This window comes from Alishewanella tabrizica (genome assembly GCF_014652375.1).
Classification (GTDB): Bacteria; Pseudomonadota; Gammaproteobacteria; order Enterobacterales; family Alteromonadaceae; genus Alishewanella; species Alishewanella tabrizica.
Genome location: NZ_BMYR01000001.1, coordinates 110,292 through 167,962 on the forward strand (window position 1 = coordinate 110,292; position 57,671 = coordinate 167,962).

54 protein-coding genes and 5 tRNA genes are annotated in these 57,671 nt (G+C 46.3%); 18 read left to right on the forward strand and 41 right to left on the reverse strand.

The features are described 5' to 3' along the window. Positions 1 to 152 precede the first annotated feature (152 nt). The 27 genes from IE070_RS00485 to aspS all read right to left on the reverse strand — a co-directional run bounded on the left by IE070_RS00485 (position 153) and on the right by aspS (position 24,487). Positions 153 to 320, reverse strand: coding sequence for a hypothetical protein (locus tag IE070_RS00485; RefSeq protein WP_189479369.1), 168 nt, complete (start codon positions 318 to 320; stop codon positions 153 to 155). Positions 321 to 330: 10 nt separating this feature from the next. Next, positions 331 to 813, reverse strand: a complete 483-nt coding sequence (locus IE070_RS00490) for a preprotein translocase subunit SecB (RefSeq protein ID WP_189479371.1) — start codon at positions 811 to 813, stop codon at positions 331 to 333. Next, positions 806 to 1,291, reverse strand: a complete 486-nt coding sequence (locus tag IE070_RS00495; protein WP_189479372.1) for a toxin-antitoxin system HicB family antitoxin — start codon at positions 1,289 to 1,291, stop codon at positions 806 to 808. The genes IE070_RS00490 and IE070_RS00495 overlap by 8 nt, the downstream gene beginning before the upstream one ends. Before the next feature lie 25 nt (positions 1,292 to 1,316). Beyond that, positions 1,317 to 1,589 carry a type II toxin-antitoxin system HicA family toxin gene (locus tag IE070_RS00500; RefSeq protein ID WP_189479374.1) on the reverse strand — a complete coding sequence of 91 codons (273 nt, stop codon included), beginning with the start codon at positions 1,587 to 1,589 and terminating at the stop codon, positions 1,317 to 1,319. Positions 1,590 to 1,722: 133 nt separating this feature from the next. Further along, the gene (locus IE070_RS00505; RefSeq protein ID WP_189479376.1) at positions 1,723 to 4,866 is read right to left on the reverse strand and encodes a type I restriction endonuclease subunit R; all 3,144 of its coding nucleotides are present in this window, start codon (positions 4,864 to 4,866) and stop codon (positions 1,723 to 1,725) included. Positions 4,867 to 4,880: 14 nt separating this feature from the next. Further along, a complete protein-coding gene (locus IE070_RS00510) occupies positions 4,881 to 6,194 on the reverse strand; it encodes an McrC family protein (protein ID WP_189479378.1) in 1,314 nt (437 codons plus the stop codon). Further along, complete coding sequence (locus tag IE070_RS00515) at positions 6,194 to 8,161, reverse strand: McrB family protein (protein WP_189479380.1); 1,968 nt, start codon at positions 8,159 to 8,161, stop codon at positions 6,194 to 6,196. The genes IE070_RS00510 and IE070_RS00515 overlap by 1 nt, the downstream gene beginning before the upstream one ends. 24 nt (positions 8,162 to 8,185) lie before the next feature. Beyond that, on the reverse strand, positions 8,186 to 9,505 hold the full coding sequence (locus tag IE070_RS00520) for a restriction endonuclease subunit S (protein ID WP_189479382.1): 1,320 nt from the start codon (positions 9,503 to 9,505) through the stop codon (positions 8,186 to 8,188). Continuing rightward, a complete protein-coding gene (locus IE070_RS00525) occupies positions 9,495 to 11,066 on the reverse strand; it encodes a class I SAM-dependent DNA methyltransferase (RefSeq protein ID WP_189479384.1) in 1,572 nt (523 codons plus the stop codon). The genes IE070_RS00520 and IE070_RS00525 overlap by 11 nt, the downstream gene beginning before the upstream one ends. Positions 11,067 to 11,907: 841 nt before the next feature. After that, positions 11,908 to 11,997 (reverse strand) — tRNA-Ser (locus IE070_RS00530). 117 nt (positions 11,998 to 12,114) lie between these two features. Then, positions 12,115 to 13,173, reverse strand: a complete 1,059-nt coding sequence (nadA, locus tag IE070_RS00535; protein ID WP_189479386.1) for a quinolinate synthase NadA — start codon at positions 13,171 to 13,173, stop codon at positions 12,115 to 12,117. 74 nt (positions 13,174 to 13,247) lie between these two features. After that, positions 13,248 to 13,323 (reverse strand) — tRNA-Lys (locus tag IE070_RS00540). A gap of 20 nt (positions 13,324 to 13,343) precedes the next feature. After that, positions 13,344 to 13,419 (reverse strand) — tRNA-Lys (locus tag IE070_RS00545). Positions 13,420 to 13,437: 18 nt separating this feature from the next. After that, positions 13,438 to 13,513 (reverse strand) — tRNA-Lys (locus IE070_RS00550). A 27-nt stretch (positions 13,514 to 13,540) separates the two neighbouring features. Then, positions 13,541 to 13,616: transfer RNA gene (locus tag IE070_RS00555), tRNA-Lys, on the reverse strand. A 183-nt stretch (positions 13,617 to 13,799) separates the two neighbouring features. Then, positions 13,800 to 14,594 (reverse strand): tol-pal system protein YbgF, encoded by a 795-nt coding sequence (gene ybgF / locus IE070_RS00560; protein ID WP_189479388.1) that lies wholly within the window; start codon positions 14,592 to 14,594, stop codon positions 13,800 to 13,802. A 22-nt stretch (positions 14,595 to 14,616) separates the two neighbouring features. Next, complete coding sequence (gene pal, locus IE070_RS00565; protein ID WP_189479390.1) at positions 14,617 to 15,135, reverse strand: peptidoglycan-associated lipoprotein Pal; 519 nt, start codon at positions 15,133 to 15,135, stop codon at positions 14,617 to 14,619. A gap of 46 nt (positions 15,136 to 15,181) precedes the next feature. Then, complete coding sequence (gene tolB, locus IE070_RS00570; RefSeq protein WP_189479392.1) at positions 15,182 to 16,525, reverse strand: Tol-Pal system beta propeller repeat protein TolB; 1,344 nt, start codon at positions 16,523 to 16,525, stop codon at positions 15,182 to 15,184. Next, positions 16,525 to 17,487 (reverse strand): cell envelope integrity protein TolA, encoded by a 963-nt coding sequence (tolA, locus tag IE070_RS00575; protein ID WP_189479394.1) that lies wholly within the window; start codon positions 17,485 to 17,487, stop codon positions 16,525 to 16,527. Before tolA ends, tolB begins: the two co-directional genes overlap by 1 nt. Further along, on the reverse strand, positions 17,477 to 17,905 hold the full coding sequence (gene tolR / locus IE070_RS00580; RefSeq protein WP_189479396.1) for a protein TolR: 429 nt from the start codon (positions 17,903 to 17,905) through the stop codon (positions 17,477 to 17,479). Before tolR ends, tolA begins: the two co-directional genes overlap by 11 nt. After that, a complete protein-coding gene (tolQ, locus tag IE070_RS00585; RefSeq protein ID WP_189479398.1) occupies positions 17,905 to 18,588 on the reverse strand; it encodes a protein TolQ in 684 nt (227 codons plus the stop codon). The genes tolR and tolQ overlap by 1 nt, the downstream gene beginning before the upstream one ends. Then, the gene (gene ybgC / locus IE070_RS00590; protein WP_189479400.1) at positions 18,578 to 18,988 is read right to left on the reverse strand and encodes a tol-pal system-associated acyl-CoA thioesterase; all 411 of its coding nucleotides are present in this window, start codon (positions 18,986 to 18,988) and stop codon (positions 18,578 to 18,580) included. Before ybgC ends, tolQ begins: the two co-directional genes overlap by 11 nt. A gap of 611 nt (positions 18,989 to 19,599) precedes the next feature. Then, complete coding sequence (gene ruvB / locus IE070_RS00595) at positions 19,600 to 20,619, reverse strand: Holliday junction branch migration DNA helicase RuvB (protein ID WP_189479402.1); 1,020 nt, start codon at positions 20,617 to 20,619, stop codon at positions 19,600 to 19,602. Between the two features lie 29 nt (positions 20,620 to 20,648). After that, the gene (gene ruvA, locus IE070_RS00600; protein WP_189479404.1) at positions 20,649 to 21,269 is read right to left on the reverse strand and encodes a Holliday junction branch migration protein RuvA; all 621 of its coding nucleotides are present in this window, start codon (positions 21,267 to 21,269) and stop codon (positions 20,649 to 20,651) included. 54 nt (positions 21,270 to 21,323) lie between these two features. Continuing rightward, positions 21,324 to 21,845 (reverse strand): crossover junction endodeoxyribonuclease RuvC, encoded by a 522-nt coding sequence (gene ruvC, locus IE070_RS00605; RefSeq protein WP_189480061.1) that lies wholly within the window; start codon positions 21,843 to 21,845, stop codon positions 21,324 to 21,326. Between the two features lie 61 nt (positions 21,846 to 21,906). After that, the gene (locus IE070_RS00610; protein ID WP_189479406.1) at positions 21,907 to 22,653 is read right to left on the reverse strand and encodes a YebC/PmpR family DNA-binding transcriptional regulator; all 747 of its coding nucleotides are present in this window, start codon (positions 22,651 to 22,653) and stop codon (positions 21,907 to 21,909) included. Between the two features lie 58 nt (positions 22,654 to 22,711). Continuing rightward, the gene (gene aspS, locus IE070_RS00615; RefSeq protein ID WP_189479409.1) at positions 22,712 to 24,487 is read right to left on the reverse strand and encodes an aspartate--tRNA ligase; all 1,776 of its coding nucleotides are present in this window, start codon (positions 24,485 to 24,487) and stop codon (positions 22,712 to 22,714) included. 187 nt (positions 24,488 to 24,674) lie between these two features. Here aspS and cmoA point away from each other — a divergent pair, with 187 nt between their 5' ends. The 7 genes from cmoA to IE070_RS00650 all read left to right on the forward strand — a co-directional run bounded on the left by cmoA (position 24,675) and on the right by IE070_RS00650 (position 30,394). Further along, on the forward strand, positions 24,675 to 25,409 hold the full coding sequence (gene cmoA, locus IE070_RS00620; RefSeq protein WP_373296887.1) for a carboxy-S-adenosyl-L-methionine synthase CmoA: 735 nt from the start codon (positions 24,675 to 24,677) through the stop codon (positions 25,407 to 25,409). 2 nt (positions 25,410 to 25,411) lie between these two features. Then, complete coding sequence (gene cmoB, locus IE070_RS00625) at positions 25,412 to 26,377, forward strand: tRNA 5-methoxyuridine(34)/uridine 5-oxyacetic acid(34) synthase CmoB (RefSeq protein WP_189479411.1); 966 nt, start codon at positions 25,412 to 25,414, stop codon at positions 26,375 to 26,377. Between the two features lie 43 nt (positions 26,378 to 26,420). Then, on the forward strand, positions 26,421 to 27,311 hold the full coding sequence (locus tag IE070_RS00630) for a LysR family transcriptional regulator (RefSeq protein ID WP_189479413.1): 891 nt from the start codon (positions 26,421 to 26,423) through the stop codon (positions 27,309 to 27,311). Between the two features lie 9 nt (positions 27,312 to 27,320). Further along, positions 27,321 to 27,728: a DUF6278 family protein gene (locus tag IE070_RS00635; protein ID WP_189479415.1), complete on the forward strand. Its 408-nt coding sequence runs from the start codon at positions 27,321 to 27,323 to the stop codon at positions 27,726 to 27,728. 76 nt (positions 27,729 to 27,804) lie between these two features. Then, on the forward strand, positions 27,805 to 28,848 hold the full coding sequence (gene purM, locus IE070_RS00640) for a phosphoribosylformylglycinamidine cyclo-ligase (protein ID WP_189479417.1): 1,044 nt from the start codon (positions 27,805 to 27,807) through the stop codon (positions 28,846 to 28,848). A 54-nt stretch (positions 28,849 to 28,902) separates the two neighbouring features. Beyond that, entirely contained in the window at positions 28,903 to 29,565 is a 663-nt protein-coding gene (gene purN / locus IE070_RS00645; protein WP_189479419.1) for a phosphoribosylglycinamide formyltransferase, read from the forward strand. After that, positions 29,543 to 30,394, forward strand: a complete 852-nt coding sequence (locus IE070_RS00650) for a DUF3108 domain-containing protein (protein WP_189479421.1) — start codon at positions 29,543 to 29,545, stop codon at positions 30,392 to 30,394. Before purN ends, IE070_RS00650 begins: the two co-directional genes overlap by 23 nt. Here the strand turns inward: IE070_RS00650 and IE070_RS00655 are convergent. Further along, positions 30,362 to 31,132, reverse strand: a complete 771-nt coding sequence (locus IE070_RS00655; RefSeq protein WP_189479423.1) for a class II glutamine amidotransferase — start codon at positions 31,130 to 31,132, stop codon at positions 30,362 to 30,364. The two genes, IE070_RS00650 and IE070_RS00655, sit on opposite strands and share 33 nt — an antisense overlap. 195 nt (positions 31,133 to 31,327) lie before the next feature. On the opposite strand from IE070_RS00655, the gene fadE reads away from it, so the two are divergent. Continuing rightward, positions 31,328 to 33,817, forward strand: a complete 2,490-nt coding sequence (fadE, locus tag IE070_RS00660; protein ID WP_189479425.1) for an acyl-CoA dehydrogenase FadE — start codon at positions 31,328 to 31,330, stop codon at positions 33,815 to 33,817. Between the two features lie 142 nt (positions 33,818 to 33,959). Here the strand turns inward: fadE and IE070_RS00665 are convergent, their stop codons facing one another. Further along, positions 33,960 to 36,566, reverse strand: coding sequence for an ExeM/NucH family extracellular endonuclease (locus tag IE070_RS00665; protein WP_189479427.1), 2,607 nt, complete (start codon positions 36,564 to 36,566; stop codon positions 33,960 to 33,962). Between the two features lie 200 nt (positions 36,567 to 36,766). Between IE070_RS00665 and ppnP the strand changes: the two genes are divergently transcribed. The 4 genes from ppnP to IE070_RS00685 all read left to right on the forward strand — a co-directional run bounded on the left by ppnP (position 36,767) and on the right by IE070_RS00685 (position 39,558). Further along, complete coding sequence (gene ppnP, locus IE070_RS00670) at positions 36,767 to 37,048, forward strand: pyrimidine/purine nucleoside phosphorylase (protein ID WP_189479429.1); 282 nt, start codon at positions 36,767 to 36,769, stop codon at positions 37,046 to 37,048. A gap of 20 nt (positions 37,049 to 37,068) precedes the next feature. Beyond that, a complete protein-coding gene (locus tag IE070_RS00675) occupies positions 37,069 to 38,874 on the forward strand; it encodes an ABCB family ABC transporter ATP-binding protein/permease (RefSeq protein WP_189479431.1) in 1,806 nt (601 codons plus the stop codon). A 115-nt stretch (positions 38,875 to 38,989) separates the two neighbouring features. Further along, the gene (locus IE070_RS00680; protein ID WP_189479433.1) at positions 38,990 to 39,304 is read left to right on the forward strand and encodes a TraR/DksA family transcriptional regulator; all 315 of its coding nucleotides are present in this window, start codon (positions 38,990 to 38,992) and stop codon (positions 39,302 to 39,304) included. A gap of 11 nt (positions 39,305 to 39,315) precedes the next feature. Beyond that, the gene (locus IE070_RS00685; protein WP_189479435.1) at positions 39,316 to 39,558 is read left to right on the forward strand and encodes an HP1242/YdcH family protein; all 243 of its coding nucleotides are present in this window, start codon (positions 39,316 to 39,318) and stop codon (positions 39,556 to 39,558) included. A 100-nt stretch (positions 39,559 to 39,658) separates the two neighbouring features. Here IE070_RS00685 and IE070_RS00690 read toward each other — a convergent pair whose 3' ends face one another. The 3 genes from IE070_RS00690 to IE070_RS00700 are packed head-to-tail and all read right to left on the reverse strand — an operon-like array spanning position 39,659 to position 44,309. Next, positions 39,659 to 42,700, reverse strand: a complete 3,042-nt coding sequence (locus IE070_RS00690; RefSeq protein ID WP_189479436.1) for an efflux RND transporter permease subunit — start codon at positions 42,698 to 42,700, stop codon at positions 39,659 to 39,661. A gap of 11 nt (positions 42,701 to 42,711) precedes the next feature. Next, positions 42,712 to 43,770: an efflux RND transporter periplasmic adaptor subunit gene (locus tag IE070_RS00695; protein WP_189479439.1), complete on the reverse strand. Its 1,059-nt coding sequence runs from the start codon at positions 43,768 to 43,770 to the stop codon at positions 42,712 to 42,714. Continuing rightward, a complete protein-coding gene (locus tag IE070_RS00700; RefSeq protein ID WP_189479441.1) occupies positions 43,767 to 44,309 on the reverse strand; it encodes a TetR/AcrR family transcriptional regulator in 543 nt (180 codons plus the stop codon). Before IE070_RS00700 ends, IE070_RS00695 begins: the two co-directional genes overlap by 4 nt. A gap of 383 nt (positions 44,310 to 44,692) precedes the next feature. Here IE070_RS00700 and IE070_RS00705 point away from each other — a divergent pair, with 383 nt between their 5' ends. From IE070_RS00705 to IE070_RS00720, 4 genes are read left to right on the forward strand one after another with little or no spacing between them, the layout of a single operon-like run. Further along, positions 44,693 to 45,109, forward strand: coding sequence for a YccF domain-containing protein (locus tag IE070_RS00705; RefSeq protein ID WP_189479443.1), 417 nt, complete (start codon positions 44,693 to 44,695; stop codon positions 45,107 to 45,109). A gap of 54 nt (positions 45,110 to 45,163) precedes the next feature. Next, entirely contained in the window at positions 45,164 to 45,580 is a 417-nt protein-coding gene (locus tag IE070_RS00710) for a DUF3429 domain-containing protein (protein ID WP_189479445.1), read from the forward strand. Then, positions 45,573 to 45,932: a thiol-disulfide oxidoreductase DCC family protein gene (locus IE070_RS00715; RefSeq protein WP_229796876.1), complete on the forward strand. Its 360-nt coding sequence runs from the start codon at positions 45,573 to 45,575 to the stop codon at positions 45,930 to 45,932. The genes IE070_RS00710 and IE070_RS00715 overlap by 8 nt, the downstream gene beginning before the upstream one ends. Next, positions 45,932 to 46,300, forward strand: a complete 369-nt coding sequence (locus tag IE070_RS00720; RefSeq protein ID WP_189479448.1) for a hypothetical protein — start codon at positions 45,932 to 45,934, stop codon at positions 46,298 to 46,300. The genes IE070_RS00715 and IE070_RS00720 overlap by 1 nt, the downstream gene beginning before the upstream one ends. Here the strand turns inward: IE070_RS00720 and IE070_RS00725 are convergent. The 3 genes from IE070_RS00725 to IE070_RS00735 all read right to left on the reverse strand — a co-directional run bounded on the left by IE070_RS00725 (position 46,268) and on the right by IE070_RS00735 (position 48,561). Continuing rightward, positions 46,268 to 47,149, reverse strand: a complete 882-nt coding sequence (locus tag IE070_RS00725; RefSeq protein ID WP_229796877.1) for a DMT family transporter — start codon at positions 47,147 to 47,149, stop codon at positions 46,268 to 46,270. The genes IE070_RS00720 and IE070_RS00725 overlap by 33 nt on opposite strands. 191 nt (positions 47,150 to 47,340) lie before the next feature. Further along, positions 47,341 to 47,760, reverse strand: a complete 420-nt coding sequence (locus tag IE070_RS00730; protein WP_189479450.1) for a hypothetical protein — start codon at positions 47,758 to 47,760, stop codon at positions 47,341 to 47,343. A 78-nt stretch (positions 47,761 to 47,838) separates the two neighbouring features. Beyond that, positions 47,839 to 48,561 (reverse strand): SIMPL domain-containing protein, encoded by a 723-nt coding sequence (locus IE070_RS00735; protein WP_189479452.1) that lies wholly within the window; start codon positions 48,559 to 48,561, stop codon positions 47,839 to 47,841. A gap of 83 nt (positions 48,562 to 48,644) precedes the next feature. Here IE070_RS00735 and IE070_RS00740 point away from each other — a divergent pair, with 83 nt between their 5' ends. After that, on the forward strand, positions 48,645 to 50,594 hold the full coding sequence (locus IE070_RS00740) for a M1 family metallopeptidase (protein ID WP_189479454.1): 1,950 nt from the start codon (positions 48,645 to 48,647) through the stop codon (positions 50,592 to 50,594). Here the strand turns inward: IE070_RS00740 and chrA are convergent. Beyond that, on the reverse strand, positions 50,591 to 51,871 hold the full coding sequence (chrA, locus tag IE070_RS00745) for a chromate efflux transporter (protein ID WP_229796878.1): 1,281 nt from the start codon (positions 51,869 to 51,871) through the stop codon (positions 50,591 to 50,593). The two genes, IE070_RS00740 and chrA, sit on opposite strands and share 4 nt — an antisense overlap. Positions 51,872 to 52,275: 404 nt before the next feature. Here chrA and IE070_RS00750 point away from each other — a divergent pair, with 404 nt between their 5' ends. Further along, entirely contained in the window at positions 52,276 to 52,461 is a 186-nt protein-coding gene (locus IE070_RS00750; protein ID WP_189479455.1) for a hypothetical protein, read from the forward strand. A gap of 449 nt (positions 52,462 to 52,910) precedes the next feature. Here the strand turns inward: IE070_RS00750 and arsJ are convergent, their stop codons facing one another. From arsJ to IE070_RS00775, 5 genes are all read right to left on the reverse strand, one after another. Then, positions 52,911 to 54,122 (reverse strand): organoarsenical effux MFS transporter ArsJ, encoded by a 1,212-nt coding sequence (arsJ, locus tag IE070_RS00755; RefSeq protein ID WP_189480068.1) that lies wholly within the window; start codon positions 54,120 to 54,122, stop codon positions 52,911 to 52,913. A gap of 167 nt (positions 54,123 to 54,289) precedes the next feature. After that, a complete protein-coding gene (locus IE070_RS00760) occupies positions 54,290 to 55,294 on the reverse strand; it encodes an ArsJ-associated glyceraldehyde-3-phosphate dehydrogenase (RefSeq protein ID WP_189479457.1) in 1,005 nt (334 codons plus the stop codon). Between the two features lie 3 nt (positions 55,295 to 55,297). After that, entirely contained in the window at positions 55,298 to 55,801 is a 504-nt protein-coding gene (locus IE070_RS00765; protein ID WP_189479459.1) for a phosphatase domain-containing putative toxin, read from the reverse strand. A gap of 30 nt (positions 55,802 to 55,831) precedes the next feature. After that, positions 55,832 to 56,848, reverse strand: a complete 1,017-nt coding sequence (gene arsB / locus IE070_RS00770) for an ACR3 family arsenite efflux transporter (RefSeq protein WP_189479461.1) — start codon at positions 56,846 to 56,848, stop codon at positions 55,832 to 55,834. A gap of 23 nt (positions 56,849 to 56,871) precedes the next feature. Continuing rightward, positions 56,872 to 57,642, reverse strand: coding sequence for a metalloregulator ArsR/SmtB family transcription factor (locus IE070_RS00775; RefSeq protein WP_189479463.1), 771 nt, complete (start codon positions 57,640 to 57,642; stop codon positions 56,872 to 56,874). Positions 57,643 to 57,671 lie beyond the last annotated feature (29 nt).

A 57,671-nucleotide genomic window follows, 5' to 3' on the forward strand; every position in this document is an offset into this window, starting at 1 on the left:
TGCCGTGTTAAAACAAAAGACCCACGCTTTTGGCGTGGGCCTTTTGTTTTAATCTGGCGGGAGAGAGTCACTCGAAAAGTCAAATTAACACACTGAAAAAGTTAGATATACAAAACAAACTAAAAATATGTAACCCCCAGAAGAACCCCTATTTACTGGGCTTTCTGTTTACTTTGTGTTGATTGCTCCATCACTTTACGCTGAGCATTGTTAGCTTGCTGCAGTACAGCTAGAAACACTTCTCGCTTTTGAGCTTCAGTCGCGTTTCGGAAAAAATCAGAAATAGATCCAAACTCAGCTTTTGATTCTTTACCAACCAAAATATCCGCCTTATTCCCGTGAAGTGAATTGCCTTACGGGTAAAGCAACTTTAGGAAGATTTAAACGTGTACAAGTTGACATCAAATATTCTCGCCAATAAGGCCAAACATGAAAACTTGCATTTTCGACAGCAAAAGCTGTTAGTGCTTCTTCATCCGAAGCATCGAAATCTTTATCTAACAAATACTCACTCACGAAGCTCGCTTCAATTTGGGCAAATATATTGTCAGATTTCAAATCATCACTTTCAGAAACTAAACGACAACCGACTTTAATATATACAGCGAAGAAGTTCTTTACACTTGCTTCGGCTTCTTCACTAATTCCAAATACTTCTGATTTTTCGACGCCGGTCATGAACTGATAAACAAGAGAAGTGTCGTCAGGCCGTTTGGGGTCCCAGCCGTCCTTAGTGAAAAACTCCGAATGCTTCAAATACACATCGTGTACAGCAAGACCTTTGATTGCTCTTTGCAATGCTTCTTTAGCCATAACAGACTTCCGACTCAGCTGCTTTAAGTACTGTACTTAAGTCCACTTGACGGTTATAAGCAATACGGTTGCCTGTTTCTATCGGTACAACTTTTGCCGAAAACGCATGATATGGAGTAGCTTGTTTATGATTAAATGCCCCGAGCGCATGAGATAAACAATTCACAATTAAATGGTTTAAACTAACATCTTCATCTTCGGCCCACTGTGAATATGCCCTATGCATACTCTTCGGCATTCTAAGCGTGACTCTGCCACTAAAATCATCTGCTACTTCCATAGGTGCAGGAATTTGCTTATTTTTCTCTTTGAAAATCGCAATTGTCGTCTCAATTGAGTCGACAGCAAGTGCATAAGCCTCTTCATATGAATCAGCATATTCGGTCAGATCCGGAAACTCACGCACTCTTGCTTCGAAGCACTCTTCACCTTCGAAGACTCCTTTACGGACAGTGATGCTATAATTTTGTGCGTCCATCGACGTTCTCCTCGTGTACCCAACTCTATTGGCTAAGTTCGTCAGAATACTGCTCTAATATTTTTCTTATGTTTTTGATATAAGCAGGTTTTATTTGTGGGTTTTTGCCATGATCACAATTAAAAGAACCTGAATAAAAGTCTTGCAGTCGGTCATGAAAAAAAACTTTATGGCCTCCGCGTTTTCCGTCTTTTACTTCAAAGCCTAAGCTTTCAAGTGCTTGCACCACGTCTTTACAACGCAAAGTCGAGCTGCCCTGAAACAAGCTTAGAACAGACTTAAAACTTTCTCTACTCATTGTGACACCATATATAGTGTCATAGTTCCGAGGTGCGCAGTATTATACTTTTCGCTCAAACTTGCAACGATTTTCAAATGTCTGCTCTCCTTAATCACTAGAATTGAATTTCTTGGCGCTTTATAAAAACTGTTCACACCCACTCTTCCCCTAATGCCTCTGCCTGCTGCAGCACCAGCTGCACGGCATCGTCGGCCATATCTGGCGGATATTTGTATTTGCGTAAAATACGTTTTACCATCAGGCGCAGGCTGGCGCGGACGCTTTCGCGTTTGCTCCAATCGATGCTGATGTTCTTACGCAGGTTGTCGGTGAGCTCATGCGCGATTTTCTTAAGCGTTTCATCACCCAGTTGCAGCACTGCAGCTTCGTTATTGGCTAATGCGTCGTAGAATTTAATTTCGTCTTCAGTCAGGCCCAGATCATCACCGCGTTTGGCGGCTTCACGGAATTTCTTGGCCATTTCGACCAGCTCTTCCATCACCTGCGCGGTTTCGATACTGCGGTTCTGGTAGCGGGTTACTACGTTGCTTAGAAGCTCTGAAAACTTCTTTTGCTGAATTACATTACTGGCAAAGCGGGTTTTAATTTCGCCTTCTAATAATCGCTCCAGTAATTCAACTGCCAGGTTACGCTCGGGTAGGTTGCGCACTTCCGCTAAAAACTCATCGTCTAAAAGGCCAATATTGGGTTTATCTAAACCCACCGCATCAAAAATATCGATCACCTGATCTGACACTATCGCTTGGCCTATGATCTGGCGAATGACTTGTTCTTTTTCTTCGTCACTGCGTTTTTTGGCGCTGATGTCGCGTTTGGTTAGAAGCACCTTAACGGCTTGCAAAAAAGCCACTTCGTCACGCACGGCTTTGGCTTCATCCAGAGTACAACACAAACTAAAGGCTTTGCTCATGGCCAGGGCGGTATCGGCAAAGCGCTTCTTACCGTCTTGAATACCGAGCACATGGTTAGCGGCACCGGCAATCAGCTTATGGCTACTGGTGGCAAAATCACTGTAATCAAAGCCATGTAGCATGCCGCGCAGCACATCCAGCTTTTCTTCCAGTACCGACCAGGCTTCTGCAGCATCGACAGTTGGCTTACCACGGCCATTGCTAGCGGTGTATTCTTTTAGGGCTGCTTTAAGCTCGTTAGCAATGCCAATATAATCGACCACCAGGCCGCCTTGCTTATCTTTAAACACGCGGTTTACTCGGGCAATGGCCTGCATCAGGTTATGGCCTTTCATCGGTTTATCAACATAGAGCGTATGCACACAGGGCGCATCAAAGCCGGTGAGCCACATATCGCGCACTATTACTAACTGCAGCGGATCTTTCGGATCTTTAAAGCGCTTCTCTAACCGCTTTTTAACCTGCTTGGGGTAGATATGCGGCCTAAGCAAAGCTTTATCGCTGGCAGAGCCGGTCATCACGATTTTAATTGCGCCCTTTTCGGGGTCCTCATCATGCCATTCAGGTTTTAGTGCCACAATCGCATCATATAAGTGCACACAGATCTCACGACTCATGGCGACCACCATGGCTTTGCCCTGCTGTGCTTTGTTGCGCTCATCAAAGTGCGCCACTAAATCTTGCGCTACTTGCTGAATACGTGGCTCTGCACCGACTAACCGCTCCAAGGCCGCCCATTTGCTTTTTAGCTTGCTCTGCTGCGCTTCTTCTTCGTCTTCGGCCAGCTCGTCAACATCATCATCAATTTGCGGCAGCTCATCTTGCTTTAGGCTAAGTTTAGCCAGGCGCGATTCGTAATAAATGGCCACGGTAGCGCCATCTTCTTTCGCCTGCTGCATATCGTAGATATGAATATAGTCACCGAACACGGCACGGGTATCGCGATCTTCACTGGATACCGGCGTGCCAGTAAAGGCCACAAAAGTGGCATTAGGCAACGCATCGCGCAGATGCTGCGCGTAACCTACTTGGAATACATTTTGTTTTACTTGATAAGCAGCACCGGCCTCAGCGGCTAACCTTGGCGTGCTCTTCTCTTTGATTTTGGCATCAAAGCCATATTGGGTGCGGTGTGCTTCATCAGCAATTACCACAATATTATGACGAGTAGATAGTACTGGGAATTTATCTTCATCCGCCCCCGGCGCAAACTTTTGAATAGTGGCAAATACAATACCACCCGAAGGCCTGTTACTGAGTTTTTCACGTAAGTCTTGCCGGGTTTCGACTTGTACCGGTTGCTCGCGCAGCAGATCTTGCGCCAGCGAGAATACGCCAAATAGCTGGCCGTCTAAGTCATTACGATCGGTAATCACCACTATGGTAGGGTTTTCCATCGCCGCTTCGCGCATTACTCGCGCGGCAAAGCAGGTCATGGTAATGCTTTTGCCACTGCCCTGAGTATGCCATACCACCCCGCCCTTACCTTTTTGCTTGGCTTCAACCCCAGGGCGCGAGGCAATCACTACCTGCTGTATAGCGGAGCGCACCGCATGAAACTGGTGATAGCCCGCAATCTTTTTCACTAGGGTGCCATCATCTTCAAACAGCACAAAGAAGCGCAAGTAATCCAGTAAGTACTCGGGGGCAAAAACACCCCGCAGCATGGTTTCCAGCTCGTTAAACTGGCCAAGCGGATCAAGGTTTACACCATCGATAGTGCGCCATTGCATAAAGCGTTCGGCATTGGCCGACAATGAACCCATGCGCGCTTCCGAGCCATCGCTAATGACCAGTATTTCGTTGTACTGAAATACATCGGGAATTTGCTCTTTGTAGGTTTGGATCTGATCAAAGGCTTTCCAAATGTCGGCGTTAACATCGGCCGGGTTTTTCAGCTCAATTAGCACCAGCGGCAAGCCGTTAATAAACAAAATCACATCTGGCCGGCGGCTATGTTTGGGGCCTTTTAAGGTGTATTGATTAACGGCTAAAAACTCGTTACTGCCGGGGCTATTTTCCCAATCAATCAGTTTTACAAAGTCACCGCGGGTTTCACCGTCTTTTTGATACTGCACCGGCACACCGCCAAGCAGTAGATTATGAAAACGGCGGTTGGCCGATAGCAACGCCGGAATGCCCAGCTCTTTTAACTGGGCAATGGCATCATCACGGGCGACTAAGGGAATATGGGGGTTAAGCCGAGCAATCGCGGTTTTTAAACGCTCAAGTAGCAGCGGCTGCATATAGTCGGCACGTTCGGCAGCTGAGCCATCAGGGGCAATGTCATAACCATTAACTGGCGTGTAGCCAATATCGGCTAACCAGCCGAGTACTTCCTGTTCTAATTGGTCTTCTGTCATTTATCGTCCCTAAATCAGCCAACTTGCTGTAACTTATGTTTGATACCTTGTTGTAGTTTTAAAATCAAGTCTTTAGCGGCATCTTGTGCTTCTAAATCAAACGGCATAACTAGCAGCGTTAGTTTATCGCTAAAGCGAAACTCGCCAAGCTCGGTACCGGCAGGGTACTTTTGCCAGGCCGGATAAATCAACACCAGTGTACCCTCACCGCCCAGATAATTCTGGCCATAAGCAAATAGCTGATAAAAATCTTGCTGGCTAAGCCCATACTTATTTTCTCTGTCTTTGGCATCAAGCAGCTTCCACTTGGTATCGAGGATCCAGCGTTCACTTCCCAACTTAAGTTGCAAGTCTGGCTTTAATTGAAAGAAATCTTTGCCTCGATGGATGCACAGATACTTGCTGGCAAGCTGGGTATTTACTTCGCCTTTGATACCCGCCATGCGCTGCACTGCAGCCTCTAGCTCTGCTGCAACATAGCTTTCAAATAAGCGCTCCATCGGAAATAACATACTAATGCCCTGCCACTGCCCTTGCACGGCCAATGGCACATGCTGGCTTAGCACAAATTCGCACCAAGGCTTTATGCCCTGGTAATGTGCCATTAAGCGATCGGTGCGCCATGCATTAAAATCGCTTTGCACATCGGTCGATGCTGGCAACTCATGTAACAGGCTTTGTAGTTCATGCGCCAGCCGCCAGTTGTCGTTATCTTGGGTGGTTTTGCATACCTTAAGCAAAGCGGCTTTTAATAAGCGGTTTTCAGGCCGATCCGCGGTAAAAATATCATGCCGAATATGGAAGATATGCTCACGCCCAGCTGGCTGACGCAGTTGTTTCACGACATCCAATTGGCCACGCAAAAAACGCTGCGGCTCTTCAATGCGCTGATAATCAAAGCGCATACCGCGCTTAACCAAGCTATCTAATTCAGTTAAAAACTGTGCCATTAGCCACTCAGGCAACGGCGCATCAAAACGCTCTATATCGGTGTGCCCAGTTTCTCGCTGCTTAAGCTGCATGGCATTAAGGATAAGCTTGCGCAGTAACTTGCGGGCACTTTGTTTGCACTCGCCCTCAACCCGGTGCTTGGGCAGTATTTCAATCACCTGGCCGCAAGGTGATTCCAGCACGCCAACATAGTTATCTAGCCTCAGCCACTTTTGATCATCGAGCTGCAGCAATTGTAAACCGTTGGCTTTAAATTGCTGGCCCAGCTTTACCAACCAGCTAAAGGCTGATGGCGAAATATGCGCGGCATCCAGCGTGTTATGCGCCAAAGCTGCAGTGGTTAAACGCGCATATTCACGCACCACAACCGGCTGCATTAGGCCTCTTGCTCCGTTACTGGCCCGGCTGTTTGGTAAATGCGCTGATAGGCTTCAGCCTGCTGTAATGCAGCGGTATTTATGCGCCAGCAGTCACGCGGCTTAAATTGCGATACGCCAGGGAATAACTGCTGTGCGTCAATAGTTTTATCTTTAACAATAAAGGCTAAAGAGTCTGGTTTAGTCTGGTCTGCCAATACCCAACCAATACGCTGCCAGTCTTCAAAGAAGTACTCTTGCAGTAGTGGCAGTATGTTTTGCGCAAATATATCAGCTAGCAACTCCAGGCTTGGGTTATCCTGCAAAGGCATAAAGTAGGCGTGACCAATACAGTGATCACGATCCAGCAGTGCCGTGATGCGTTGGTTCATTACCCGAAGCATCACGTCGATATTCACACCCTCTACATCCACATCGTCTAACAGCTCTGGCTGGGGCTGCACTTCTACAAAGGTAAAACGGCGGCGCAGGGCTAAATCCAGCCCGGCCAGTGACCTATCCGCCGTATTCATTGTGCCGATGATGTAGAGGTTGTCCGGTACACCAAACTTATCGCCTGTCAGTGGCAAGGTTACTTCTAAGGCTTCTGGCGCACCAATGCGCTTGGATGGCTCAATTAAGGTAATGAGCTCACCAAAGATGCGGGAGATATTGCCGCGATTGATCTCATCAATCACCAGTACATAATTCTGCCGCACTACCTCGGTGGCACTCAACTTCTGGCCTAACTCACGAATATGCGTAATTAAGGCATCATAGTAAGGCTGCAAACCACCATGTACCTCACGCTGGCCATCAAACACGGCCTGTAGAGTTGAAAGCGCCAGCGTGTGCACTGAGTTCCCCTGGTTCTTATCAAACCGAATGGTATTGTCTTCCACCTCGGTAATCACAAACTGTGAGCGCTTGGTTTTAATCGAAACTCCTGCTGGTGATTCATCCAGTTGCTGAATAAATGCCTGCCAACAGTCGCTAAAAGAATCGCTGGCTTTTCGCACCTCAGTTGTGCGGTACTCACGGGCAGCATTAACTAACTTTCGAAACACCCCGAGTTTTTTCTCGTAGCTGATCTTGCCGTCGGTCGATGTGGCAGATAATCCTTCCACAAAATCTTCATAGCTGTAGCTTTGATGGAAAGTAACAAAGCGAATGCGCCCTGCAGTAACTAGCTCATCATAACGAGCTTTTAGCTGCTCTCGACATTCCCAGATAAAACCAGTATCTGCTGCTTTTACCGCGGCTTCGATGGTGATATAGGTTTTACCGGTTCCTGGTGGGCCGAAGAAAATTTGGTTTAGATGATTGCTATGATTACTATCGCTTTTATCATCTTCAATTTCCGCTGTATCAAAGTCGCTATTTTTTTTACCTTCAAGTACATCTGCTTTACGCCAAAGCTCAAAACCATACTCAAGTGCTGATTTACCATTTCTGTCGGCAATAAGTTTGGTATAGGCCTCAGAATGAGTAAAGTTTCGTTTACCAGCCATAAAAGGCTCAAATTTTCTTAATGCATAAATTGGTAAGACAGAAGGCTTTGAATGGTTCTGATAAATAAAAGCTAACTTCCATTTCAAAGCCGACTCAAAATCCATAGCTTCAATTGCCGCTACATCACCCGCTTCGATTGACTTAATAACTTTTAAGATGTTTTGCTTTATAGCTGAAAAAGCTTGTTTAGCATTACTACCATATTTGTTTTTCCATGAGTAACGTTCATCCATGCTAATATTCTTCCTGTCTCCTTTTGGCTCAGCTTTTCGCTCATAGATACCAAACTTAGATGAATCTCCACCTTTAATTGAGCCAAGGTATTTACCAGCACCAAATTCTAACCAATAGATTAGTGAGTTGTTATCACCCACCGAAGTATAGTTTTGCAATTTCATGGATTTCAGTCTTTCTATTGGCCAAGTCTCTCTAAACTGCTTTAAAAATTGTTGGCGCTCTTGAATGGTGATACCCATATATCTAAATTCCTTTTTGGTTAGTTAATCTGAAGAAGCCAATATCGCTTCAGCCTCTGGCAAACGCAACTGACCGGAGATTAGGCGGGGAAGTAAGGTATCGCGCAGGTTAGCCAGTGTTAGAGCTTTCTTATGATTAGCTGAGATACTCTGTTGAATTGGTGTGACTACCTGATCAAATGCTTCGGACACTTCTTTATCTGGTGCCGCTAAACTAAAGCTTCCTAAAACATCGTTCTGAACACGCTGCCGACCACTAGTACCTGACATGCTTCGAATTGCGAACGCTCTAAATAAAGGCTGCCTTGCGAGCAAGTAACCATGAAACTCTGGCAATGGCGCTCTCGGTCTTAAAACGACAAACTCTGTAGAGCCCCAACCAATTTCATCATTTTCTAAAAAATCAACGAATGCCGTTTTGCCATTTTCGAGGCATGGCGTAATTCTCGCTAGTAAAGTATCACCATTGCAAAATTTTGTGCCTGAACCAAACTCGCGGTCGTTAACATCAGCTGTTACATGACCCTGTGTTTGAACACTCGCCATATCTAAATATTTCGCGACAACTCCCTTTTTCAATTGGCGCTTTGGATTGATCTCATATGCTTCATCAAGCTTCTTCCAAGACCACCCTTCCGGTATTAACCCCTGCGGGGATTCGACCAGGCGGGAGGGAAATAGCGCTTGGATCTCTGCTGGCAGGCTGGGAGCTTGCGTGCCTGCGTTGGCATGCACCGGGTCAAAATCGACAAACCAGGATTTATACAGCGCCTGGGAGATGGCTTCTAAGGTGGTATTGGTTTCTCGTAGAAGGACTATGCGGTCGTCAAGTGCACGTAAAATAGAGCTTATTCTTTTTTGTTCATCGAGAGGCGGTAGCGCAATTTGAAACTTCTTTAATGAGGTAAAGTTAAAAACAGGCTGAACGGAGTTTGCATTTAATGCATTGATATAATTACTGGTCTTAGGCCATACAAAAAAATAATAAACAAAATCAGTACATGCTAATTTTGCGTTGACTCTGAGTCTCATTGTGTTTGTCGAAAGCACATAGTGCTCCACACCACTGGCTTTGGTTAGAATCCCAACCTTACCGATAGTACCGACCTTTGGGAATATAAGATCACCTTCTTTACAGTGATTCCTTGTTAGAGTCGCGTACTTATCCAAACTAACATAGCGACGATCAGACCAGTCAAATGAGCGGCCTTGAATATTTTTCCCCTGAACAACCAATGCACCTTCGTCTGTATAATCAACATTCTTTAGAGAACTACCGAATGGCGCATCAGCTAACTCTTCAGCAATGTCTTGAACCGTATAAATTGTCCATTCAGAACTCATACCCCAGCCCTCCTAACTTATGGCGGATTAACTGGTCTAGCTCTGCGCCTTTGGCCATTTGCTCGCCGAGCTTTTCGGTTAAGGCGGTCATCTTATCGGCAAAGGCGTCGTCGCAATCTTCCACTTCTTCTGCGCCAACATAACGGCCGGGCGTTAATACATGGCCGTGTTCGGCAATTTCACTGAGTGGCACGCTGCGGCAGAAACCCGCAATGTCTTGGTAACCTTGCTCAAAACCTTCCACACCAGTCATATCTTCGCCGCGCCACGCCTTGGCAGTGTTGGCAATACGGTCAATTGCGGCTTGGTCTAACTCGCTTTGCACACGGCTGATCATCTTGCCGAGCTTACGCGCATCGATAAATAGCACTTCGCCTTTACGCTGCTGCTTTTGCTTGGTTAAAAACCATAAACAGGCCGGTATTTGGGTGTTAAAAAATAGCTGGCCCGGTAGCGCCACCATCACCTCGACCACATCGGCATCGACCATGGCGCGGCGAATGTCGCCTTCGCTGTTTTGGCTGGAACTCATAGAGCCATTGGCCAACACAATACCGGCACGGCCGCTGGGTTTTAGGTGATACAGCATATGTTGCAGCCAAGCGTAGTTAGCATTACCTTGTGGCGGGTTGCCATACACCCAACGCGGATCCCCTTCCAAACTACCGTGCCACCAGTCGCTGATATTAAAGGGCGGGTTAGCCAGAATATAATCGGCGCGTAAATCGCTATGCTGGTTTTTAATAAAGGTATCAGCAGGCTCGCGGCCCAAATTAAAGTCGATACCGCGAATGGCCAGGTTCATTGCCGCTAAGCGCCAAGTGGTCGGGTTAGACTCCTGACCGTAAATCGACACATCGCCCAACTTTCCGCCGTGTGCTTCAATAAACTTTTCGGACTGTACGAACATGCCGCCACTGCCACAGCAGGGGTCATATACTTTGCCCTGGTGCGGGTCCAGCACTGCCACAAGGGTATTTACAATCGACCGTGGCGTATAGAACTGGCCGCCCTTTTTACCCTCGGCACTGGCAAACTGGCCTAAAAAGTACTCGTATACCTGACCTAAAATATCGCGCGCCTTGCTTTGATCTTCACCAAAACCAATGGTTGAGATCACATCCACTAGTTCGCCTAGCTTACCATCCGGTAACGGCGAGCGAGCATAGCGCTTATCTAAAATACCTTTTAAGGTCGGGTTTTCCTGCTCAATTGCTGCTAAGGCATCATCAATGCGCTTGCCAATATCGGCTTGCTTGGCGTTGGCACGCAGTGCTTCCCAGCGTGCGTTTTCTGGCACCCAGAATACGTTAACCATTTTAAAGTAATCGCGATCTTCCAGCTCTGCTGCTAAGTCTTCCTCGCTGGCATCAGCAAAATACAGCTCGTCGCTGGGATCGTCCAGGCGCTTTAAGAGTTCGGCGCGGCGGCTAGCAAAAGAGTCCGAGATAAACTTTAAGAAAATCAGCCCCAGTACAATATGCTTGTACTCGGCGGCATCGACATTAGCACGCAGTTTATCGGCGGTGGCCCACAGGGTTTTCTTGATGTCTTGTAGCATGGTTGGGGTATGTCCTTATGTCGTGTTAGGTACACGCGCTATGTTATTGTCTGGCAAAGGTGCCAGTGAGATGCCGGTAATTTAACGCATTTAGAAACAAAGGGGTAGTTTTGCGTTGCTTGGTTGGGTTTGGTTTATTTTGGTGTGTATGGTTTTGTGGCAGGTGTTTGGTCATTAATGTTGTATGTTGCGATTTTTAAACTTAATTAGCATCAAGTTATGGATGTTATTGTGAGTTATATAAATGAGGAAACTATTGGTTTTACGTATGCGGAGAGTTAGGGATTGCCAGAACCATCCCTGATTCTGGCCCTTCGGGCCGCACTTAAGTGCGGCCAAATTCGCTCCCAGCGTTTTGTGCCAGAACCATCCCTGGTTCTGGCCCTTCGGGGCCGCACTAAAGTGCGTCCCAACTTGTTCCTGACAAGTTGGTCGAACCGCAGGGTTCGAACCAAATCCCCTGTCTCTGCCGCATTAATGAAAAAACCCACGCTTTTGGCATTACGGAGAGTCAGGGATTGCCAGAACCATCCCTGGTTCTGGCCCTTCGGGCCGCACTAAAGTGCGTCCAAATTCGCTCCCAGCGAATTTGTCGAACCGCAGGGTTCGAACCAAATCCTCTGTCTCTGCCGCATGAATGAAAAAATCCACGCTTTTGGCGTTACGGAGAGTCAGGGATTGCCAGAACCATCCCTGGTTCTGGCCCTTCGGGCCGCACTAAAGTGCGTCCAAATTCGCTCCCGGCGAATTTGTCGAACCGCAGGGTTCGAACCAAATCCCCTGTCTCTGCCGTGTTAAAACAAAAGACCCACGCTTTTGGCGTGGGCCTTTTGTTTTAATCTGGCGGAGAGAGAGGGATTCGAACCCTCGTTAGGGGTTAACCTAAACACACTTTCCAGGCGTGCGCCTTCAGCCACTCAGCCATCTCTCCGGGGCTTGCTCTGCAAGCGCCGCTATACTAGGTAAAAAGCGCCGACTTAGCAATAACTATATGCAACACTGTGGCGTTATTGCCGCTATTTTAAGCAGCGGACAATAACAACCTTATTTAGGCGTTACCTTTGACCTGCATTTTTTGCTCTTTAGCGAAATTTAACATCCGATCAAGCGGTATTAATGCTTGCTCACGGATAGCACCATCAACAAAAATTTCGTGTCCGTCATGGTTAAGTAGCGCGTCTTCAATCGCTTTTAAGCCGTTCATCGCCATCCAAGGGCAATGCGCGCAGCTGCGACACGTTGCGCCGTTACCACCGGTTGGGGCCGCTATAAAGGTCTTATTGGGCATTAGCTGCTGCATCTTGTAAAAGATGCCTGCATCTGTGGCTACAATAAACATCTCGTTAGGCAGCGTTTGGCTGGCTTTAATCAGCTGGCTGGTTGAACCTACGGCATCGGCTAATTGCACCACGCTATCGGGCGATTCCGGGTGCACTAGCACTGCCGCTTCTGGGTGCTGCTTTTTCAGCTCAATTAACGCTTTAGCTTTAAACTCGTCGTGCACAATACAGGCGCCATTCCACAGTAGCATATCGGCACCGGTTTGCTTTTGCACATAGGCACCTAAATGCTTATCTGGGCCCCATAAGATTTTCTTACCTTGGCTGTCTAAGTAGTCGACTACATCTAGCGCGATAGAGGATGTCACCACCCAATCAGCGCGGGCTTTAACGGCTGCAGAGGTATTGGCGTATACCACCACTACGCGATCTGGATGCTGATCGCAAAACGCTGAAAACTCTGCTGCTGGGCAACCTAAATCGAGCGAACAGGTAGCATCTAACGTGGGCATAATGACGGTTTTTTCTGGTGTTAAAATCTTGGCGGTCTCGCCCATAAATTTTACACCCGCGACTAACAAGGTTTTAGCCGGATGCTGATTACCAAAACGGGCCATTTCTAACGAGTCTGAAACGCAACCGCCAGTTTCTTCGGCCAAGGCCTGAATTTCGGGATCAGTATAGTAATGCGCAACCAATACCGCATCTTTTTGCTGTAATAAGGTTTTAATCCGCGCTTTATAGGCGAGCTTCTCGTCTTGGTTTAATGGCACAGGCTTTTTCGGGAAGGCAAAGTCTTGCTCAGAAAAATACAACGGCTGGTCCATAGAATTTACTCAGTGACTAATGAAAGGCGCGTATTATAAAAGAAAAATTAGAAAAAGACAGTATTGATGCTGCTTGGTGGGTCATGATGGATTCGAACCATCGACCAACGGATTAAAAGTCCGCTGCTCTACCAGCTGAGCTAATGACCCAAACAGGATAACGCGAGAAGTGGTGGGTCATGATGGATTCGAACCATCGACCAACGGATTAAAAGTCCGCTGCTCTACCAGCTGAGCTAATGACCCAAACAGGGTAACGCGAAGTGGTGGGTCATGATGGATTCGAACCATCGACCAACGGATTAAAAGTCCGCTGCTCTACCAGCTGAGCTAATGACCCACTTCGGTGTACTATGTTTGCGCGGTTTGGTGGGTCATGATGGATTCGAACCATCGACCAACGGATTAAAAGTCCGCTGCTCTACCAGCTGAGCTAATGACCCTAACCGCGGACGCATATCTTACTGATTTACGGAATTTCTGCAACCAAAAACTGTGATTTTTTGCCGTTTACCGTGCCAACTGCTTAAAATGCCAGCGAAGCGCTGTGGAACTAGGCGAAAATTGGGTACTGACTAAGCAAGGGGATTTTAGAAAAGAAAAAACCCGGCACTGGGCCGGGTTGATCATTTAAGCGCCTCGAGGCGTTCCTTTGCTAACCGCGCTGCGGTTGAGCTGCCATGAGCAGATACCAGTTTGTTGTAATGTGTTAAGGCCGTGGCCTTATCATTTGTACGCTCTGCTATCTGACCGAGCTTTAACAGTGCATCCGCAACTTTGTTTGATTCTGCGAAGTTATTCACTACGCGTTCAAACTGAGTTTTGGCCTTAGCCAGATCATTGTTATTAAATAATAACTGACCTAGCCAGTAATGCGCATTTGGCGCATACACCGAGTTCGGATAGGTACGCAAAAAAGTCTCAAATTCAGGAATTGCAGCATCAAAGCGCCGATCTTTCAGCACCATGTTTACTGCTTTGTCATAGGCTTCATTTTCCGAGACATTCCCCGAAACTATCACCGCTGGACCACTCGCTGCAGGTGCTGTGCTGGCTGGTGCATTAGATGCCCCACCCTGCGCAGCACTCATACGACGTTCTATTTCCTGGTAAATATCACGCTGTCGTTGGACGACTTCATCCAACTGATACGAATGAGTTTCGGTAACACCACGCAACTCACTAACTTCATCCAAGAGGATCTGCAATTGTTGTTGCATTCTCACCTGGCCTTCAGCCCGAGCTTCTACTACCCGCTCTAACGCAGCCAACCGCTGTTCTAGCGTGCCCGCTGCGGCAGGAGTAGCAGCAGATGAAGTTGTTCTGCTGCTTCTGCCTATCTCAGTAACTGGCGCCGGATTTGCCCAGACGCCAACACTGACTAAGGACATTGCTATAAGCAGAGGTTTCTTCACTGTCATCCTCACTCGTACCTTGTATTAATTAATATACCAATACACCGCGACGGTTTTTAGCATAAGCAGCTTCGTTCGTTTCACGAACTGCTGGCTTTTCTTCACCGTAGCTTACTGTAGAGATTTGACCAGCGCTTACGCCCAGGTTCTGTAAGTATTGAACTACAGCTAAAGCACGACGCTCGCCAAGTGCAATGTTGTACTCTGGCGTGCCACGCTCGTCAGTGTGACCTTCAACAGTTACACGTACGCTTGGGTTAGCGCGCAGGAACTCACCGTGTGCTTGTAACACTTCAGCGAACTCTGGACGAATAGTTGCACGGTCGAAATCGAAGTATACGGTGTTTTCACGACGTAATGCTTCCATTTTCTGACGCATTTGTTCAGCAGCCAGAGCAGCTGGATCAGCGCGCTCTACTTGAACAGTTTGGTTAGTCATTGCAGAGTCAGCATCGCCAGCACCAGTAGAAGACTTTGAGCTACATGCAGCCAGTGCTAATACTGGAACTGCAATTAACAAGCCTTTTAATACTTTGTTTAAGTTCATAAGATTGTCCTTAGATTAATTTACCAAGTTTTACCAAGTTTTTGTTTTATAAAAACGGTGACCACGCCGGCGATTTCACCTGTCCATCAGCCGCCGGTAGCCTTGCTTTAAAACGCCCATCCATAGAAACCAGTGCCAGCACCTGCGAACGACCATGCATCGTGCTGTAAATGATCATTGACCCATTTGGTGCAATGCTGGGTGACTCATCCAAATTTGTAGTGGTGAGCACCTGCATGAACCGGCTTTGCCGATCCATACGCGCCAAATGATATCGTCCACCCGTACGGTTAACCATAACAATGGATTGTCCGTCCGGTGAATACGTTCCTGCTAAGTTCATTTCGCCATCAAACGTTAAGCGACGTGTATCACCCGTTGCTAAGTTTACACTATACAGCTGCGGATTTCCTCCACGTTCTGAGCTAAAAACAATCTCTTGTCCATCAGGAGACCAGCTCGGTTCTGTATCGATAGCACGGTGATTGGTTACACGTGTTAACGCTTTGGTCGCAATGTCCATCACATAAATCTCTGCGTTACCGTCTTTTGATAACACCATGGCCATTCTACGACCATCTGGTGACCATTTAGGTGCGCTGTTAATCCCAGGAAAGGCGGTTAAGATAGTACGACGCCCAGTGTAAATATCCTGGATAAAAATCTGTGCTTGACGCTTCTCAAAGGTTACATAAGCCAACTTTGTGCCATCGGGTGACCAATTTGGCGACATCAACGGCTCTTTTGAGCGTAACAATATTTGTTCATTATACCCGTCATAATCAGCAACGACTAGCTGATATGGAAATTCATTGTTAGGTCTTACTAACACATACGCAATTTTTGTTAAAAACGCACCACGCTCACCAGTAAGTTTTTCATAAACGATGTCGCTGATGCGATGCGCATACTGACGGAATTGGCTGCCGTTAATCGTCGTTGTACGGCTATCTAATAAATAATGCGCGGTAGTAGACAATTGACCTTGGTTTAATAAGCTACTAGCGCCCGTATTGCCTTTAAGGACGTCAATCAATTCAAACACAACTTCATAGCGGTCGATACCCACTTCAACCACTTCACCCATAACGATGGCTTCTACCCCTTCTTTCGCCCAAGCCGCAAAGTTAATCTCTGAAGACTTAGCCGGGCGCTGAGGCATTTTAATGAACGGGATAGGATTAAATTTACCGCTGCGCATTAAATCAGCAGAAACCACCTCTGCAATATTTTCTTTAGGTAATGTAGTGCCTCTGAAGGTGAAAGGCAGTACAGCAACCGGGCGAGCAGAATCGACCCCACCGGTAATCACAATTTCTAACGAAGCATGCGCTTGCATGCCTACCAGCAGCAGTACGCTGCACACTAAACGCTTAATTAATCTATTCATCAAAATTCTGGTGCCACCGTTAACGTTATATCTTTGAGTTGGTTATACACATCTGGGTCTTGTGACATGGGTAAGGTTCCGGCACGATTTACCGCCCGAACCGCCGCATCACACACTACCCGCTCGCCGCTTATCACATTGACACTGGTTACAAAACCATTGGTTGCCAGCCTGATATTGACCCGGCAGGTACGCCCGCGCATGGTCGATTCATCTTTAATTAAATTACGATCTATGGCGTCACTGATCATCGCCGTAAAACGCTGCACTTCAGTGACAGCTTGCTGCGAACGTGCCCGACGACGCGCGTCTGCTTCTGCCGACATTTGTTCTTGCAACATCCGCTCTTGTTCTGCCCGCTCACGATCTTCACGTTCCTTGCGTGCTCTTTCCGCTTGGGCTTTCGCTAGCGCTTCTTGTTCTGCCTTACGTTTCGCTTCGGCTGCTTTCGCTGCCTCTTCCGCTTTTTTACGCTCTTGCTCACGCGCTACACGTTGCTGCTCCGCCGTACGCGCTTTTGCTGCTTCGGCCTCTTGCTGTTTTTTCGCTTCAGCGGCCGCTTTGCGCGAGGCTACGGCGGCTTCATCAGCTTTGCGTTTTTCTTCAGCAACACGCTTTAATCGTGCTTCTTCTGTGGTGCGCGCGCGTTCAGCTTGTTGTGCTCTCCGCTCTAAATCGCGTATACGTTGCTCTTCTGCTTTTCGTGCATCGTCTTGTTGTTTTTTAATATCAGCAACACGCTGCTCTAATTCTTTACGATCTATAGCCACCGCTTCAACTGGCGGTGGTGGCGGCGGTGGTGCACTGGTGCTATTGCCGGCTTCACCCGATAACGTTATCTGCGTAGGTTTCGGCCAAAAACTTAACCCACTAATAAACAACACCGCAACTAAACCAACGTGTAAACCTACTGACTTAGATATCGGTGTTTGCCACCACTTTGGCACGCCGTCAGACTTCATTGTCAGTCATCAACCCTACTGAGGGTGCTCCTGCGTTTTTCAATACGTTAATAAGCCGGATGATCGAATTATAATCAACACGACCATCACCTTTTACAATAACCTGCGTACCCGGTTCAATGGTTAACCAACTTGCTACTTCTACTTGCAACTGTGAAGCAGTAAACGGACCTTGGTTATTGCCATCTTTTTCAAAATAATATAAACCGTCTTCGTCTACCGTCGCCACAAGTGGCGTTTTGCCATCTTTCATTTGCTCTAATGGCTCAGCAGCAGACTTGGGTAACTCAACTTTAACGCCTTGCGTAATAATCGGCGTGGTTACCATGAAAATTACCAGTAGCACCAGCATAACGTCGATATAAGGCACTACGTTGATTTCAGCAACAGGGCGACGTCTTTTACGGGTGTAGGTCATTAGCCTTGCTCTCCGCTAGTCACTGCTTGACGGTGTAGTATATTGGCAAACTCTTCTACAAAATTAACGTAACTATTTTCAAGTTGCTCAACTTGGGTTGAAAACTTGTTGTAGGCAATTACTGCCGGTATCGCTGCAAATAACCCTATCGCTGTTGCGATAAGAGCTTCTGCAATACCAGGCGCTACCATCGCCAGAGTGGCTTGTTGCACAGCACCTAAGGCGATGAAAGAGTTCATAATACCCCATACTGTACCAAATAAACCGATATACGGACTAATTGAACCCACCGTCGCTAAAAAAGGTAAATCAGCTTCAAGGCGCTCAACTTCACGCGATAACCCAACCCGCATTGCTCGGTGTGTGCCATCCATCACAGCCGCTGATTGGCGACTGGTTTTGTGCATGCGTGCAAATTCTTTAAAGCCTGCCTTAAACAACGATTCCATACCGTTGGCTTGTTGGCGTGCACTCACTTCAGCATACAGTTTTGAAAGATCTATGCCCGACCAAAAACGATCTTCAAATTTACGTGCGTCGTCTAATGCTTCTTTTAAAATCTTTTTGCGTTTAAAGATCATGGCCCAAGAGATAACTGACATCCCCACCAGGATTAACATTACTGCCTGAACAACTATGCTAGCTTCGAGCAAAAGATGCAGAATGGAAATTTCACCTGACACGTGTTAATACCTCTATTATTTCTGCTGGAATAGCCCGTGCTTTTAACAGCGACGGATCTACACAAGCGACTTTTATTTCTGCACTACAAACTAAATCTTGGTTTGCATTCGCAATATATTGTTTAAAAATCAAGCTAACCCGCTTTAAGGTACTGATTTCACAGAACACGGTCAACAGTTCGTTGAACTTAGCAGGCTGTTTGTTCAGCATTTGCACATCAGTAACCACAAAAGCCACGTTCTTTGCTAACCAAATATCCTGCTCAACTCCAAGGGCACGCAACCATTCGGTGCGCGCTCGCTCAAAGTATTTCAGGTAGTTTGCATAGTAAACAATGCCACCGGCGTCGGTATCTTCATAATACACACGCACTGGCCATGAGAAGTTGTTTCGCTGCATCTGGATCCGTATTCTTTCGCGCCTGTATGATAATTAAGCCCGCGCTCGAACTCAATTGCCTACATGCTAAATTGGCAACTATATTTTTTCGCGCTGACCACTTGTTTTTTTGCAAAACACCTTATGGACTTATTATCTTAGCTTAAGTTCGCAAAGAGAAGCCCAAAACACGTTAAAATTAGATTAAAACTGTTTCAAGGCGAGTTTGCATCAGCTAATGAAAAAGTAATCTGATCGTATGATGAAGTCTTTATATGAACACCAGATGAATACACTAAAAATGCCTGATTGAGACTATGCTTTTTTTCAGAAACCGAAGAAGAGCAATTTCAAAGCATTAGTTTTTTTAATATCAAAGTGGTGCTTTTTCTAGTTTGAAGTAAAAGCTCCAAATCTTTATTATGTGCGGGTGTTCTGAGCTAGCGCAAACACAGCTAGGCGGTAGTGATTACGTGCTTAGTCTGTTTAGTCAAGTTCACATAACAATGAGGCTTTGTGAGAGAAGCGTTGTTGTTTGCTCCAAACATGTTCCCTGGATTTATTGAAGCACTCCTTCAACTTGTTGCTTGCCCGCTCATTGAGCGGGCTTTTTTTTGTGTTTTTTTCGGTGTCTATTTTTCGCTTGCGCTACCTGGTAAATCATAGCCCAAATGCTGATAAGCACGCGGTGTCGCGATGCGTCCGCGTGGCGTACGTTGAATAAAGCCTTGCTGAATTAAAAACGGCTCAATCACATCTTCAATGGTTTCTTTTTCTTCACCAATTGCCGCGGCTAAATTGTCTAACCCTACGGGCCCACCCATAAATTTATCAATAATGGCATCTAATAGCTTTCTATCCATATAGTCGAAGCCTTGCGCATCCACATCCACCATCTTAAGGGCGGCACTGGCAACTTCTACAGTCACAATACCATTCGCCTTTACTTGCGCGTAATCACGTACACGCCGTAATAACCGATTGGCAATACGAGGGGTTCCGCGTGAACGGCGGGCAATTTCGGTGGCACCGTCTTCATCCAATTGCATAGCCAGAAAATGCGCTGAGCGCATAATAATTTGGCTCAGTTCCTCAACCTTATAAAACTCTAAGCGCTGAACAATACCAAAACGATCCCGAAGTGGCGAAGTTAAAGCGCCTGCTCGCGTCGTCGCCCCCACTAACGTAAAAGGTGGCAAGTCTAATTTAATGGAACGTGCTGCCGGACCTTCGCCGATCATCAAATCAAGTTGATAATCTTCCATAGCAGGATACAGAATTTCTTCAACGACAGGGCTTAAACGATGGATTTCATCAATAAAGAGCACATCATTTTCTTCAAGATTGGTCAGTAAAGCCGCCAAATCGCCGGCTTTTTCTAACACAGGGCCCGAAGTGGTTTTAATGTTTACGCCCATTTCGTTTGCGACAATCATCGCTAACGTGGTTTTACCTAAACCCGGTGGGCCGAAAATCAGTAAATGATCTAGAGGTTCACCACGACCACGGGCTGCTTCAATAAATATGGCCATTTGTTCGCGCACATGCGCTTGCCCTGTGTAATCGGCTAAGGTTTTAGGGCGAATGGCGCGATCTATCGCTTCATCTTCTTTCAGTGCACCCGATTGGATCAGGCGATCGGCTTCTATCATGCTAGGCCTTTATATTTTTGCATTACCGCTTAAATCATACTTTTTAAAGCAGCTTTGATTAATTGCTCACTGCTGATACCAGGAGTAACGTATTGTTTTACCGCTTTTGCTGCTTGCAACGGCGAGTATCCTAGCCCCACCAGCGCACTTACGGCGTCTTGTTCCGCCGACGCAGGCGGTGCAAACAGGGCTTCATCATCAGATAACAACAGTTTATCGGTTATGGGTGTAGTAGACGTAACGCCCCATTCCTTTAGGCGATCACGCATTTCAATAACGAGGCGTTCTGCAGTTTTTTTACCAACACCCGGTAGCTTAACTAAGGTGCTGATATCGTCAAACTGTACACATCGTACAAAATGTTGTGCCGTCATGCCGGAGAGAATGGTTAACGCTAATTTGGGACCTACCCCATTCGCTTTAATTAATTGCCGAAACAAACTGCGCTCGGTTTGCGTGCAAAACCCATATAGCAATTGCGCATCTTCACGCACCACAAAATGGGTATAAATTATTGCCGCTTTGCCCACGTCGGGTAACGCATAAAAACTGGTAAGCGGTAACTGAACTTCATACCCTACGCCTGCGACATCAAGCAATAAATCGGGTGGTTGTTTTTCTAAAATAACGCCGTTTAATCGTCCAATCATGCTTTATCTTTCTAAGTAAATGGTTAAGTGGCTGATGGTTAAGTGGCTAAATAATTAGCGTAAACGACCACGCACGGTTTTTTGGGCTTGCCCCGCCAAGGCAATAAGACTTTGCTGAGTATGCCCATGACACAGTGCAACCGCAAGGGCATCGGCGGCATCGGCTTGCGGGTTAGCAGGGAGTTTAAGTAAGTGCTTAACCATATGCTGAACTTGAGCTTTATCTGCAGCCCCAGTGCCAACAACTGCCTGCTTAACTTGTCTGGCTGAGTATTCGTGTACGGCAAGCCCAGCCACTTTAGCAGCAACAATAGCGGCCCCACGTGCTTGTCCCAATTTTAGCGCAGAATCTGGATTACGAGCCATAAACACTTGTTCTATGGCAAAAATTGTCGGCTGTGTTTGCGCAATAATCTCCGATATTCCCTGATAAATGCGCAAAAGCCGTTCGGGCAGCTCATCAGTCCCCAAACGAATACAGCCACTGGCAATGTACACAAACTTACCCGCGTGCTGCTTGATCACGCCGTAGCCTGTTAAACGGCTCCCGGGATCGATCCCTAAAATAATATTCACAGTATTTAACGCCAAAGGAATCGCCACAAGATAAACGCATGCCTAAGCACAGCATTGGCTATCATAGTTCGAGTTCAGCCATTAACGCTTCACTGATCTCCGCATTATGAAATACATTTTGTACATCGTCTGAATCTTCTAACGCATCCAGCATTTTGATGAATTTTACCGCGTTTTCAGCATCTAATTCGGCACGCGTATCAGGCAATAAAGTGACTTCAGCCGATTCAGGTTGAAAACCAGCACTGAGTAAAGCGTCTTTTACCTGATTGTAACTTTCGGGAGAGGTGATGACTTCAAAACTCCCATCGCTGTGCGTTTGCACATCATCGGCACCGGCTTCCAACGCACTTTCTAAAAGAGTGTCTTCATCCACCCCCGCAGCAAAGAGTAAGACACCTTTGCGTTGGAATAAATAATTTACCGAGCCACTGGTGCCTAAGTTACCGCCAAACTTGGTAAAGGCATGGCGAACATCGGCCACGGTACGTTTGTTGTTATCCGTCATGGTTTCGACAATAACGGCTACGCCACCAGGACCATAGCCTTCGTATACCAGTTCTTCGTAATTCTCACCCTCTTGCATACCCGCACCGCGTTTAATTGCACGATCAATGGTATCTCGGGTCATGTTTTCAGAGAGCGCTTTATCCACCGCTAAACGCAGTCTGGGATTTGCATTGGCATCGGGGCTAATTCGGGCTGCAACCGTCAGCTCACGAATGATTTTGGTCCAAATTTTGCTTTTTTTCGCATCTTGACGGGCTTTGCGATGCTTCATATTTGCCCATTTGCTATGTCCAGCCATTTGTTACTCCTGCAGGATAGCAAACAGCGGAGGACAATCGCCTCCGCTGTGATCATCGTTACGCTTTGGTAATCACCTGAATGCCTAGTTCGGCTAATTGCTGTGGATTTGCGGCACCGGGTGCATCCGTTAATGGGCAGGCGGCAGTGGCCGTTTTTGGAAACGCCATCACATCACGAATCGAAGTTGCTCCCGTCATTAACATCACTAAGCGATCTAAGCCAAACGCTAAGCCAGCATGTGGCGGCGCACCATATTTTAAGGCTTCTAACAGGAAGCCAAATTTCTCATTGGCTTCTTCATCACTGATCCCCAGCAATGTGAATACTTTTGCTTGAACCTCTGCCGTGTGAATACGTACCGAGCCCCCGCCCAATTCTGTGCCGTTAAGCACCATATCGTAGGCATTCGACAATAACGCACCCAGTTTTAAGTCTGTGTTTGGCGTCTCTAAAAACGCTTGCGGCTCCAACGGCGAGGTAAATGGATGGTGTACCGCAGAGTAACTGCCATCATCATTTTCTTCAAACATAGGGAAATCGACGACCCAGAGGGGTTTCCAGCCTGGTTGTGTGATCTTGAGATCGTCACCCAGTTTTAAACGCAGCGCACCCATTGCTTCGCACACCACTTTGTAACTGTCGGCACCAAAGAAAATAAGATCGCCGGTCTGCGCTGAAGTGCGCTGTAAAATGTCAACAATAATTGCGGGGGTTAAAAACTTCGCCACTGGCGATTGAATGCCGTCGGCACCTGCACTTATATCGTTAACTTTTAACCACGCCAAGCCTTTAGCGCCATAGATACCAACAAAACTGGTGTAATTATCGATGTCTTTGCGCGATACTTTTTCAGCTGCACCGGGTACCTTGAGCGCCACTACACGACCTTTAGGATCGTTAGCGGGGCCGGAGAACACTTTAAACTCAACGTCTTTTAAAAGATCGGCAACATCAACAAACTGCATCGGGTTACGTAAATCAGGCTTGTCTGAACCGTATAAACGCATGGCTTCCCAGTATGGCATTTGTGGGAAAGTACCTAAATCAACGCCCAGCAGCTCGTTGAACATCTGGTGTACCATTTGTTCAGTTACTGCCATCACCTGTTCTGACGTCATAAACGACGTTTCGATATCAATTTGGGTAAATTCGGGTTGGCGATCAGCCCGTAAATCTTCGTCACGAAAGCATTTTACAATTTGATAATAGCGATCTAAGCCAGACATCATCAGCAATTGTTTAAATAACTGCGGTGATTGCGGCAGCGCAAAAAACTGACCTTTGTGGGTACGGCTTGGCACCAGATAATCGCGTGCGCCTTCTGGAGTTGCCTTAGTTAGAATAGGTGTTTCAACATCTAAAAAGCCTTGGCTATCCATAAAGTTACGTACAAAACTGGTAACTTTAGCGCGAAACTTTAAACGCTCACTCATTAATGGCCGACGCAGATCCAGATAGCGGTATTTAAGACGCTGCTCTTCACTGTTTTCGTGATTAAAATCCAGTGGTAAAGGCGCAGATTTGTTTAAAATAGTCAGTTCGCTGGCATACACCTCAACGGCACCGGTCGCCATATCTTTATTAACTTGTGTGTCAGGACGGGCGCGCACTTCGCCTTTAATCTGAATACAAAATTCGTTACGTAAAGTATAAGCCACATCAAATAGGGCTTTTAAATCAGGATCGCATACCACTTGCACAATGCCATCACGGTCGCGTAAATCAATAAAAATTAAGCCACCTAAATCACGGCGACGATTGACCCAGCCACTTAACGTAACCTGCTGACCGACTTCCTGAGTTGTTAATTTTCCGCAATAATGACTACGCATTAATTTATCCTTTGTCAAAGCTCTTAGGCTTACCTCTTAATGGCGGCAATTATAGCGAAATACGCTTTAATGTCACTGCCCTCAATGGAAAACTCTGTATTCGAATCGCACTAACACGATAAGTTTTCAGCCTGAAGCAAAATTACGGTAAACTATGGCCTATTATTGGCTGTTTATTTTCGAGTTTTTGATGCAAAAAGACCATGTATATGCCGAGCCATTGGCCCATATTCAAGATTTCCGCTTTGATGATGCGGTAGCTGATGTGTTTCCTGACATGATTCAACGATCGGTTCCAGGCTATCAAACCATTATTCAAACCATTGGTAAACTCACCGCCCGTTATCAACAAGACAACAGTCATTATTACGACTTAGGTTGCTCCTTAGGTGCAGCCAGTTTAGCAATGCGCCGGCATATTAGTGCAGCCAATAGCAAAGTGATCGCGGTAGATAATAGCCAAGCCATGATTGAGCGCTGTCAGCGTCATTTGCTGGCGTTTCGCTCTGACGTGCCCGTAGAGGCGGTATTAGGTGATATTCGACAAACGCCTATTGAACAAGCCGCCGTGGTGGTGATTAACTTTACGCTACAATTTTTACCCCCGGAAGATAGAGATGCCTTAATTCAGCGCATCTACAAGGGATTAAAACCAGGCGGCATTTTGATTTTGTCGGAAAAATTTAAAACTGACGATAACATTACGAATGATCTGCTGATTGATTTATACCATGATTTTAAACGTGCCAATGGCTATAGCGAATTGGAAATAAGCCAAAAACGCACTGCCCTAGAAAATGTAATGCGCCCCGATACTTTGGCAACTCATGCCACACGTTTACAGCAAGCGGGATTTAGCGCCCATAATCTGTGGTTCCAATGCTTTAATTTTTGTTCAATGTTTGCCATTAAGGACGCATAACCATGTTAGATTTTTCAGCATTTTATGCGCTTTTAGCCCAAAGCCGTTTAAGCCCATGGTTAGAAACCCTACCCGCTCAATTAGCCATATGGTCTAAACATGCGTTACATGGCGATTTTAAACAATGGCAAAAAGTACTGGCAAATTTACCGGTCACCCCAGTTAGCCAAATTGAACTGGCCAATGCGGTAGAATTTGGCCGTGCTGAAGATATTAGTGCGGGTGAAGCGCAGCAAATCCGCTTTTTATTGCAGCAATTAAAACCTTGGCGTAAAGGCCCTTTTAAATTACAAGGTATCGATATTGATACGGAATGGCGCTCAGATTGGAAATGGCAGCGCGTCTTGCCACATATCAGTGATTTAACCCACCGTTATGTGTTAGATGTGGGGTGTGGTAGCGGCTATCATTTGTGGCGAATGCGTGGTGCAGGGGCAGCCTGTGTGGTTGGCATTGATCCTTCGCAATTGTTTTATGCACAATTTCAAGCCGTTAAACACTTTAACCCCGACCCTGCTGTTAACTTAATTCCTATTGGCATTGATGAAATGCCCGTGTTAAAACAATTTGATACGGTGTTTTCGATGGGTGTGCTTTATCATCGGCGTTCACCCATCGACTTTCTGCAGCAGTTAAGAAATCAATTGCGGCCAGGCGGCGAGTTAATTTTAGAAACATTGGTGGTCGAAGGCGATGCGCAAACGGTATTAGTGCCCGGTGAACGCTATGCAAAAATGCGCAATGTGTGGTTTATTCCCAGTACTGCGGCATTATGCCAATGGCTAACACGGGTGGGCTTTAACGACATTCGGGTAGTCGATGTCAATCCCACGTCATTACAAGAACAGCGCGCGACAGCTTGGATGGAAAATGAAAGTCTGATTGATTTTCTCGATCCAAATGATCATAGTAAGACCATTGAAGGTTACCCTGCACCGCTACGCGCCGTGATCATCGCTAACGCTTAGCGAAGATGCCCTAACGGGCCATTGTTAAGGATCTGATGCCAGTATGCCCTATCGTCCGAAATCGACACTTGAACAATGGCGCATTTTGCAAGCCGTAGTAGATGCTGGGGGCTATACCCAAGCTGCTGATTTGCTAAATAAGAGCCAGTCTTCGTTAAACCATGCCGTAGCTAAATTGCAATCGCAACTTGGGGTAGAGTTACTCGAAGTGATTGGTCGTAAAGCACAATTAACCCCAGCGGGTGAAGTGATGTTACGTCGGTCTCGCGTGTTAACGCAACAAATTGAAGATTTAGAACTGCTCGCCGATAACTTAGACAAAGGCTGGGAACCAGAGATCCGTATTGCCACCGAACTGGCCTATCCTAAACAGTACTTATATGAAGCACTCAAGCAATTTTATCCGCTCAGTCGTGGTAGTCGTGTGCAGATTATTGATACCGTGCTTACCGGCACCAGTGAAATTATCACGCAGAAAAAGGCTGATTTAGTCATAACCGGAGTGGTACCCAGAGGCTATTTAAGTGAGCCCTTATATGTAACGCGCTTTATTCCTGTGGTAGGTGCAACCCACCCCTTAGCGAACGTGACCAGCTTGGATCAAAATGAGTTAAGTCAGCAACTGCAAATTGTGATCCGCGATACCGCCGTAAAGCCACAAGAACATGTTGGTTGGTTAAAAGCCGAGCAACGCTGGACTGTAGATAACTTTCATGAAGCGGTCGATATTTTATTACTCGGGCTGGGCTTTTGTTGGCTGCCCGACTTTATTGTGGCTCAGCTTATGGCACAAGGCAGTTTATGTCGTTTACCGTTACAACAAAGCTCTGAGCGCTTAGTTGCCATGGGACTCTTGGCGCCGCAAGAGGAAACACTTGGCCCGGGCAGTCGGCAGCTTCGGCAACTTTTACTCGCTGCACACCAAAAACCATAAGGAAAATGTATGCATTCGCAAGAATTAAAAGAACTCATGCAAGGCTCAGCACAAGATGCCATTGCCTACGCAGCAGAACAAAACCAGTTAACCTTAGATTATTCGTTAGATAGCCTGCATGTTGTAGATCAATTGCTATCGCGTTTACATGACGATCAACAGCAACGCCCCCACTCGGGTGAAATGCTGTTTACCTTGTGCAACATTATGGGCGCCTATGTTGGCGAGGTGTTTATTCGTAATGTGGGAGGAGACTGGCAAAGTAATAATAGCGATAACACCGCGCCTTATATGGCAGTAGGGTTTGGAGAGCGTGAATTTCCTTTTGCGTCAGTGTGTTACCATAAAATTACCAACGAAGACAGTATCAGTTTACAAGACTATGTGCGCCAAGCTAAAGAGAATGCCATGCAGTAAAGCTTTTGTCTGCGCCGTTTAACGGGTAAAATAGCGAACACTTTAGCCAACCCATTAAGCCATTTCGAGGAAAGCCGTGAGCGAGCACAATTCATCTTTAAGTTACAAAGACGCCGGAGTAGACATTGACGCAGGTAATGCACTTGTTGAGCGTATTAAAGGCGCTGTAAAACGGACAACGCGCCCTGAAGTGATGGGCGGCTTAGGGGGTTTTGGGGCCTTATGCCAAATTCCTGCTGGCTACAAAGAGCCTGTGCTGGTATCGGGTACCGATGGTGTCGGCACGAAATTACGGCTAGCAATGGATTTAAAACGTCATGATGGCGTGGGTATCGACTTAGTCGCCATGTGCGTAAATGATTTGGTCGTGCAAGGTGCCGAGCCATTATTTTTCCTTGATTACTATGCTACCGGCAAATTGGATGTTGACACAGCATCACGCGTAGTTGCCGGCATTGCTGAAGGCTGTGTGCAATCGGGTTGTGCACTTGTGGGTGGTGAAACGGCTGAAATGCCAGGCATGTACCACGGCGAAGACTATGATATTGCTGGTTTTTGTGTTGGCGTGGTTGAGAAAGCCGAGATTATTGATGGCAGCAAGGTAAAACCTGGTGATCAACTTATTGCGTTAGCGTCTTCTGGCCCGCACTCAAATGGTTTCTCGTTGATTCGTAAAGTGTTAGAAGTGTCAGGCCAATCTGCAGACACCTTGCTTGACGGTAAAAGTTTGGCTGATCATTTACTAGAGCCAACCCGAATTTATGTGAAAAACCTGCTAAACCTGTTTAAAACGACGCCTGTACATGCGTTATGCCATGTAACCGGTGGTGGTTTTTGGGAAAATATTCCTCGGGTATTACCTGAAAATACTAAAGCGGTTATTAATGGTAAAAGCTGGCAGTGGCCTGCTATTTTTAACTGGCTGCAACAACAGGGCAATATCAGTCGCCATGAAATGTACCGTACCTTTAACTGTGGTGTAGGTATGATCTTAGTCGTACCGGCCAATGAAGTACAAAACGCCTTGCAGCAATTACAGCAGGCTGGTGAAACAGCTTGGCATTTGGGTGAAATTGAAGCCGCAGTCGCAAATGAGCAACTCGTTGTTATTAACGAATAAGCCGCACAACTTGCTTTTAAAATTTGTGATAACAACTTACGAGAATAACGCGGCATGAAAGCAATAGTCGTTTTAATTTCCGGTAATGGCAGCAACTTACAAACTATTATCGACGGCTGTGCTAACGGCAGTATCCCCGGTTATATAACCGGGGTTATTGCCAATAAAGCAAACGCGTATGGTCTGAAGCGTGCAGTCGCAGCCAACATCCCTACTACAGTCATCAGCCACAAAGACTATCAAGATCGGCAACAGTATGATGCTGTGCTAAAAGAAGCCATTTTGCAATACGGCGCGGAGCTTATCGTTCTGGCCGGTTTTATGCGCATTTTAACCCCCGAATTTGTACAGTTTTTTTCGGGAAAATTATTGAACATTCATCCCTCTTTGTTGCCAAAGTATCAGGGATTAGATACGCATCAGCGGGCGATTGACGCTGGCGATGCCGAACATGGCTGCAGCGTGCACTTTGTTACCGAGCAATTAGATGGTGGCCCGGTGGTGTTGCAAGCTAAAGTACCTATATTCCCAGGTGACGATGCTTCAATGGTGGCAGCACGGGTACATGAACAAGAACATTTAATATACCCGTTAGTGGTGCGTTGGTTTTGCCAAAACCGTTTACAACAACGCGCGAATGAGGCATGGTTAGATGGACTCTTACTTTCAGTACAAGGTTATGCCCAAGATGAGGATGACTCAGACGTGGCGCGTTAGCGCGCCACAGTTATTACGCACACTATTCTTCCGTAACGTTTTCCTTCGCCCAGCATTAGTTAGCAAAGTACTCCTTTGTTCAGTCTTGTTTAGTGCTGCCGCTTTTGCCCAGCCGTCGCCGTCTTCATCAGTAGAAACCGCGGCCACCCCAGTGGCTTTTAGCACCTTCGACGCCGAGTATTTAGTGTATCGTGGCGGCAAAAGCCATGGCTCAGCTAAGCGCTTCCTTCATAAAAAAGACGATATTTACGAGATGGGGTACAGTAGCGACATCAGCTGGCTGGTGTTTAGTGATAAACGCAGTGAAACATCAACCTTTTCGTTTACCAACGGCCAATTACGCCCCCTTCATTACGTGATGAAACGCAGTGGCACAGGGGCTAACCGCCATTATGAGTTTACGTTAGATTGGCAAAACCAGCAGTTATTTACCGGCAAAAAACCGCAGTTAAAAGCCATTACTTGGCAAGATAACTGGCTCGATCCCTTAAGTTATCATCAGCAATTGGTTTTAGATCTGAAAGCAGGTAAAACGCAATTCTCTTACGATGTTCTAAATCGTGACGGCAACAGCAAAACCTATCACTATGCCGTGGTTGCAGAGGAACCACTTGCCTTACCTTTTGGTACGGTACGGGCTTTACGGATTGCCCGAGTAGAAGAAAATAGCGATAAACAAGTTCTTGCCTGGGTTGCGCCAAGCTTAGATTACATGTTGGTTCGACTGTGGCGTGGTGAAGACAACGTTGAACAATTTGACGTACAGTTGCACAAACTCACCTGGTTATCGCATGCTTCAGAAGCTAACAGGCTCGCCGAAACGGAATAATTGCTGCTCGCCAGGATGCATTTTATGCCACTGCTCATTATTTGTCAGTGGCTCGGTGGCGATAATCGTAACCACGTCATTGGGTGTGGTTTCTTTACTAAAATCAATATCCACATCAACATCCGATAATCTGGCCATACCAAAGGGCGCGCGCCGCGTGATCCATTGCAATTTCGTGGTGCAATAGGCCAACAAATATTCTCCGTCGGTCAGCAACATATTAAATACGCCTAATTGTTGCAACTGCGGCAATAACTTACTGATATAGCGAAAAGCGGCTTTAGGGCCGGGTTGCTTATCGGGATAGCGTTTTGCTAATTCACTTAAAATAAAACAAAATGCCCGCTCGCTGTCGGTGGTACCCACCGGCTGAAAGCGATTCACTGGCAAGCCTTTATAGGCAGATAATTGTCCGTTATGCGCATACGTCCAATAACGTCCCCATAATTCGCGGGTAAACGGGTGAGTGTTTGCTAGCGCTACCCTGCCCCGATTGGCTTGGCGTACATGCGCAATCACTGCGGTACTTTTTATCGGATAATCTGATACTAACCTTGCGATCTCAGATTGGTAGCTTGGAAGCGCATCTTTAAAGGTACAAACGCCTTTGTTTTCATAAAACGCCACGCCCCAACCATCTTTATGTGGTCCGGTTCGGCCCCCGCGTTCTTTTAAACCTTTAAAGCTAAAACAAATGTCTGTTGGCACATTGGCCGACATTCCTAACAACTCACACATCTGTACTGCCTCCACGCCGTATAAGGTAAAAATTACACTATACTTAAGTTAGGATTAAACGGATATCACGGTGCTTGCAACTTTTGTTGACAAGTTTGCCATAAAAGCATTGTGTAGAAGTACTTGCATCTTAGATTAAAGCGTTCTAAGCTAGAGCTTTAGTGGTCAGACCTCTTACAACACTGGGAGTTTACAATGAGCATGTTACTACTTTTCTTGGCATTACTTGCCGTCACGGGGATACTTGCCTATCACCGTGCCAGCTTAACCTTGTTTACCGCTGCGCTTGGCGCTGTGCTACTGGTCGGCTCTTTTGCTGATGTCGTTAACCTGTTTGGCTGGTTGGTGTTTTTAATTATTGCACTGCCCCTGAACATTGCGTCTATCCGTCAACAACATCTTACGAAGCCATTATTAAAGCTATACCGTAAGATCATGCCTGAAATGTCTACCACCGAAAAAGAAGCCATTGATGCCGGAACCACGTGGTGGGAAGGCGACTTGTTTTGTGGCAATCCCGATTGGCACAAAATGCATAACTTCCCACAGCCTCGCTTAAGTGCTGAAGAACAAGCCTTTATGGATGGCCCAGTGGAAGAGTTGCTGGCTATGACCGATGATTGGCACACAACGCATGAACGTGCAGATTTGGCACCAGAGGTTTACCAATATCTTAAGGATAAAGGTTTCTTCGCCATGATCATTAAAAAAGAATATGGCGGCCTAGAGTTTTCAGCATATGCGCAATCTTGCGTATTACAAAAACTCACCAGTAAAAGTATGGTGTTATCGAGCATTGTAGGCGTACCAAACTCACTTGGCCCCGGCGAGCTTTTGCAACACTATGGTACTGATGAACAAAAGAATTATTATTTACCACGCCTAGCCAAAGGTATTGATGTTCCTTGCTTTGCGTTAACGAGCCCAGAAGCCGGTTCAGATGCGGGCGCCATTCCTGATTTTGGTGTGGTGTGCAAAGGCCAGTGGCAAGGCGAAGAAGTGTTGGGTATGCGTTTAACATGGAATAAACGCTACATCACCCTAGCCCCGATTGCGACGGTATTAGGCTTAGCCTTTAAATTACAAGATCCTGATAAATTGCTGGGTGATCAAGCCGATTTAGGTATCACCTGTGCGCTTATTCCAGCAAATACCCCAGGTGTTAAAATTGGTCGTCGTCATTTCCCGTTAAACGTGCCGTTCCAAAATGGTCCTACCCAAGGTGATGGCGTATTTGTTCCGTTATCTTACATTATTGGTGGCCCAAAAATGGCTGGCCAAGGCTGGCGTATGCTGGTTGAATGTTTATCGGTTGGCCGTGCTATCACATTACCGTCTAACAGTACCGGCGGTATTAAAGCGGCTGCTTTAGCGACAGGCGCCTATGCGCGGATCCGTCGTCAGTTCAAATTACCCGTGGGTAAGATGGAAGGCGTTGAAGAAGCGATGGCGCGAATTGGTGGCTATGCCTATATGTCTGATGCCTCTACCACTATGTCAGTTGGGGCCATTGATTTAGGTGAAAAACCCTCTGTAGTATCGGCGATTACCAAATACCATATGACCGAGCGCATGCGCACCGCCATCAATGATGCGATGGACGTACATGGCGGTAAAGGCATTTGTATGGGGCCGAATAACTATTTAGCGCGTGGTTATCAGGGTGCGCCCGTTGCCATCACGGTAGAAGGTGCCAATATTTTAACCCGTAGCATGATTATTTATGGTCAAGGTGCTATTCGTTGTCATCCTTATGTATTGGCTGAGTTACAAGCAGCACAATTGCATGATGAAGGCGCAGCTGTAACGGCCTTTGATAAAGCATTATTTGGTCATATTGGGTTTGCGATCAGTAACTTCTTTAGAACGTTCTGGTTATCGGTAACCGGTGGTGCTTTTAGCCACAGTCCGTATAACGATGATACCGCACGTTATTACAAGCAAATGAACCGTTTTAGTGCCGCCTTAGCGTTAATGTCGGATGTCGCGATGGGAACCTTGGGTGGTGATTTAAAACGTCGTGAGCGTATTTCTGCGCGTTTAGGTGATATTTTAAGTATGTTGTATATCACCTCTGCGGTATTAAAACGTTACCAAGATGAGGGGCGTCAGGTACAAGATTTACCACTGGTTCAGTGGGCCTGTGAAGACAATTTAGCCCGTGCGCAACTGGCATTAGATGAATTGTTTGATAACTTCCCGAACCGCGTTATTGCCGTGGTATTAAAACGTATAGTATTCCCGTTTGGCCGTACCTTACGCAAACCAAGTGACAAGCTAGATCATCAAGTATCGCGCATTATGATGACCCCGTGCGAAGCGCGTAATCGTTTAGGTAAACATCTGTATTTAACGGTAGAACCGGGTAATCAATTAGGCCGTGTTGAACAAGCCTTATTGGATGTGTTAGCCGCTGAACCGTTGTTTGATAAAGTGAGCAAAGCCTCAGGCAAACGTTTACCCTTCTTCCGCTTACATGAAGTGGCAAAAATTGGTTTGGAACTTGGCGTGATTAACAAACAAGAAGCTGACGTACTGCGCACAGCTGAAGAAAGCCGCTTATTTGTTATCAACGTAGATGATTTTGATCCAGCCTACTTAGCTGCAGATAATTCACTGACACAACAACCTAATGGGGCTGACGCGTTAAATGCTGAAGGTAAAAAACAGCAAGACGCAGCATAGTTAATGTTTAATTAATCCTATAAGGAAATAAAAAAGGCCGGTTTTGATACCGGCCTTTTTATTGTGAGCTACTGCTCTTTTTTAGTCATCATGATTAACGCAATCAACCATGATGACTCTTTTCACAACATTTGCTTGATGTTTAAAACGTTACTTTTAACGGTGCAGAACATTGCTTAGTGGCATCGTAACATAATAAATAAGTCACAGATTCCGCTTGAGTTTTAAACTGATTGTTGTATCTACCAGGCTTGCTTAATGTTGTCACCACTTGGCCATCACGATACAAGGTTAAACCCGTTTGCTCACTACTCCAATGTAACTGCACAAGTTTACTACCAGAGCGAGGATTCGCCTGATTAACTTTAATTAATTGCAGTTGAATATCCAGCGGCGGGTAAACTGGTGGTAAATCCAACGCCACGATTACCGGATCATGATCTGATGAACGGTAAGCATCAGGCGCATAATAATTATCTAAATTAGCGGCTTTGTTCTCAGTGTTGTAATCAAGCACTAAGGGTTCATCCGCGTTAATGTGCCACTCTACTGCATCAACTAAGTACTGTTGAGCATTGGCATTTAACAACATATGATCCAATTGGCCTGATAAGTTCTCAAAAATATAACCATATGTCGGTGATTTACCTAAGACATCAAAGGCGCTGACATACCCTGCACTGGCAAGCATGGTGAGCGGATCTTCTTTAGCGTAGGCATTTAAATCACCTAAAACGATAGCAGGAATGTCAGCATATTGTTGCGCCGCAAATACACCTATCGCTTCAGCTGCGCGAGTACGGGTAATATTACAGTTTCCTTGACCATCATTTAAATTCGGTTCACCTGCGCACGCAGAGGCTTTTGATTTAAGATGATTCACCATTACCGCAAATTCTGCATTATTGTCTAGTAAGCGGAAACGTTGCGCTAACATGGGTCTATTACGACGCGTATCAAATAATGTTACTCCATTACTATCTACAGCCGCGTTTTGCTCATCTAGAATTTGAGCTGCAGAAACTGGGCTAACTAAATCAGCACGGTATAAAATTCCAACAGTAATTTGATCAGTACCAATTTGTGGTGCATTCACAGCAACATATTGCCAATCGGCTATGCCTGAAACGACACGTAAGCCAGCAACTAAGTCGGCAATGGCTGAGGTTTCCGCAAAGCCGTCGTTTTCAATTTCCATTAAACCGATGACGGTAGCATCTAAGGCGGATAATGCTGCCAGGATTTTTGCTCTTTGACGTTCAAACTCTAGCGGCGTGTCCGCCCCGCGAGACGTTGGGAACCCACCACCCAGGCCATCACCATTGAAGTAATTCAGTACATTAAAACTAGCAACTTTAACATTACCGTCTGACGTTAACTCAGGCGCTGCAGTACGTGGATTAGTTGCAATAATATTAACTTGCTGAGTAGGATTAATACGATATTCATTAAAACTATAAAATAACGTACCGGTTAAGCCGTTGATGGTATCACCGGCACGTACACTATTAAATGCCGATAAACCGGGTGCCGGATAAGGTACTGTCGCAGGATTTGAGACTGATGACGCATCGTCTAAGACAATTTTATTTAAACGCTGCTCGGCCGCTAGGGCTTGTGCGGCTGCACCAGGTGAAACCACTTGAGTTGGTGTATAACGCCGACCTTTAGCTAATACCAGCTCACCAAATCGACCCAGCGTAATGTTTCCATTTACGGTGAGTTCTTGATTAAACTGCACTAACATCCCTTCAAACTGCTCTAAATAGTCAGCATTCGCTGCTGGCAAGCTGATTGTAACAGGAGCCGGTATTGCAGCCGTACCACAATCCACCGTTGCGGTAATACTTTGCAATTGCGTATTGGTGAAGGCTTCCGCTACTTGTGCGCGCAATCTTACACGCTGTCCTGGGGTGACGGTTAAATTAGCATTGTTCGTGAAAACAAAAATCCCCTCAGAGGTTTGTGGATCATTATCTTGCTCACTGTCGGCTGCTTGAATCATATAACCACGTAAACCTGGCAGGGTGTGAGTAACGATAGCTTCAACGACCACCGTTTGATCAACTAATGGACTGGTAGCGCCAGCCCCTTGAATCGTTGAAATACGGGTAAAATCGGCTCCACACGTTAAGCTTTGATCAACAGGTGGCACAACCGGATCAACGGGATCAACTGGAACAACTGGGTCCACTGGACCCGAAGCACCATTAAAACGACCTAAATCTGAAAAATCGTTAATATTAAATTGTGACCACTCAATAGACGGATCAAACGCATCAGAAGGCTGAGTATCGTAAGAAACCGCTTTGCGGCGTAGGGTTTTATCTACGGTTGTAACGCCATTCGCTGTCCAAGCCGCGCCAGGGTCTGTGCCCAATTGACCAAAGCTGTCAATCAGTACCGTATTCTTCTCAAGCAGGATAGCGTCATTACCATTCCAACCCGCTACAGAAGTGGTCACTGATGCCAAAGCAAGTAAAGCCTCGCTGGCATTTGGATTAACAATAACCATTGCTGTTTGGGCGTCTAATTGACCCGAGAGGTTATACGTTTGTATCGAAGTGCCACCATTATAGCTTACCCGAATACGGTAGCCTGAAAGACTAATGGATTGATTTGTAGGATTGTATAATTCTAATGCCTTATTGTTACCTGAGCCTTCAACATATTCTGAGATGAAGATTTCGGCTTGCGCAACAGGCGATAATACCAGCGCAAGCGCGCTAGCAATCAGTGTTTTTTTCACGTTTAGTTCCCTGAGATGATTGTCATGATTTGAAGGAAGACTAGAGTAAGCCTGACGTATGACAATTTGATTAAGTTTTTAATAATGTTTTCCCACCTGCATACAAAAAAAGACATCGAGACTTCTATATAGCCAAATAATGCTAGGCAAAAGCGTCTTTTTCCGCTTTACTAGGCAGCAGAATATTAAAGGAGTGAGCGATGTTTAAAGTCAATAGCTATTTTGAAGGTAAGGTGTCATCTATCGCATTTCAGGGTGAACAGCTGCCCGCAACGGTGGGTGTAATGGCGCCAGGCGAATATGAATTCGGAACAAATCAACACGAAGTCATGACGATCGTTAGTGGCGCGCTTATTGTTAAACTGCCAGGCAGCGAAACTTGGCAAACCTTTACTCGTGGTCAATCCTTCGAAGTGGCGGCTAATACGAAGTTTCAGTTGCAAGTGAAGCAAGATACCGCGTACCTTTGTACCTATGCGTAACAAAAACCACTGAGAACCCTATGCGAGGCATGCGTACTGCCGCAAAACAACCAGATAATGTGAAACAGGACTATGCCATGCCCCTTAGCCAGAGCATTAAAACGCTCTGGCCTTATCTGATGGCGTTTAAAGGCCGCGTTATGCTGGCGTTATTAGCATTAATTGCGGCTAAAGCAGCGACGCTACTCATGCCTTGGGCCTTGAAAGAAATTATTGATGCCGTTGATGCGAACCGGCAACAGCTTATTGTCGTGCCGATCGCATTACTTTTACTCTACGGCGCCCTACGTTTTGGTATGGTCTTTTTTGGTGAAGTACGGGATGCCCTCTTTGGCAGAGTCACTGAACATGCCATGCGTCAAATTGGTTTAAAGGTGTTTAACCATTTACACAGCCTAGAATTAGCTTTTCATTTAGATCGGCAAACGGGTGGGATCAGTCGCGATATTGAGCGTGGTACTAACGGCCTTAGCTTTTTAATGCGCTTTTTGATGTTTAACATTGTTCCAACTTTGTTTGAAATTCTGGCGGTAGCCGTTATTTTTAGTCTGTTGTTTTCCCCCTTATATGCCTTGATCACGGTCTTTGCGGTTGGCCTGTATATCTTTTTTACAGTGTATATTACTGAATGGCGTAATAAATTTATTCGTGAAGCGAATCAAGCGGATAACACAACCAATAGCCGTGCTGTTGACAGCCTGTTGAACTATGAAACGGTAAAATATTTTAACAATGAGCAACACGAAGCCCGTATTTACGATGGCTTTTTGGCCAATTGGGAGCAGGCACGCTTAAAAAACCGCTTAAGTTTACTCCTGCTAAACTCTGGCCAAGCGTTATTAATTGCCCTGGCGATCACGGCGTTAATGTGGCTTGCTGCCGCAGAGGTGGTTAGTGGGGAGATCAGCATCGGCGAGTTAGTCATGTTAAACGCCTATATGATCCAGCTGTTTTTGCCCCTGAATTTTTTAGGCTTTGTGTATCGTGAAATTCGCCGCGCCTTAACGGATTTAGAAAATATGTTGGGTTTGCTTACCCGCAAACCCGCCATAAAAGATTCACCAGATGCCAAACCGCTTCAATTAAAAGGCGGCGAGGTAAGGTTTGAACAGGTTAACTTTGGCTATCAGAGCGAACGGTTAATCTTAAACAACCTCAGTTTTCATATGGCTCCCGGCACTAAAGTCGCGATTGTTGGCGCATCCGGTGCCGGTAAAAGTACTATTGCCCGCCTACTCTATCGCTTTTATCAGATTAGTCAGGGAAGGATCTTAATTGATGGGCAGGAGATCAGCAGTATTACCTTGCAATCACTTCGCCAGGCTATCGCCATTGTGCCGCAAGACACCGTCTTATTTAATAGCAGCATCCGTGAAAATATTGCCTACGCTAAGCCTGACGCAAGTACAGCTGAAATAGAGCAAGCTATAGATATGGCTCACTTAAGACAATTTATAACGAGTTTGCCGCAAGGCGATGCTACTTTGGTCGGCGAGCGCGGCCTAAAAGTATCGGGTGGTGAAAAACAACGTATTGCGATAGCCAGAGCGATCTTAAAAGGTGCGCCTATATTGGTATTTGATGAAGCTACATCGTCGTTGGATTCCTTTTCTGAGCAAGCTATTTTAAATGCCATGCGTGATGTCTCCCGCCATTATACTAGCTTGGTTATTGCCCATCGTCTTTCAACAATTACCGATGCCGACCAAATATTGGTTTTAGAAAAGGGCGTGGTAGCTGAACAAGGAACCCATTCGCAACTGATGGCCATGAATGGTTTATATACCAAAATGTGGCAACAGCAAGCTGACCAGAATGAACACTAAACAGACGTTTTTAATGACTTCTTGCGACAGATCAATAAAGCATTTCTATGATCTGCTAACTTTATTGTAGATAAACCCAAGTTACTTGGGTGTTAAGCTGCAGAAGGAATCGAAAATGCCATTGCAAGAACTAAAACGTCGTCTATTTAGCCGTAAGTTAGAACTTGAACACCAAGTTATTGCTATTGCAAGGGATTTTGCGCAAGGCAGAAGTGCTAACTTCAGTGAACAAGCGCAACAGCGGGAAAACGAAGAAGTGCTAAATGCACTTGAAGAAAAAGACCGTATAGAGTTACGACAAATAGATCGCGCTTTAACACGCATCGAGCATGGCACCTATGATAAATGCGCTAACTGCGGCGCTGTAATAAACGCCGAGCGTTTAAATATTGTGCCTTTTACTGAACTCTGTATTCAATGTGCTAAATAAGGACTTAAACCATGTTAGTAGAAAAACATGATTTGCATCACGAGTTTCCTGAGTTCCATGATCAGATTCATAATCTCAAGGTCAGCAATATGCATTTTGCGAAACTTTTTACTGAGTATCACGATAAAGATCATGAAATTCACCGTATTGAACAAGGCAGTGAAGTCAGCTCAGATGACTATTTAGAAAACCTGAAAAAACAGCGTTTGTTATTAAAAGATCAACTGTTCGCAATGCTGCAAAAAGCTGACTGATTTAGGCATCTGCAGTAAGTAAAAAACCACCGCGAGGTGGTTTTTTACTTACTACAGATAATAAAGACAACACAGACGTTTGCTTTGTGGTTATAAAGCCTTAAGCTTTGGTCGGTATTCTAAAGATTAAGGCATACAATACCGGCACGGCAACCAGCGTTAAGATGGTTGCAAACGCTAAACCGGCCATAATCGTCACGGCCATACTACTAAAAAACGCATCCCAAATCAGCGGTAACATCCCTAAAATCGTGGTAAGTGCCGCTAAAATCACGGGGCGGATCCGACTGACACTCGCCTGAATAATCCCCTGCAATTTATTTGTGGAGTCTGCTATTTGCAGATCAATTTCTTCTACTAATACAATGGCATTTTTCATCAACATGCCTGATAGGCTTAAGAACCCCAATAAGGCCGTAAAACCAAAAGGTAGCCCACTGGCTAATAGCCCAGCCGTTACCCCACAAATCGACATAGGCACAATCAGCCAGATGACTAGCGGCTGTTTCAGGGATCCAAATAGCAGAATGCTGATCACTAACATCACAATAAAACTCAGCGGCAATTGCGCCCCTAAAGACGCTTGCGCATCAGAGGCACTTTCAAATTCCCCGCCCCAGCTTAATTGGTACCCTTCAGGCATGGGTAACTGCGCTATCTGTGTTCTGATCCGCTTTAACGCTTGATCAGCCGTAATAGCGGTGGAGGGTTCAGCTTCCACCGTAAGGGTACGGATCCGATTACGTCGCTGAATTTTTGCCTCTTCATGCTCAGTGTCAAACCCATTTATAACCTGCGTCAGCGGAATATAGGTTTTATCTGTTGTACTCCAAATCATTCGATCGTTTAATCTATCCAAATTAAAACGCTCATTGGCTGGTGGCCTGACGACAATAGGGATCTGCTGTTCTTGTTCACGATAAACGCCACTGCGCACGCCCGTACTGGAAAACGCCAATGTTTGAGCTAAATCGGTACGATTGATACCGGCTACCCGCGCCCGATCTTCATTAAAGTCAGGTACGACGACTAATTCACGCTGCCGCCAATTTTGCCGGATATCGGTAACCCCTTCAGTATTACGCATAATATCGGCCACTTGCTGCCCTAACTGGCGTAAAACGGCCTCATCTGCGCCAGAAATACGCGCCTGCAATTTTGCCCCACTGCCCGGCCCAAACATTAGCTGTTGGGTATAAATTTCGGCATTAGGAAATTGTGGCGGTAACTCATTGCGAATTTTTTGCATTAACGGCGGGATCTGATCACGATGCGCGGTACGAATGATTAGCTGGCCATACGCGGCATTGGGTTGCTCAGGCGCATAGGTCAACATAAAACGACTGGCCCCCCCACCAATAAAACTGCTCACCGATACCACGGATTCATCCGCTAAAATGCGCTGTTCAATTTGCTGAATATCCCGTGCAGTCGCACGAATGTCTGATCCTTGCGGTAAGAAGTAATTCAGATAAAAAATCGGCGTGTTAGAGGCGGGGAAAAATACCTGTTTAACCTGTCCAAACCCTACCACACTGATGACGGTTAGCCCCAATAACAGTCCGAGTGTCGCCACACGATGCCGCAACACAAACAACAGTAAGCCGGCATACTGCTGGTAAAAGCGTCCAGCATAAGGATCCTCTGCCGCACTGTTGGCAGTAACCTTAAATAAGTAATTCCCGAATAGTGGCGTAACGGTAATGGCTAATACCCAACTTAAGACTAACGAGATAGCAATAACGGCGAACAATGAAAATAAGAACTCGCCCGTACTGTCAGGTGATAATCCTATACCCGCAAAGGCCATTATCCCTATCACGGTGGCACCTAATAACGGGATCTGCGTGCGCGTTGCCGCTTCGCCCGCGGCTTTACGCGATGACATACCGCGCTGCATGTTAATTAGCATGGTTTCGGCGACTACAATGGCGTTGTCTACCAACATGCCCATCGCAATAATTAAGGCGCCTAACGAAATCCGCTCCATTTCAATATGCCAGATCCGCATAAAAAATATGGTGCCTAATACCGTCAGTAATAAGGTGCCGCCAACCACGACGCCAACGCGCCAGCCCATGGTTAAACACAGTACTGCAACAACAATAATTACCGAGATCGCTAAATTATAGATAAAATCGTTTATCGCGGTATCAACCACAATATGTTGCTGGTAAATGGGATGCAGCTCAACGCCAAGTGGGATGCGGCTACTTAGTGTTGCGAGATGCGCATCAACGGCCTTGCCAACATCAACAATATTGGCATCGGTTAACCCCGAAATGGCTAACGTAAACGCCGCTTGACCGTTAAAACGAATCAACTGCGACGGGATTTCGGCTTCTTGTCGACTGACCGTAGCCACATCGTAAATACTTAATTGTTCTGTTGAGCCGGCTTTACCAATGCGTAAATTTTCAATGGCGGCAATCGAATCCAGCCCGGGCTTGCTGATCAAACGTACACGCTTATCGCCTACCTGTAACGAGCCAGCCGAGGCAACCGCATTTTCTGCTTGCAAGGTGCCAATAACCAATTCCAATGGCAAACCAATGCCTAATAAGCGATCGTGCGATATTTCTACATAAATGTGTTCTTCCGGCTCCCCTGCGGTTTGCACTTTCGCAACGCCAGGTACGAGTAACATTTCGCGGCGTAAAAACGTCGCCAATTCACGGATCTCACGATCGCTGTAGCCTTCTGCCGTTACCGCATAAAAAATACCAAACACATCACCAAAATCGTCATTAACAATGGGCGCCATTGTGCCAGCAGGTAAACGATGTCGAGCATCGTTCACTTTACGCCTTAGCTCATCCCAAATTTGTGGCATCTGCTTGCCATCATACTTGTCTTGAATTTCGACCCGGATCTCAGATTTGCCCGGCATAGATTTTGACGTAATCCGTTTTAACTGGGAGAGTTGCTGGATAGACGACTCAAGTAACTCGGTGACTTCTGCTTCAACCTCCGTGGCCGTTGCCCCCGGATAATAGGTCACGACAATCGCTTCTTTTAAGGTAAATGCCGGATCTTCTAACCGGCCTATTGTTGCCAGTGCCCAAAGCCCACCAATAAAACAGAGTAAAATTAACAGCCAAGTATTAACTTGCTTTTCAATCGCATAGCTGGCGATTTTCATGGTGGATACTCCTAGTATTTATCAAAAGGCCGCACTTGCTGCCCTTGTTGTAAATGATAAATACCGGCAGATACCACCTTGTCACCGCGCGTTAATCCGGCCAAAATTTCTATCTGCTGCTCACTGATGGTGCCCACCTGCACAGGCACTTTTTCAACTACACTCCCCTCTGGCCGATAAATCCACACACTAAATTGCTCTGGTACAGAATTATCTAGCGCGGAAACGGGTATCAGCACACTGTCTTGTACCACACGCTTTTCAGTGACCACATTGACTGTCATACCTGGCAATAAATTCACCTCAGGTAGCCGAGGCATGGCAAAAGATACCTGATAGGTTTGCGTTAACGGATCCACTTCAGTGGCATGCTCTCGATAGGCTAATGGATAACGATCAACACTGTCGGTTGCCAAACGCACAAACACCGCATAATCACTGCTATCTTGCACTTGGCGCATAATCTGTTCAGGCACATTAATATGTACACGCAGCTCTGAAACATTTTGTACCCGTAAAATCGGGGTGCCCGAGCCAACTGTGGAGTAGCGTTCAATTAAACGACGTGTGACTAAGGCATCAAAAGGCGCGTTTAACTTAGTGTAATTGGCATTTCGCTGTGCATTTTGGATCGCAACGCGCGCAATCTCATAATTCGTTTGTAACTGATCAAAGGCAGACGGTGTCAGAATACCTTGCTCACGCAACGGTTTCGCCCGCTCTAAATCACGCCGAGCTTGCTCTAATTGCACCTCGGCCTGTTGTAACGCTAACTGGTAATCGGTGGGATCGAGTTCGGCAAGCACCTCACCTGCCGGCACAATTTGCCCTTGCTGTACGGGTAACTCACTGACGCGGCCGCCTACCTGAAACGCAAGATCAACCGTACTCACCGCATCAATACGCCCCACAAAATGCCGGCTAGTGGCATGCTCGTCACCATTGACTTCATATAACTTCACCGTCACTAATGGCGGTGTCGTTTGGGTGACGACTGGCTCAGAACATCCCACTAAGGCTAACGTTAAGCTCGTTAAGGTTACAACAAATAAAATGGAGTAAGGCTTCATGTCGTGAGCTCCTGCGCGCGGTTAATCATATACTGTTCCAGTGTGGTTTTTTGCGCTTCACTAAACGGTGAAATAGACAGTAATTCTTGAAAAATTAAGCCCTCACTGGCTAGCATAAGCAGCATTGTTTCTAATTCAGTAGCGGGATCGGAGAGGACCTCGGCAAGTACTTTTTTATTATGCTGTTGAATGGGTTGTAACAAGGTTGGATGCTCAGCCGCCGCGGCAAGAATCGCCATAGCGGTATTCCCTGCGACGGCTTGCGTAAAAACACGACGGGCTTTTAATAACGACACGAGCACAGAAGACTCTGATTCTGCAAGGCTACAGCGATTTTTTTCAGCATCATCAAGCAAATGCTGCACCATGGCGCTAATTAACGCCTCTTTGCTCGGAAAATGATACAACAGGCCGCCTTTACTTAAACCGCTCGCCTTGGCAACCGCATCCAACGTGACTTTACCTGCGCCTTTTTCGGCAGCGATATTCAGTGCAGCTTGCATGATCTGCTGCGCGGTGATTTGTAGTTTTTTCATCATTAGGATTAACGTTGAACCTCAAAACTGTACCGACCAGATGGTACAGTTATTATAGAAGTGTTTTTCTCTTACGCAAGCTCGCGAAGAAAAAATGCGTTAGGATACAAGCTACGTTTACCGTGTTATTGCTAATAGGTTTTTTAGCCAAATACACCATTATGTGGTCATATTATTACTAGAGTATTAAAAAACTTTACTGCTAAAAACCTAAAAATACGGTAAAACATATACTTACGTTTTGGCATACTTTTCGCTTCACACTTTTCACTTACAGATAAGTCATCAAACGTATTTAACAAAAAAACTTACCGCTACATCGCAACACAAATATCGCGAAATGCAGGTAGTTGTAAGTGATAAACATCCCATAGCAAGGAACGAGCATGAGCGTATTACGATTAATTTTTAATGTGTTTTGGTTTATTTTGGGCGGCTTTGTCATGGGGCTAGCGTGGTGGGTTATTGGACTTATTTGTTTTGTGAGCATCATCGGCATCCCGTTTGGCCGGGCATGCTTTGTGATGGGCGAATTGGCGTTTTGGCCCTTTGGTCAAGATATCATTAATCGACGTTATGTCACGAAACAGACAGATATTGGAACGGGTGCGTTCGGCACGTTAGGCAATATTATTTGGTTTGTGTTATTTGGTATTTGGCTGGCAATTGGCCATTTATTGCATGCCATAGTGTGCTTTTTAACTATCATCGGTATTCCTTTTGGATTACAACATTTAAAAATGGCCGGATTAGCCATAGCTCCCATTGGCAAAACCGTGGTTAGCAAACAGCGTTTTGTCTAGCGATGATCCTTTATGCTCAGTAATGCGTAAGTTGCAAAAATATTGAGGTTACGCATGCTGCATCTTTTAGGTTACTCAGGACTACTGCCTTTTATTTTACTGCCGTTATGCAGTTTAATCTGGCCATTACTTGCTCCCGCGCAGGCCTTATTGCTATTTCAATTCTATAGCTGCTTAATTCTGGGGTTTATGGCCGGCGTGTTATGGCCGGTACTTTATAAAACGTCGCAGCCTGATGTTCGTGCGCTCTGGGCTGTCAGTTTTCCAGTATTAGCCATTATCGGTATTGCGTTATTACCCGCTTATGTCTTGATTCTGTTGGCAGTGCTGTTTGTTGCGCTTCGAGCTTATGAATACCTTTCCGATATTAATGCGCTTTACGCTAAACCCTATCAGCGTTTACGTAATCATCTCACCGTGGTAGTGGTTTTGTGCCATCTTCTGTTTTATGTAGGGTATGCTTATGTCTAATGCAATTAAGCTTTTTTATGATGGCAGCTGTAAATTATGCCGCCACGAGATCAATTACTTGGCGCCTAAACTGCAAAACAAACTGCTTTTGGTGGATATAAGCGCAGCAGACTTTATGGAATACCAAGGGGTACCCAAACAGGCGATGCTGGAGCAAATTCATCTGTGGGATGGCTCGCGTTTTATTATTGGCCTTGCCGCCACACTTTACTATTGGCGTTTGGCTGGCATGCGTTTTTTACCTTGGCTATTAAGCTTGCCATTGATTAATACCCTGGCCAATAAAGCCTATTTGTACTGGGCGCGCAAGCGCCTGCGCTGTACTGATGATCACTGCGAGCTTCCGAAGTAATGCGCCGCTCTCGTCCTCGTCTTCGTAGTAATGCACAACAACAAACGGATGAGCAATTGCTGCGTTTACATCAATGTATTGCCGATAAATTACTGGCTAATCCGCAGCTTGTACCGGCGTTATTAGAAAAACTTGAGTTGCGCTATCAAACCGGTTTAATCAAACACTGGGGCTACATACGCTGGTACAGTATGTTAACGCAATTAGATGACGCTGTTTTATTTCGCAAAGCCTTATTAGAAGACAGCGACATTATGCGCCGATTGCGACGTAAAACCTTACTCACCGGCATTTTAACTGAGGACGAACGCCATACTGCGTTATATGAAGCCACATCAGCGATGACTGAGTCGCCGTTGCTGCCATAAAAGATATAATCCGCAAAGCATAATAACACTGGAGCCGATAATGACACTGCTACCGGGGTATTGCTGCCAAACCACAATATCAAAGCCAATTCCCCATAGCAGTGCCGTGTATTCAAACGGCGCAACAACGGCAGCCGGTGCGATCCGAAACGCCTCAGTAATGGTGATTTGCCCCAAAAATCCGCAAACCCCCACGATCAGATAAATGGGCCACAACGCTTGCTGTATAGGTTGCCACTGTGGCAAGGCTAACACACCAGCGCCTAAAGTTAACAATGTCATTAGCCAAAAGACCATATTGCCGGCACTGTCGGTCCGGGCAAGCACACGTACAGTAATGGCCGACACTGAATAACAGAAAGCCGCTAATAAAGCCGCCAACGCACCAAGACTAAACCAGCGTTCGGCATCAGGTTTTAGCATATACAGTATGGCGGCAAAACCAATGACCAATACAACATAGTGCCTAGGCGCGACATATTCTTTTAAAAACCATGCTGAGAGCAGCGTTATAATAAAAGGTGCAGCAAAAAAGATGGCATAGGCATCTGCTAGGCCCAAGGTTTGTAAACTAAAGACGAAGGCCCATAACATGGTGATGCCCAATACTGCACGCAACAGGTGTAGCGACCAACGCGCCTGCAACAAATGGGTAAACTGTGCCGTACGCCATAACCACAACACAACAAAAGGCCAAGCAAAAGCGCCACGTAAACACGCTATTTGCATCGGGCTATGGTGTGGGGTTAGCGCTTTCATACCCGCATCCATAGCCGCAAAAAATGCCACCGCCAATACCATAGCAATGATCCCGCGAAGCGGGCGATCAGATGAGATTACAGAGATCAAAGGAATGCCTTTACTAGGAGCAACAACCAAGATGAAGATGATAAGTATAGCAAGTTGCTAGTGCCACTGCAGTAGGCTAATAAGTCATTATACTAATATACAAGCGCCGTTTAGAAAAAAACGGAAGAACCTAACTAGGGCGTGTTGACTTAATACTACTTAAACGACGATGTTTTAAAACACATTACGCACTAAGAGCAGCGTTTTAAAGATGTGTTTTCTACCATAAAACCCTTTTCTGCTAACCAATTAAATGCCGATTGCTCCTCTGAATACATACGCCGCTCAAACGTTAGGGTTTTATCGATGATCATTTTGTCTAATTGATAGCGTTTGACACTATGCGGACAATACACTTGCGCGGTTAACACTAAGCCGTTATGCAAGCACCAAGTAACCAGATTTTGTATTATGGGTTCTATATCGGGCGTACCCAGCTGCCAATCGTCTAAATAAACAATATGAGCCCAACGTTGTCCTTTAAATTCGGCGGCCACGGCTTTAAATGCCTTACAGTAATCTTCAGCAACATAGTGATCCCAACTACCTGTTACACAGGCTAAGAGAACATTGTTTTCTGACCAAATTTGAAAGCGGTTTAAGATCATCATGGCACACTCCGCGATTTATCCACTAAAAGCATAGCAGCAATAATGAATAGCCGCGAAGTAAGCCGCAGTATTTAATACTTATGGGTTCAGTTTATAAATGACATTAATACTTTTTTGCAGGGTGATCTGCTTGGGCGCCAACAATGCACCGGCCATACCACTATCCGCAGACATCTTTTCCATTCGGCCAAAACTCACCTGACCGCCTGTAAAGCCATAGTCACTGGCGAGGCTAGCAAAACTCCCGCTTTCGGTGATGGCATAAACGGTGCTTAGTTTCACGCCTTGCGCAGCCGCCAACATCGCGGCACGTTGCTTGGCGTTAGCACCCGCTTTTTCACTCAATGTCATTTCAAATTGTTCGCGCTGGCTATGATCAAAACTACTGTGGATGGAGAATATCTGCGGTTGGGTAAACAAATAATCCATAATGGCAACGTAATGTTCAAGATCATCCAGTGTTAAAACAATAGGCTGGCTGGCTTCATAGCCAGTAATTGTTCTATCCTGATAATCTTTAAATTGAGCTTCTTTGTTAATTTGCGCCGCATCCAAAGCTTGCTCGGTTAGGCCTTTGCTTTTTAAAAAAGTGAGTAACGATGCACCTTGCTGATAAACGCCGCGTGTTGCCTGCTCCGCGGTTGCGCCTGTTTGGCGTAATTGAAAATGAATTTGCGCTTTATCAGGTACAACGTCTATGGTCGCTTGCCCCGTTACATTGATAAACGGAAAGTCTGGTAAGGGGCTGGCCGCCACCATCCCTGAAATCAGTAATGCTATTGCCGTGGTTAATCTTAACATTATGGTTATTCCTAATACGTGGGGTATAGTGCTATTAAAGGGCTACTCGCCTTTACATTAGCTGAATAAGAATAAGGATTTTTATGTTTTTGCGCACACCACCCCTTACTGCTGCCCTGCTCAGTCTGGCACTGCTTTACAGCGCAAGTGCCGCTACCCATGCAAAAGAGAATGCAATTGCCAGTGCAAAAGAAAGCATCGCTAGCAGCGAAAAAGACAGCACAGCCAGTAGTGCGAAAAAGAGTATCGCTAGCGATAGTTATACTTACGCCAATTTGCACGATGTGCGTGTTAGCCATGTTTATCTTGATCTTACTGTCGACTTTGCCAATAACGCCCTCACAGGATTTGCAGACTTAACCCTAGATTGGCAACAACAAGATGCCGACACGATACTGTTAGATACGCGCGATTTAACCATTAAACAGGTGTATGCCCGCCGCGTCGACGGCCAATGGCGAAAGGTGTCTTTTGAACTGGCAGAACGCCATGCAGTTCTGGGCAGTAAATTGACCATTAAACCGGGCTTTCAAACTCAAACATTACGCATTCACTATCAATCTCAGCCGCAAGCCTCTGGCTTACAGTGGCTGACTAAAGAACAAACTGCCAGTAAAAACCAGCCCTTTATGTTTAGTCAAAATCAGGCAATTCATGCCAGAAGTTGGATCCCAATTCAGGATAGCCCGGCCGTCCGCCTTACGTATAGTGCCCGTATTCAAACCGATAAAGACGTATTAGCGGTAATGAGTGCGCCCACTGAACCTGGCACAGCGCGCACCGGTGATTATCGCTTTACCATGCCGCACGCGATACCGCCCTATTTGCTGGCTATTGCCGTTGGCGATTTAGAATTTAAAGCAATGAGTGCGCAAACCGGTGTTTATGCCGAGCCTTATATTTTGGAGGCGGCAGCCAAGGAGTTTGCCAGTACCCAGCAAATGATTGATGTTACCGAACCGCTGTATGGTGATTATCGTTGGGGCCGCTATGATTTACTGATTTTACCGCCAAGTTTCCCCTTTGGCGGTATGGAAAATCCGGTATTGTCCTTTATTACGCCCACAGTAATTGCCGGCGATGGCAGCCTGGTTAATTTAATTGCCCACGAGCTAGCCCATTCTTGGTCGGGCAATTTAGTCACTAACGCGACCTGGCAAGATTTGTGGTTAAACGAAGGTTTTACCTCCTATGTCGAAAACCGCATTATGGAGCAGGTGTTTGGGGTGGATCGCGCCATTATGGAGCAAGCGTTGTCGGTACAAGATCTTAAACAAGAACTGCAAAGCATAGACGCCGATGATAGCCGCTTATTTCTGGATTTAAAAGGCCGCGATCCTGACGATGCCTTTAGCGGTGTGCCCTATACCAAGGGCCAGTTATTCTTAATGTTTCTGGAAAAACGCTTTGGCCGTGAGGTGTTTGATCCTTTTGTAAAAAAATACTTCGATGATCATTCCTTTAAAAGTATTACCACCGCAGAGTTTGAGCGCTATTTAGCCGCAAACTTACTCGACCAACATCCTGGCAAAGTCAGCAGCGAAGAAGTCAACGAATGGATCCATGGCCGTGGCTTGCCTGCTTCTTCGCCTAACCCGCAATCAGATGCATTTTTAAGGGTGCAGCAACATAGCAATGCCTGGCTCTCTGGGTTAAGTACGCTGAGCGAGCTGCCAACCACAGCGTGGACAGTACATGAGTGGCTATTTTTTCTTAACAACTTGCCGTTAAACATTACGCCAACCCAATTACAGCAGTTAGATCAGGCGTTTAATTTAACCCACTCTAGTAATAGCGAAATCGCCCATGCTTGGTATTTGTTGGCGCTAAAAACTGGCTATCGTCAGGTATTACCGGCGCTGGAACAGTACTTAATCAGCATTGGTCGGCGTAAGCTGATCTTGCCATTATATCGCCAGCTAGCCAGCACCCCAGAAGGCTTGGCGTTTGCCCGCAAGGTGTATCAACAAGCCCGCCCTGGCTATCATCCGTTAGCCCAAGGCAGTGTGGATGAGATGCTAAAAGCAGATTAAACAATAACGGTTAATAAGCCACCCACCATGGCGCCCGCCAGCACTAATTGCCAAGCTGGCCGGCGCCAGAATTGCAGCGCGATAAATCCGATAAGCGCTAATGCCAAATCGACCGGACCAAAAATACTGCTTAGCCAAATCGGCTGATACAGTGCCGCCAATAAAATACCGGTAACACTGGCCCCGACCCCAGCCATTAACCGGTTAATCTTGGCTGAACTGCGTAATTTCTGCCAATACGGTAGCACTGCCGCCAAGACTAAAAACGACGGTAGAAAAATAGCTAAAAGCGCTAATACTCCGCCAGTTATACCCGTTATAGACCCATTGGCAGAAGCCCCTAAAAACGCAGCAAAGGTAAAAAGTGGTCCTGGCACAGCTTGCGCTGCAGCATAACCCGCTAAAAAAGTATCAGCATCCACTAACCCACTTGGCACCACTTCAGCTTGCAGCAAGGGCAGCACCACATGACCGCCACCAAATACCAAGGCGCCAGCACGATAAAAGGTATCAAAGAGTTGTAGCGCTGCAACAGGATAAAGCTGGCTGAACAGGGGTAAACCAAACAACAACAATAAAAATATCAGGCCAAAGATGTTAGCGGTAGTGAAGGAAAATTTAACGGGTAGATGACTACCGCTCGATGCAGATTCTGGCGCTAAATACAGATACCCCAGCAGCGCTCCTAACAAAATAACCGTAGGCTGCAGCCAAACCATCGGCAGCAGTAAAATCAGCACCGCACTTAGCGTCATAATGCTGACTTTGGCCGGCGTATTACATAGCGTTTTGGCCATACCCCATACCGCATGCGCTACCACCGCAACCGCCACCAGCTTTAGGCCATGTAACACGCCTTGGGTTAATGCACTTTGCAGTAACGGTAGGCTTAAGCTAAACAAAATCAAGAGCAGTGCAGATGGCAGAGTAAAGCCTAACCAGGCCGCTAACGCACCGCGATAATGGCCACGCAATAAGCCAATCGCTAAACCAACCTGGCTACTAGCCGGGCCTGGCAAGAATTGGCACAGTGCAACCAATTCAGCATAATCACGCTCTGAGAGCCATTTGCGTTTTTCCACAAACTCGGTACGAAAGTACCCCAGATGTGCTACCGGGCCACCGAAGGAGGTCAGGCCAAGCACTAAAAATATTCGGAATAAACTCCAGAAGCTGCTGTGTGGTGTCTCGGTCATAGGGTTAATCGCTATTTTCTCGTTTAATACTGTTGGCTCTTTGTGATCGTCTTGATCTGAGCATCCGGCGGCTAAACGCACCTAACAACTCAGTGCCGTTGCGCTTATCTTTTCGTTGCTAATACTTAAAGTTACGCAGGTTCAAGATTGGCGCATCCGGTGGCTAAACGCGCCGTACAACTTTGCCGAGGGACGCCGTGAACCCATCCATGGGGGCTGTTATAAACTTCATCCTGAAGTTTACCCTGCGGGCCAGCGCAAGCGCTGTTCAAATTCGTTCCCGACGAATTTGTGTTTTTCATCCATGAAAAACACGCCCTCGGTCAAAGTGTACTATGCATTTACCACCTCGTTCGATTCTTGTGCATACACAAGTGCACTTCTAGCCTGTTGCAATGCTCTAGTATTGAGCATAATGCGAGCTACCAAATAACACCTGTACAGCCAGGCAGCGAGCCGATATTGCTAAACAAAGCGTGTCCGGCATGGATGCCGGACAGGAGCTTACAAGGACGTATTTACAGCGTCTTTGTGTGCAATATCGGCTGCAAGCAGCCTGGCGTTTCGATTTAACCTATCTATTAGAACGCCTCGTCTACCAGGTGAAAAAACTCTCCAAGGGCTTTGCGCCGATTTTGAATCCGCTGTTACTTAAAGTTACGCAGGTTTGAGATTAGCGCATCCGGTGGCTAAACGCGCCGTACAACTTTGTCGGGACACGCTGTGAATACCTCCCTGTACGCTCTTGTTTGGCATCCATGCCAAACAGGTCCCCGAGCAAAGTGCACTATGCGTTTACCACCTTGTTCGATTCTTGTGCATACCCAAATGCACTTCTAGTCTGCTGCAAGGCTCTGTTATTAAGTATATTGCGAGCAAGTAAATAACACCTAAAAAGCTAGGCAGCGAGCCTATATTGCTAAACAAAGCGTCTTTCGCATGGATGCGAAAGAGGAGCCCCCATGGAAGGGTTCACGGCGTCTTTGTGTGCAATATCGGCTGCAAGCAGCCTAGCGTTTCGGTTTCAACTCGCCCATAGAAGCGAGCTAACCAAGTCAGCCTAAGTCTTGATGCATCCGGTGGCTAAACGCGCCGTATTAGATAGAAAGCCTCGTTAGGTTTAACCAACTGCCAGCATTTGCTGATGACGCTTTAACGCCCAAGTACATAACACCGCGCCTAATAACAGCAAGCCAGAGATCCACAAACACGCCAATAAACCATAAGTCTGAAACGCCCAGCCCGACAACAAAGTTCCCACTAAGCGCCCAGCCGCATTCGCCATATAATAAAAGCCCACATCCAGCGAGACCCCATCACGATTGGCACTGGCCACAATTAAATAGCTATGCAAGCTAGAGTTAATCGCAAACACCACGCCATATAACAGTAAGCCAAGCAACAACGACCATAATGGCTCACCACTAAACAGCATCGCCAAACCAATTAACCAAGGCATCACACCAAGCACCAGTGCCCAATTAAGCGCAGTGCCCGCAGCCGGTGGCGCTTTTTTACTGCTGCGTGTGAGTGCTGGCGTAAAGGCCTGCATAGCGCCATACCCAATCACCCAACACGCCAGAAAAGCGCCCACGGCACTTTGTGGCCAACCCGCGCTGGTCGAGAGGTAAATCGGTAACGCGATCACAAACCAAACATCACGCGAGGCAAATAAGAAAAACCGTGCGGCCGACAACCAATTTAAACTGGCGCTTTTCGACAGCAATTCCGTAAATTTCGGCTTAAAACTTTTTTTACCCAGATCTTTTTTCAGCAGCACTAAACTTAGGATCCACACCAGCGCCAGTGCGCCAGCCATTGCCGCCATGGCCCCCTGAAACCCCAATAAGGTTAATAGCAAACCGCCTAGGAAAAAGCCCACGCCTTTTAGCGCATTTTTAGAACCGGTTAAAATGGCCACCCATTTATACAAGGCACCTTGCGCCTCTTCCGGTAGTAGCAGCTTAATGGCGCTTTTCGCGCTCATTTTATTTAAGTCTTTGGCAATACCCGATACCGCCTGCGCGGCCATTACCCAAATCACCGTAAGCTGTGCCGAGGGCACCAGCAACATACTTAAGGCGATGATCTGTAAAAACAGCCCGATATTCATGGTTTTGTTTAAGCCAAGCCGAGCGCCCAGCCAACCACCGGTCAGGTTAGTGACGATGCCAAAAAACTCATAAAACAAGAACAGCGACGCAATAGCCAGTGGCGAGTAACCCAACTGATAAAAGTGCAGTACTATCAACATCCGTAGTGCACCGTCGGTCAGGGTAAAAGCCCAGTAATTGAAGGTGACTACCAGATATTGTTTAACGTCGCTACTCAAGCCCGGTTTTTGCGGCCCCGGCTTAGCCTGCCCTGACTTTTCTGCCGTTGAAAGCCCAGACTGTGCTGACACGCTAGTTTTTGGCGTCTTTGCCATGATGTTCCTGCCTTAAGCAAACCGACAGCGCGCTGCGAAAGCAAGCACTGCCGGTTTTTTCTTTGTATGGCTTAGTCCGCCAAACCCACTAATTTAGCCAATTCCACGGTGCGGTTAGCATAGCCCCACTCGTTATCGTACCACGCATAGATTTTCACCTGTGTGCCATTGATAACCATGGTCGATAAGGCATCAATAATGCTAGAGCGTGGATCAGTTTTATAATCAACCGACACCAATGGCCGGCTTTCATAGCCCAAAATACCGGCTAACTCGCCTTCTGCCGCGGCTTTGAGCATGGCATTCACTTCTTCAGCACTGGTAGCACGTTCCACTTCAAATACGCAGTCGGTTAACGACGCATTGGCCAGCGGCACCCGCACCGCATGACCATTTAAGCGGCCTTTAAGCTCTGGGAAAATTTCAGTAATTGCCGTCGCGGAACCGGTGGTGGTGGGAATTAAACTGGCACCACAGGCACGAGCACGACGTAAGTCTTTATGCGGGGTATCTAAAATAGATTGCGTGTTGGTTAAATCATGAATAGTGGTAATAGAGCCGTGCTTAATACCCAGCTGTTCGTGAATCACTTTCACGACGGGTGCTAAACAATTCGTGGTGCAACTGGCCGCCGTCACAATGCGATGCTCAGCGGCGTTAAATAGCTGCTGGTTAACGCCCATCACCACGTTCAGCACGCCGGCTTCTTTTACCGGCGCACTCACAACAACCCGTTTTACGCCCTGATCTAAATAGCCTTGTAACACCGCTTTGCTTTTCATTTTACCCGAGGCTTCAATTACGATATCACAACCCGACCAATCGGTATCCACGATGGCTTTATTGGCCGTGACCTTGATACTTTTACCCTTGATCAGCATGGTTTCGCCTTCGGCCAGCGCTTCGTGCTGCCAACGGCCATGTACCGAGTCAAAATTTAGCAAATGGGCAAAGGTGGCAGCATCGGCTGCCGGATCGTTAATCTGCACAAATTCAAATTCTGGCCAGTCAAAGGCGGCGCGCAGTGCTAAACGGCCGATACGACCGAAGCCGTTGATTCCAACTTTAATGGTCATTAATTAATCCTTCTGTGATGCGCTGGGTAGCGCCTGAAAATAGTCAACATGCGGCGGCAGGCTTAACGCTTTTGGCCGGATTTGTTTAATAAGACTAAGAATCTGCGCTTTATCGACACCTTGCTCAGCTAGCAATTGTGCTGCAGCCAATGACGTACGACCAGACCCGCCTTTGCAGTGAATGGCTACAGTATGTTGTTGTTCAAGTAACTGCTTAAGCGCGGGGCCAGCACTGTGCCAAGCTTGCTGAAACGCGTCGCCGGGCGCGCAGTCGTCTTCTATTGGGCAATAGAACCACTGTAGGTCGGCAGAGGCACATTGCTGCGCTAAATCCGTTACATTAAGGGCGGCAAGTTCGCTATGCGGTGTTAGTGTTAGCACCGCTTTAGCCCCTGCTTGCTTAAGTGTGGCCAAGGCATCGGCGACTGAGGTCTCTTTTGTACCAGGGCAAGGCGTAAATAATAAGGCTGCATTATCAAGTTGCAGGACATCATAAGGGTGTGACATGTAGCGCTCCATTTAAATGTTTTATGTCGCTTAGCGTGCGTTAAACCAATGCCGAGTGCGGTTGGCAAACCACACCAGTGATAACATAACCGGTACCTCTACCAGAACACCCACAACCGTGGCTAAGGCCGCTGCTGAATGTAAGCCAAATAACGCAATGGCAACGGCGACAGCTAATTCAAAAAAATTACTGGCGCCAATCATGCTGGCAGGGGCGGCAATTTGATGCGGTAGACGGAGTTTGCAGCCAACAAAATAGGTCAGCGCAAAAATCGCATAGGTTTGGATTAACAGCGGTATAGCAATCATCCCAATGGCTAGCGGTTGCTGAATAATCGTTTGCGCTTGAAGCCCGAATAACAGCAAAACCGTGGCGATTAAACCCGCAATCGAAAACGGTTTAATCTGGGCTAAAAAATGTGTGAGACGAACAGGGTTTTTTGCCATGAATTGACGAGTTAATACACCCGCTATAAGTGGTAAGACAACATACAACACCACCGACAGCAATAATGTTTGCCATGGGACAAAAATATCACTTACGCCCAGTAAAAATGCAGTGAGGGGGGCAAAGGCAAAAATAAGGATCAGATCATTTACTGACACCTGCACCAATGTGTAGTTGGCGTCGCCTTTCGTCAGTTGGCTCCAAATAAAAACCATCGCCGTACAAGGGGCCACTCCCAGTAAAATCATCCCTGCGATATATTCTGTCGCGGTTTGTGGATCAACCCAATTAGCAAACAAGACTTTAAAAAATAACCAGCCTAATAACGCCATCGTAAAAGGCTTAATTAGCCAATTAACCACCAATGTCAGCACAATACCTGCTGGTTTTTTACCAACATCTTTTATTGCACTAAAATCAATTTGTACCATCATTGGGTAAATCATCACCCAAATAAAAACCGCGATCACCAAATTAACATGCGCAAACTCCAGCGCAGCAAGGTGCTGAAATAACGCTGGCACCGCCAGCCCACCCAGTACACCGGCTAGCATGGCCAGCGCCACCCAAAGCGTTAAATAACGTTCAAACATTCCCATAAGTCATTCGCCTTTGGTGAAAATCAATTACAACATAGTTGCTCACGTAGTGGGCGATCACCCATTGCGTTAAGGTTAGCTAACAATGGCTGTATACTATGCGAAGTGGCCTGGGCAAATTGCTTTAAGCTTTCACTCATCCAGACGGGCAAATCATCCGCTAAACGGTAGAACACCCATTGTCCTTGCCGGCGGTCTTGTAATAAGCCTGCTTTACGTAACATCGCTAAATGACGCGATATTTTGGGTTGCGTTTCATTGAGCGCTGTTGTGAGTTCACAAACACACAACTCTTGCTCCGATTGAATCAGTAACACGGTATTAAGACGGGTATCATCAGACAATAATTTACATAAACTGAGTGGGGTTAGTGGTTCTACTTGATGCTGTTTATCATAGAGCAGTACGAACATACTTAACCGTTCTGCCAATTCATGCAAGGTGGTTTCAAACGCTTTAGTCGTGCCGTCTTGTTTGGGATCATTGAAATCCCAAGCCAATAAATGTTTCGCCGAAATATCATTAGCACATTCGGCCGCGGTTTTGCTACAGAGCACAATAGCATAATCAAATTGCGTTTGTTGGTGCGCACTAAGAGGTTTCGAAAACAAGCCTTCAGTGTTGATCCTATGCGAGGCAAGCACTGCCAGTGCCCGGCTGTCGGCGGTGCTAGGGTGACTACCAGCACTATAAACCTCGAAGCGATCACTGTATTTATGGCGAGCTATCGCCTCTGCCATAATAGAACGCGCTGAATTTTCGGTGCAAATAAACAGAATTTTAGCAAGCGCCATACTTATCTCGATTTACGCCTAAACATATA

Bases quoted from the DNA above. Each gene is read 5' to 3' on its own strand.
- IE070_RS00490 (WP_189479371.1), bottom strand. From the start codon at position 813: ATGGCTAAAGAAGCATTGCAAAGAGCAATCAAAGGTCTTGCTGTACAC.
- IE070_RS00495 (WP_189479372.1), bottom strand. From the start codon at position 1,291: ATGGACGCACAAAATTATAGCATCACTGTCCGTAAAGGAGTCTTCGAA.
- IE070_RS00500 (WP_189479374.1), bottom strand. From the start codon at position 1,589: ATGAGTAGAGAAAGTTTTAAGTCTGTTCTAAGCTTGTTTCAGGGCAGC.
- IE070_RS00505 (WP_189479376.1), bottom strand. From the start codon at position 4,866: ATGACAGAAGACCAATTAGAACAGGAAGTACTCGGCTGGTTAGCCGAT.
- IE070_RS00510 (WP_189479378.1), bottom strand. From the start codon at position 6,194: ATGCAGCCGGTTGTGGTGCGTGAATATGCGCGTTTAACCACTGCAGCT.
- IE070_RS00515 (WP_189479380.1), bottom strand. From the start codon at position 8,161: ATGGGTATCACCATTCAAGAGCGCCAACAATTTTTAAAGCAGTTTAGA.
- IE070_RS00520 (WP_189479382.1), bottom strand. From the start codon at position 9,505: ATGAGTTCTGAATGGACAATTTATACGGTTCAAGACATTGCTGAAGAG.
- IE070_RS00525 (WP_189479384.1), bottom strand. From the start codon at position 11,066: ATGCTACAAGACATCAAGAAAACCCTGTGGGCCACCGCCGATAAACTG.
- nadA (WP_189479386.1), bottom strand. From the start codon at position 13,173: ATGGACCAGCCGTTGTATTTTTCTGAGCAAGACTTTGCCTTCCCGAAA.
- ybgF (WP_189479388.1), bottom strand. From the start codon at position 14,594: ATGACAGTGAAGAAACCTCTGCTTATAGCAATGTCCTTAGTCAGTGTT.
- pal (WP_189479390.1), bottom strand. From the start codon at position 15,135: ATGAACTTAAACAAAGTATTAAAAGGCTTGTTAATTGCAGTTCCAGTA.
- tolB (WP_189479392.1), bottom strand. From the start codon at position 16,525: ATGAATAGATTAATTAAGCGTTTAGTGTGCAGCGTACTGCTGCTGGTA.
- tolA (WP_189479394.1), bottom strand. From the start codon at position 17,487: ATGAAGTCTGACGGCGTGCCAAAGTGGTGGCAAACACCGATATCTAAG.
- tolR (WP_189479396.1), bottom strand. From the start codon at position 17,905: ATGACCTACACCCGTAAAAGACGTCGCCCTGTTGCTGAAATCAACGTA.
- ybgC (WP_189479400.1), bottom strand. From the start codon at position 18,988: ATGCAGCGAAACAACTTCTCATGGCCAGTGCGTGTGTATTATGAAGAT.
- ruvB (WP_189479402.1), bottom strand. From the start codon at position 20,619: ATGATAGAAGCCGATCGCCTGATCCAATCGGGTGCACTGAAAGAAGAT.
- ruvA (WP_189479404.1), bottom strand. From the start codon at position 21,269: ATGATTGGACGATTAAACGGCGTTATTTTAGAAAAACAACCACCCGAT.
- IE070_RS00610 (WP_189479406.1), bottom strand. From the start codon at position 22,653: ATGGCTGGACATAGCAAATGGGCAAATATGAAGCATCGCAAAGCCCGT.
- aspS (WP_189479409.1), bottom strand. From the start codon at position 24,487: ATGCGTAGTCATTATTGCGGAAAATTAACAACTCAGGAAGTCGGTCAG.
- cmoB (WP_189479411.1), top strand. From the start codon at position 25,412: ATGTTAGATTTTTCAGCATTTTATGCGCTTTTAGCCCAAAGCCGTTTA.
- IE070_RS00630 (WP_189479413.1), top strand. From the start codon at position 26,421: ATGCCCTATCGTCCGAAATCGACACTTGAACAATGGCGCATTTTGCAA.
- IE070_RS00635 (WP_189479415.1), top strand. From the start codon at position 27,321: ATGCATTCGCAAGAATTAAAAGAACTCATGCAAGGCTCAGCACAAGAT.
- purN (WP_189479419.1), top strand. From the start codon at position 28,903: ATGAAAGCAATAGTCGTTTTAATTTCCGGTAATGGCAGCAACTTACAA.
- IE070_RS00650 (WP_189479421.1), top strand. From the start codon at position 29,543: ATGACTCAGACGTGGCGCGTTAGCGCGCCACAGTTATTACGCACACTA.
- IE070_RS00655 (WP_189479423.1), bottom strand. From the start codon at position 31,132: ATGTGTGAGTTGTTAGGAATGTCGGCCAATGTGCCAACAGACATTTGT.
- fadE (WP_189479425.1), top strand. From the start codon at position 31,328: ATGAGCATGTTACTACTTTTCTTGGCATTACTTGCCGTCACGGGGATA.
- ppnP (WP_189479429.1), top strand. From the start codon at position 36,767: ATGTTTAAAGTCAATAGCTATTTTGAAGGTAAGGTGTCATCTATCGCA.
- IE070_RS00675 (WP_189479431.1), top strand. From the start codon at position 37,069: ATGCGAGGCATGCGTACTGCCGCAAAACAACCAGATAATGTGAAACAG.
- IE070_RS00680 (WP_189479433.1), top strand. From the start codon at position 38,990: ATGCCATTGCAAGAACTAAAACGTCGTCTATTTAGCCGTAAGTTAGAA.
- IE070_RS00685 (WP_189479435.1), top strand. From the start codon at position 39,316: ATGTTAGTAGAAAAACATGATTTGCATCACGAGTTTCCTGAGTTCCAT.
- IE070_RS00690 (WP_189479436.1), bottom strand. From the start codon at position 42,700: ATGAAAATCGCCAGCTATGCGATTGAAAAGCAAGTTAATACTTGGCTG.
- IE070_RS00695 (WP_189479439.1), bottom strand. From the start codon at position 43,770: ATGAAGCCTTACTCCATTTTATTTGTTGTAACCTTAACGAGCTTAACG.
- IE070_RS00700 (WP_189479441.1), bottom strand. From the start codon at position 44,309: ATGATGAAAAAACTACAAATCACCGCGCAGCAGATCATGCAAGCTGCA.
- IE070_RS00705 (WP_189479443.1), top strand. From the start codon at position 44,693: ATGAGCGTATTACGATTAATTTTTAATGTGTTTTGGTTTATTTTGGGC.
- IE070_RS00710 (WP_189479445.1), top strand. From the start codon at position 45,164: ATGCTGCATCTTTTAGGTTACTCAGGACTACTGCCTTTTATTTTACTG.
- IE070_RS00715 (WP_229796876.1), top strand. From the start codon at position 45,573: ATGTCTAATGCAATTAAGCTTTTTTATGATGGCAGCTGTAAATTATGC.
- IE070_RS00720 (WP_189479448.1), top strand. From the start codon at position 45,932: ATGCGCCGCTCTCGTCCTCGTCTTCGTAGTAATGCACAACAACAAACG.
- IE070_RS00730 (WP_189479450.1), bottom strand. From the start codon at position 47,760: ATGATGATCTTAAACCGCTTTCAAATTTGGTCAGAAAACAATGTTCTC.
- IE070_RS00735 (WP_189479452.1), bottom strand. From the start codon at position 48,561: ATGTTAAGATTAACCACGGCAATAGCATTACTGATTTCAGGGATGGTG.
- IE070_RS00740 (WP_189479454.1), top strand. From the start codon at position 48,645: ATGTTTTTGCGCACACCACCCCTTACTGCTGCCCTGCTCAGTCTGGCA.
- IE070_RS00750 (WP_189479455.1), top strand. From the start codon at position 52,276: ATGGATGCCGGACAGGAGCTTACAAGGACGTATTTACAGCGTCTTTGT.
- IE070_RS00760 (WP_189479457.1), bottom strand. From the start codon at position 55,294: ATGACCATTAAAGTTGGAATCAACGGCTTCGGTCGTATCGGCCGTTTA.
- IE070_RS00765 (WP_189479459.1), bottom strand. From the start codon at position 55,801: ATGTCACACCCTTATGATGTCCTGCAACTTGATAATGCAGCCTTATTA.
- arsB (WP_189479461.1), bottom strand. From the start codon at position 56,848: ATGGGAATGTTTGAACGTTATTTAACGCTTTGGGTGGCGCTGGCCATG.
- IE070_RS00775 (WP_189479463.1), bottom strand. From the start codon at position 57,642: ATGGCGCTTGCTAAAATTCTGTTTATTTGCACCGAAAATTCAGCGCGT.